Below are 56,790 nucleotides of genomic sequence, written 5' to 3'. Positions count from 1 at the left end.
GAAGGCGAAGTCGGCTCGATCGTGCAGTTGAATGAAGTTCTGGTGCTCGGCGGTGACACGCCGGTGCTGGGTGTCCCGACGGTCGCAGGCGCGTCCGTTGCGGTCGAGGTGCTCGACCACAAGCGCGGCCCCAAGGTCATCGCGTTCAAGAAGCGCCGCCGCAAGAATTCGCGCCGCAAGCGCGGCTATCGCGACGAGATCACGGTCCTCCGCATCTCCGAGATCCTGGCGGACGGCGCCAAGCCCACCAAGGGCCCGCGTCCGAAGAAGGAGAAGGTGGTGAAGGAAGCCGCCGAATAACGGGATTTGATCACGCCAATTCACGAATTGATGCGTGAGAAATCGTGAAATGATTCCGTCAAGGAATTGATCTAGAAATACGCAGGATTTCGGAGACGAGCCATGGCTCACAAAAAAGCAGGCGGTTCATCGCGTAACGGACGCGATTCGAAGGGCAAGCGCCTCGGCATCAAGGCGTTCGGCGGGGAGATCGTCACTCCCGGCAACATCATTGCGCGTCAGCGCGGCACCACCTGGCACCCCGGCCTTAATGTCGGCATGGGCACGGACCACACTTTGTTCGCCAAGGTTGAAGGTCGTGTTGCGTTCCAGGCCAAAGCCAACGGCCGCACCTTCGTATCGGTGCTCCCGATCGCAGAGGCGGCTGAATAGACGGCGGATCAAATTGGAGTCCGCCGGGTCCTACCAAACCGGCGGAGTCCCAGAGATCAAGAGATCGAAGGCTCCAAGGGGAGGCGGGAAACCGGCCTCCCCTTTTGTTTGACTTGCTCACTTTGACTTAGTGACTTTCACGGAGCCGGACATGTTGCAGGATTTCTCGAGCGCGACCTTGCAGGAGGCGAGACCTGATGTCGTCGCCACCGAGCGGCTGACCTTGCGGCGACCGACACTCGCCGATGTCAGGACCATCGCCCGGCTCGCCAACGACCGCCGCGTCGCCGAGAACACGCGCCGCCTGCCGCATCCCTATTCGCAGGACGACGCCGTCGAGTTCATCCGCGCCACCGCCGAGCTCGGCAGCGAGACCGTGTTCCTGATCGAGCACGACAGCGGCCCGGTCGGCATGGTCGGGATCGACTGCTCGAAGCCCGGCAATGCCGAGCTCGGCTACTGGCTCGGCGTCGAGCATTGGGGCCAGGGCTTCGCCACCGAAGCTGCGCGCGGGGCGATCGACTTCTTCTTCGAGGAGTACGAGGACGACCATCTCCATGCCGGCGCCCGCGTCACCAACCCGGCCTCGCGCAAGGTGCTGGAGAAGTGCGGCTTCCAGTGGAGTGGCGTCCAGCTGCACCGCTTCCTGGCGCTGGGCTCCTCCACGCCCGTCGACTACTTCCGTCTCTCCCGCGGCGTCTGGGCGTCGCTGAAGAGCTGGAGCAGTGCGCGGCGGGTGAGGTAGGCGGAGGCCGCGCCTCACTCTCCAATGTCGTCCCGGCGCAGGCCGGGACGACATTCGATTCGTGGTTAGGCCGGCGGATTCACCTGCTCGCTCTGCCGCCCCAGATCCCGCTCCCGCAGATAGATATAGAACCCGGCGCCGATGATGATCGCCGCGCCGACGATCGTCGCGATCGAGGGGACATCCCCGAACACGACGAAGCCGAAGATCACGGCCCAGACGATCATCGAATATTGATACGGCACCACGACGCTGGCCGGCGCCAGCTTGAGCGAGCGGTTGACGCAGAACAGCGCGGTCACCGAGATCAGCCCGGCCAACGCGAAGATCACGAGGCTGCCCGCCGTCGGCGGCACCCAGTGGAATGCCGAGAGCACCGCGCCCAGCGAGAACGTGCCGATGAATTGCGAGGACGCCATCACGATGTCGGGCGTCTTGCGCAGGCTGCGGGTGATCAGCATCAAGGTCGCGAAGGACAGACTGCCGCCGAGCGCGATCAGCGCCGGCAGGCTGACGGTCTGCGCCGACGGCCGCAACGCGATCAGGACGCCGCAGAAGCCGATCAGGATCGCGGTCCAGCGCCGCCAGCCGACCTTCTCGCCCAGAAAGATCGCCGACATCGCGGTGACGAAGATGGGGCCGGCGAGATAATAGGTGATGACGTCGGCGAGCGGCAGATAGACCGTGGCGAGGAAGAAGGCGGCGACCTCGAGCGTCGAGAGCACGACGCGAAACAGCTGCAGGCCCGGCCGCTCCAGATGCAGGAACTGGTGGCGCTGCTTCCAGATCAGCGGCGACAGCAACAGCAGCGCCGCGCAGGCGCGCAGGAACAAGAGCTGCCCCACCGAATAGGTCCCGACCAGGAACTTGCCCATGGCGTCGCCGAACGAGAACATGAAGATCGACAGCACCATCAGCGCGATGCCGGCCAGGCGCGCGGAGCGGTCGTCATAGGCGGAGAGATTCTTGAAGAAGGGCATTGGCGCCGTTTTAGTTGCGTGGACGCGCGGGACAAGCCCGCCACCGCCGAATTGAACGGATTGTCGCACTCTTCGCATCGCGGTAGCGATAGAGGGCGCACCGAGAAAAGAGCCGTGACATGACCGATTTCGATCCGACGCAGCATCGCATGATCCCCACGCAACGCTGGTTTGAGGATTTCGTGGTCGGCGAACGCTTCGTGCTGCCGAGCCGGACCCAGACCTCCGCGGTGTTCGCGGCATTCCAGACCGCGAGCGGCGACACCCATCCCGTGCATTACGACGTGGAATATTGCCGCAGCCGCGGCATGCCGCATCTGCTCGCCCACGGCTTCCAGACCCTGATCCACACCGCGCCCGGCGCCGGCCTGTTTCCGTTCATGGTCGAGGACTCCCTGGTCGGCTTCCTCGAGCAGTCGAGCCGGTTCCTCAAGCCCGTCTACGCCGACGACACCATCTATCCCGCGCTCGAGGTCACCGGGCTGGTGCCGGGACGCACGACGGGCGTGGTCACGCTAGGGAGTACCGTGTTCAACCAGCGCAAGGAGCTGGTGCTGGAAGGCATGCAGAAATTCCTGATCCGGCGGCGGCCGGAATAGCGGGGCCGTCTCGCGCGAGCGGAGCAGGCCGCCCCCTTGTGAACCACGGCGGAGAACGTGCCGACAAACCCCGTGCACGCTCCGCCCGCACACGAAGGCCCGCGATGGCACTGCTTCCGCCCTGCTCCGAGACATTCAAGCGTTCGCTGCAGCGCGCGACGTCCGCCACGCGAGCGAAAGGCTGCACGCATCCAGGCCCGCAGGATTTGCTGATTGCGTTGATCGAGGACGAGGACGCATCGCCGGTGATGCAGGCCTGCGGCATCGACCTGACGCGCTTGCGTCGGGATATCGAGTCCGAAGGCGCGACGGACCCGACGACGGGCCTCGGTCACGTGCTCCAGCTTGCCTTCAACGAGGCACAGCTGTCCGAACGGACGGTCGTGACCGGCGCCGACATGCTGGTCGAGCTGTTCGCCGAGCCGGTCGGGCGCTTCCTTCTCGCACAGGGCGCAACCCGCTACGATGCCCTGGTTTATCTGAGCCATGGTATCGCCAAGGGCGCGATTGCGGATGTCGAAGCCGACAGCGGCGATGCGCCTTATCTGGAACTCGTCCTGCTCAATGACTCCTACACACCGGCGGAGTTCGTAACCTTCGTTCTCGAAAACGTCTTCGGGATGAGCCGCGAGCGCGCCACCGCGATCATGTTTTCCACCCACGCGCGCAAGCGCGGCTCCTGCGGGATCTTCCCCCGCGCCGAGGCTGCCGTCCTTCGTGAAAAAATCCAGAATCTTGCAGCGGCCCGCCAGCATCCGCTTCGCTGCGTCCTGCTGCCAGCCGGCGATGCGCCGGACCAAGACCGACCATTGCCAAATTGAGGCAAGAGCGGGATCGGGAGTTAAGCAAGGGTCGAAATTCGCAGGATTTCGGCCGATTTGCGGGTAAGTCCGGGTTGCCGGGCGTGCCCGGCTGGCCTACCTATGGCCCATGAAATTCCTCGACGAAGCAAAGGTCTATATCCGCTCCGGTGACGGCGGGAACGGCTGCGTGGCGTTCCGCCGCGAGAAGTTCATCGAATTCGGCGGTCCCTCCGGCGGCAATGGCGGCCGCGGCGGCAATGTCATCATCGAGGTCGCCGACGGGCTGAACACGCTGATCGACTACCGCTACCAGCAGCACTTCAAGGCCCAGAAGGGCGAGAATGGCATGGGCTCGGACCGCCACGGCGCCAACGGCAAGAACATCGTGCTGAAGGTCCCCATGGGCACGCAGATCTTCGACGAGGATCGCGAGACGCTGATCCACGACTTCACCAAGGTCGGCGAAAAATTCGTGCTGGCCGAGGGCGGCAATGGCGGCTTCGGCAATGCGCATTTCAAGTCGTCGACCAACCGCGCGCCGCGCAACGCCAATCCCGGCCAGCCCGGCGAGGAGCGCTGGATCTGGCTGCGGCTGAAGCTGATCGCAGATGCCGGCCTCGTCGGCATGCCCAATGCCGGCAAGTCGACCTTCCTGTCCAAGGTCAGCGCGGCGCGGCCCAAGATCGCCGACTATCCCTTCACCACGCTGCATCCGCAGCTCGGCGTCGTGAACGCCGACGGCCGCGAGTTCGTGCTCGCCGACATTCCCGGCCTGATCGAAGGCGCGCATGAAGGCACCGGCCTCGGCGACCGTTTCCTCGGCCATGTCGAGCGCTGCCGCGTGCTGCTGCATCTGATCGACGCAACCTGCGAGCACGCCGGCAAGGCCTACAAGACGGTGCGCAAGGAGCTCGATGCCTATGGCGGACAGCTCACCGACAAGATCGAGATCGTCGCGCTGAACAAGATCGACGCGGTCGAGCCGGACGAGCTCAAGAAGCAGAAGGACCGGTTGAAGCGCGCCGCCAAGAAGACGCCGCTGTTGATCTCGGGTGTCACCGGTCAGGGCGTGAAGGAAGCCTTGCGCGCGCTCGCGGACGTGATCGGCGAGAGTCCGGTCTCCGCCAAGGCGAAGAGCGCGGCGGAAGCGGAGCCGTGGTCGGCTTGATTGTCGTCCCGGCGAAGGCCGGGACCCATAACCACCGAATGTGATTTGGCGAAGACTGGTCATTGCCGGCTCACGTCATAACTTCCGCTGCGGAGTATGGGTCCCGGCCTTCGCCGGGACGACACTGAATGTGTGGCGCGACCTCTCTCAACAGTTGTCTTCACTGGCGCGATATCGCAGCATCAATCACTCAAGAAACGGCAGGGATAACGCATGGCGCGCGCGAAAAACGTTCTCTGGATCATGTGCGACCAGCTTCGCTATGATTATCTCGGCTGCACCGGTCATCCCACGCTGAAGACGCCCAACATCGACGCCATGGCGAGGCGCGGCGTGCTGTTCTCGAAGGCGTATGTGCAGTCGCCGATCTGCGGGCCGTCGCGGATGTCGTTCTACACCGGGCGCTACATGCGCTCGCATGGCTCGCATTGGAACGGCTGGCCGCTGCGCGTCGGCGAGCCCACGCTCGGCGATCATCTCAACAAGATCGGCGTGCGCAACGTGCTGGTCGGCAAGACCCACATGGCGCCCGACCTCGAAGGCATGAAGGCGCTCGGCATCCCGCCGGAATCGATGATCGGCGTACATGTCACCGAATGCGGCTTCGAACCCTATGAGCGCGACGACGGCCTGCATCCGACCGGACGGCCGCGCCCGAAATACGATGAGTATCTGCGCAGCCAAGGTTTTGAAGCCACCAACCCCTGGGAGCACTGGGCCAATTCCGGCGCGGCCGAGGACGGCTCGCTGCAGAACGGCTGGCTGCTGGTGCACGCCGACAAGGCCGCGCGCGTGCCGGACGAGCATTCCGAGACGCCCTACATGACACGGCGCGCGATGGATTTTATCAGCGAGGCCGAAACCGATGGGCGGCCGTGGTGCCTGCACCTGTCCTACATCAAACCGCACTGGCCCTACATCGCGCCCGAACCCTATGCGAGCATGTATTCGACCGATGACATGATCCCGGTGATCCGCTCCGAGCGCGAGCGGCAGAATCCGCATCCGGTGTTCGGCGCCTATATGGACATGCGCTACTCCCGCAACATGGCGCGCGACGATGCCCGCGAAAAGGTGATCCCGACCTATATGGGCCTGATCACCCAGATCGACGACCAGATGGGCGTGCTGATGAAATTCCTGGAGGAACGTGATCTCCTGGAAACCACCATGATCGTGTTCACCTCCGATCACGGCGACTATCTCGGCGATCACTGGATGGGCGAGAAGGACCTGTTCCACGAGCAGTCGGCCAAGATCCCGCTGATCATCATAGATCCCTCCAAGGAAGCCGACGCTACGCGCGGCACACGCAGCGACGCACTGGTCGAAGGCATCGATCTCGCGCCGACCTTCGTCGATTATTTCGGCGGCAAGGTGCCGGGCCACATCCTCGAAGGACGCTCGCTGCTGCCGCTGCTGCGCGGGCCAACGCCGGGCGATTGGCGCAAGGTGGCGTTCTCGGAATACGACTATGCGATGCAGGATGTGCGGCTGAAGCTGAACCAGCCGATCGAGCGTTGCCGCCTGTTCATGGTGTTCGACGGCCGCTGGAAATACATCCACGCCTCCGGCTTCCGCCCGATGCTGTACGATCTCGAAACCGATCCGCAGGAATATGTCGATCGCGGCGACGATCCAGAATGCGCCGGCATCATCGCGCGGTTGCAGGCCGAGCTGTTCGACTGGGCGCTGCATCCCAACGACCACATCACGACGCCGCGCGAGAAGATCGCGGCCTATGCGGATAATCAGCTCCAGGTGAAGGGTGGGGTTCTGATCGGCATCTGGGACGAGAAAGAGCTCGCGGCGATCAAGGACGGCATCGCCCAGCGCGCGAAGATGTAGACCCTCATGGCGAGGAGGCGCGAAGCGCCGTCTCGAACCATGAAGGCCCCGCTGCCACAGCCGGGCCTTTCATCCTTCGAGACGCGCGCAAGAGCACGCTCCTCAGGATGAGGGGATAGAGCCCGCGGCCAGCTAGCGATCAACCACGCGCCCTTCAAATTCAGGCTTACCTGGCACCAGAAAGAGTCGATACCACTCAATATCCCTCCGCTCGGCAATTTCGGCATCCGAGAGTTTCGCGGTTTCGCCAAGGCTCGACTGATCGATCCCGAGATTTTGCGCCGCCGCGTAGACGGCATAATCGCCGCACTCGACTTCTGCGGAGAGTGCCGGATCATGATCGATCACCGACATGACGTGGATCCGCCCGCTTCCGGAATGGAAATGCACGCACGTGATTCGCTGCCATTCTTCCGATGAAGGTGGCAGATCGCTCGACACGAGCTCAACCCAATGGTCATTGAGATCAGCTTCGGTGTTAATCATCCGAAACGCAGGCACGCCGGCAAAACCTTGCTTTGTTTTCTCCGCGTCCCAGTTCTCTTCGCTTCCAAGGGGCCTGAACGGATCGTCACACACGACGATCTGATAGTGGCTTGCAAATACGCGCGCTGCACCGAGTAACCGCTGTGTCATGGCCCCGCAAACCAGATTCAATTCTCGATCTTATATCCCGTCGCCTTCACGATCGGCTGCCAGAACGCCGTGTTGGCAGCCAGCTCCTTGGACAATCCCTCCGCATTGCTGCCGACCGGGATCAACCCGATCGCGGTGAGCTTCTCCTTCACCTCGGGCTTGGCGAGTGCCGCGCTTGCGGCGGCGCCGAGCTTGCTCGCAAATTCCGGCGGACTGCCGGCGGGGAGCCACATGCCGTACCAGGCGTCAGCAACGAGATCGATGCCGCTCTCCTTCAGCGTCGGGACCTCCGGGGCGAAAGGCGATCGGTCCGCGCTCGAGACCGCGATGATCTTCACGCCCTTGGCACGATGCTGCGGCAACGCATCCGCCAATGTCGTGATGCCGAACGAGATATGGCCGCCGACGAGGTCGTTGAGGATCGGTGCGCTGCCGCGATAGGGCACGCGGGTCAGGGGAATGCCGAGGTCCTTCTCGAGCCTGGAGCCCATGAAGTGCGGAATGGTGCCGTTGCTGGGAACGCCGAACGAGGTCTTGTCCGGATGCGCCTTCAACCAGCCGACGAATGCTTTGAAGTCCGTCGCATCGATCCCCGGGCCGATCACGACGGCGAATTCGAATCGCGCCAGCAGCGACACTGGCATGAAATCCTTGTCCGTGTCGAAGCTCGGCGTCGCCTCGACCATGGGCAGCAGATACATGGTCGGCCCTGTCGTCACCAGCACCATGCTGCCGTCGGGGCTCGCGCCCTTCACCGCCTTGATGCCGATCAGGCCGTCGCCGCCGGTACGGTTCTCGACCACCATGGTCCGCTGCAGCACCGGGGCCATCTCCTGCGCAATCAGCCGGCACAGCGTGTCGCCGCCCGCTCCGGCTGCAAACGGGAAGATGATTTTCGTCAGGCCGGCCTGCGCTTGCGCCTCGCCCAGCTGCGCCAGCAGCGGCAGGCCGAGACATCCGGCCATGAACTTGCGACGATCCATACGTTTCCCCTCCAGACCATTTGATTGGCGGCATTAGAACCGCACTGCCGTCCGAAACAAGGCCAAAGACAAGCCCGACCCGCGCCGTTTACCATCCGACCCGCCTTGCGCCGGCCATCGTCCTGCTGCAAAAGCAGGCCTTACCGGCGCCGCCCCTCGCTCCGCCGTTTCCAACGCAGAGCAGTCAGTCACACACGCGCCGACACATAGACACATGGCCAGCCCCGAACTCAGTCAATTCCGCCGCATCGTCGTCAAGGTCGGCTCCGCGCTGCTGGTCGATTCCGACAAGGGCGAGGTGCGGGCGTCCTGGCTCGCTGCGCTCGCCGACGACATGGCCAAGCTGCACAAGGAAGGGCGCGACGTCCTCGTGGTGTCCTCGGGCTCGATCGCGCTCGGCCGCAGCCGGCTCAAATTGCCGCGCGGTCCGCTGAAGCTGGAAGAGAGCCAGGCCGCCGCTGCCGTCGGCCAGATCGCGCTGGCGCGGATCTGGTCGGAGGTGCTGGGGGCCCACGGCATCGATGCCGGCCAGATCCTGGTCACGCTGCAGGACACCGAGGAGCGCCGCCGCTATCTCAACGCGCGCTCCACCATCGGCAAGCTGCTGGAGTGGCGCGCCATTCCCGTGATCAACGAAAACGACACGGTCGCGACCACCGAGATCCGCTATGGTGACAACGACCGCCTCGCCGCGCGCGTCGCCACCATGGCGAGCGCCGATTTGCTCGTGCTGCTGTCCGACATCGACGGGCTCTACGACGCCCCGCCAAAGAACAACCCGAACGCCAAGCTCATTCCCGTCGTCGACAGCATCTCCTCGGAGATCGAGGCGGTGGCAGGCGATGCAGAGTCCGAGCTGTCGCGCGGCGGCATGCGCACCAAGGTCGAGGCCGCCAAGATCGCGACGACCGGCGGCACCCACATGCTGATCGCCTCCGGCAAGATCGAGCATCCCCTGCAGGCGATCGCCGATGGCGGCCGCTGCACCTGGTTCCTGACGCCCGCCAATCCCATCACCTCGCGAAAGCGCTGGATCGCGGGCACGCTGGAGCCGAAGGGCACGCTGACGATCGATGCGGGCGCGGTGACCGCGCTGCGCGCCGGCGCCAGCCTGCTGCCGGCCGGTGTGATCAAGGTCGAGGGCCAGTTCGCCCGCGGCGATGCCGTGATCGTGCGCGGCCCCGACAGCAGCGAGATCGGCCGCGGCCTGATCGCCTATGACGCTGAAGACGCCGAACGGATCAAGGGCCGCTCCTCGCCGGATGTGATGGCCATCCTCGGCATCAGCGGCCGCGCGGAGATGATCCACCGCGACGATCTGGTGGTGGGCGGGTAGGCCGAACGTGCGCCGGCTACTGCATGTCTTCGGCGCTGATATCCTGCCTGCCGTGCATAACGCGGATAATCTCGACGCCGTCCGGTAACGGAGCATAGAAGATCACATAATTGCCGACCGGGAAGCTGCGCAGGCCAGTCTTCAACTCCCGGCGTTCCCGCCCTGCGAGCGGATTCTCCCGGAGCATTTCGAATATCTCGCCGATGCGCGCGATCTGCTTGTCGGCGGCCCGGACACTGTTTGAAGCAATGAAGTCCCAGATCGAATCGAGATCGAGGTCTGCTTGCGGGGCTTTGCGAAATCTATTTGCCACGTTTGCGCGCGGCCAAACGTTGCCGTCCCCGCGCCTTGATGTCGTTCATCCATTCCTGGACATCGACCTCCTCCATCGGCCCGCTGTCAAAACCCTTCTGGATCTCCTCCCGCAGCGCCTCCAGCTTGAGCTTGCGCCGCTCCTCGCGCTCCTCGACGAGGCGCAGGCCTTCGCGCATCACCTCGCTCGCGCTGGCATAGCGGCCGCTCTCGACCAGAGTGTCGATCAGATCCTCGAAATGCTTGCCGATGCTGTAGCTGCTCGCCATGGGACGGCTCCGTTATCAAAATATGATACTTATTGATATTTGGGTATCCCGCAAGGATGCCCCATGCCTTCAGCGCGACCGGGCCATTGGCCGACCCGGCGGCGCGAACCGGGCCCCTGCCATACCCGCCCCGCCCTTCGCAAGAGCGGGATTTCCGTGCTAGGACACCGCCTTAGCAGAAGGTTGAACCCCCATGGCCGCCCCCCTCAAAGCCGTTGACGGCAATGCCGATCTTCAGGCGCTGATGTCCGATCTCGCCACCCGTGCCCGCGCTGCCGCGCGTGTGCTGGCGCTGGCGCCGCCGGAGCAGAAGAACCGGGCGCTGGAAGCCATGGAGCGGGCAGTCCGCGCCAACGCGGCCGCGATCCTTGCCGCCAATGCCGAGGACGTCGCCGAGGCCCGCGCCTCCGGCAACATGACCTCCTCCTTCATCGACCGCCTGACGCTGACGCCGGCGCGGGTCGAGTCGATGGCCGAAGGCGTCGGCATCGTACGCGGCATCGCCGATCCCATCGGGGTCGTCACCGAGAGCTGGCAGCGGCCGAACGGCATGACCATCGAGCGCGTGCGGGTGCCGCTCGGCGTCGTCGGCGTGATCTTCGAGAGCCGTCCCAACGTTGCGGCGGACGCCGGCGTGCTCTGCCTGAAGTCGGGCAATGCCGTGATCCTGCGCGGCGGCTCGGACAGTTTTCGCTCGTGCCGCGCGATCCATGACTGCCTGGTGCAGGGTCTGCGCGAAGCGGGCCTGCCTGAAGCTGCGATCACGCTGGTGCCGACGCGTGACCGCGCGGCGGTCGGCATGATGCTTTCAGGGTTGAACGGCGCCGTCGACGTGATCGTGCCGCGCGGAGGCAAGAGCCTCGTCGCGCGCGTCGAGCAGGAGGCCCGCGTGCCTGTCTTCGCGCATCTCGAAGGCGTCAACCACGTCTATGTCGATGCCAGCGCCGATCTCGCCATGGCGAAGTCGATCGTGCTCAACGCCAAGATGCGCCGCACCGGCGTCTGCGGCGCGGCCGAGACGCTGCTGGTCGATCGCGCGGCCGCCGGCAAGAGCCTGAAGCCGCTGGTCGAGATGCTGCTGGATGCCGGCTGCGAAGTGCGCGGCGACGATGCCGTGCAGAAGGCCGATGCACGCGTCAAGCCTGCAAACGACGAGGATTGGGACACCGAATATCTCGAGGCGATTATCGCGGCGAAGGTGGTGGACGGCGTCGACGGCGCGATCGCGCATATCCAGAACCACGGCTCGCATCACACCGATGCCATCGTGAGCGCCGACGAGCGTGCGGCGAAGAAATTCCTGAGCGAGGTCGATTCCGCGATCGTACTGCACAACGCCTCGACGCAGTTCGCCGATGGCGGCGAGTTCGGTTTCGGCGCCGAGATCGGCATCGCCACCGGTCGCTTCCACGCCCGCGGCCCGGTCGGCGCCGAGCAACTCACGAGCTTCAAGTATCGCGTTCACGGCACCGGGCAGACGCGGCCGTAAGCAACGTTGCAAGGCGCGGGGCATTGAGCAACAAATTCGTCGTGCCGCGTTTTGTGGCGCAAGCGGTCCCGCCCCACACGGAGGGCATGCGCATCGGCCTGCTCGGCGGCTCGTTCAACCCGCCGCATCAGGCGCATCGCGCCATCAGCCAGTTCGCGCTCAAGCGATTGCAGCTCGATCGAGTCTGGTGGCTGGTGACTCCAGGAAATCCGCTCAAGGAGAACGGCAATCTGCGCGAGCTCGGCGAGCGCATGCAGACCGCGCGCGACGTTGCCGACGATCCGCGCATCGAGGTGAGCTGTCTCGAATCCGTCATTCGCACCCGCTATACTATCGACACGATCAACACCTTGCGCCGCCGCTTCTCCGGCCTGCGCTTTGTCTGGATCATGGGCGCCGACAACCTCGCTCAATTCCACCGTTGGCAGGACTGGCGGCGCATCGCCGGCCAGGTGCCGATGGCGGTCATCGATCGCCCGCCGCAGAGTTTTCGCGCCCTCGCCTCGCCCGCCGCCCAGGCGCTATCTCGTTACCGTCTGCCGGAGAACAAGGCAGCGCTGCTCGCGGACCAGTCGGCGCCGGCCTGGGTGTTCCTGACCGGATTGAAGCTGAATCTGTCCTCGACGGGCTTACGGAACCCGGACGGGAGCTGGAAAGGTACGAAGTGAGACGGAGTGTGCCGGCTTCGTGGGGGATGTTGGCCTCTCTGGCATATTGAAACCCTTAACCCCACATGATGTAGTGTCACCCGTGAGTGCCGGATTCGGCCCTCGCGATACAGTGAAAGGAATGGTCCCTGGCCACATCTGTATTGTCCAAGTCTGTTTTACCCAAGGTTGCTAAGCCTACGCGTAAAACATCGACCAAAGCTGCGGCCTTGAAGGCGCAACCCGACGCCGACAAGACGCTGAGCCTGATCCTCTCCCGCCTCGAGGATATGAAGGCGGAAGAGACGGTCACCATCGACCTTCGCGGCAAATCGGCATACTCCGACTACATGATCGTCACCACCGGCCGGGTGAACCGGCACGTCGGTGCGATCGCGGAGAACGTGACGAAGGGCCTCAAGGAAACCGGCATCAAGAACATCCATGTCGAGGGCTTGCCCAATTGCGACTGGGTGCTGATCGATTCCGGCGATGTGATCGTGCACGTGTTCAGACCCGAGGTCCGCGAGTTCTACAACCTTGAGCGGTTGTACACGCAGGGCCCAGGGGCGGCGAAGGCGATCTAGAGGCTGACGAAGCCGATTTCGAATCGGCTGACGCGCATGTTAGCGTCGTGCGCGCGCGGAATGCGCGCGGTCTCGAAAACACGACCCTGAAACATCATGCGCGTTGCTGTCATTGCGGTGGGCCGGCTGAAGCAGGGCCCCGAACGGGAGCTTGCCGACCGCTATTTCGAGCGGTTCGACGAGGTGGGCCGCAAGCTTGGATTCCGCGAGCTCAGCATCCACGAAATTCCCGAAAGCCGCGCGCGCGACACCGCGACTCGGATGACTGAAGAGGCCGCGGCGATCTCGGCGCATATTCCGGAAAAATCCATCCTGGTGGCACTGGACGAGCGTGGCCAGAATCTCGACTCTACCGTATTCGCACGGCATCTCGGGCGCTGGCGAGACGAGGGTGCAGGACATACTATCTTCATGATCGGAGGGGCGGACGGACTTTCGCCCGAATTGCGCCGTAAGGCCAAGCTCGCGATCGCGTTCGGCTCTGCGACCTGGCCGCACCAAATGGTCCGCGTCATGCTTCTGGAACAGCTATATCGGGCCGCCACCATCCTGGCCGGCCACCCCTATCACCGCGCGTGATCCGCGCCACAACGAGCACCTTTGCCTAAAGCGATGCGAGCGCCCGTCCTCAACCTGCTGATTGCAAGCCTCGCAGGCGCAAACCTCGCAGGCACAAGCCTCGCGCAAGCTCAGACGGCAGCGCCGGCGCCCCAGACCGCGGCCGTCTCGCCCGACGCCATCAAGCAGCGCGAGCAGGAGCTGGAAGCTGCGCGCGCGAGGCAGAAGAGCGCGGAGGAAGCGCAAGCCAAGCTCAAGGCCGAGATCACCGCGCTCGGCCAGGACCGCACCCAGCTCAATCAGCAGCTGATCGACACAGCCGCCAATGTGCGCAGCGTCGAGACCAAGATCGACGAAGCCGAAACGCGGCTGAAGACGCTGAACGGCCGCGAGCAGCAGATGCGCTCCTCGCTCGATTCGCGCCGCGCCGACATCGTCGAGGTGCTGGCGGCGTTGCAGCGCGCCGGCCGGCGCACGCCGCCGGCGCTGCTGGTGCGCCCCGAGGATGCGCTGCAATCCTTGCGCACGGCGATGCTGCTCGGCGCCGTCGTGCCGGAATTGCGCGGCCGCGCGGAGAAGATCGCAGGCGAGCTCGGCGAGCTCGTGGCCCTGCGCAAGAACATCGCGAGCGAACGCGACCAGCTCGCCGCCGACCGTGACAAGGTCCGGAGCGACCAGACCCGCCTCACCGCGCTGATCGACGAGCGGCAGCGCCAGCAGGCGGCGCGCGAAAAGGACCTCGACGCCGAAAGCTCGCGCGCGATCGCGCTTTCAAGGCAGGTCGGCGATCTCCAGGGGCTCATCACCAAGATGGAGCAGGACCTGCAGAGCGCCGCCAAGGCCGCAGAGAAGGCCGCCGAGGCGGCAAGGCAGGCCGAGGCCAAGGCGGCGGCAAACGCGGCCGCCAGCGCCAAATCCGGCCCCGCCGCTTTCAAGGACCGGTCCCGGACCACCCCCGCGATCGCCTTCGCCTCGGCCAAGGGCCTCCTGCCGCTTCCGGTTAACGGTAACAAGATCAGGGACTTTGGCGGTTCCGACGGGGTCGGCGGTGTCCAGAAGGGCATTTCGCTGGCGACAAAGCCCGGCTCCCAGGTCACGACGCCGTGCGATGGCTGGGTTGTCTATGCCGGGCCGTTCCGCAGCTATGGACAACTCTTGATCCTCAACGCCGGGGGCGGGTATCATGTCCTGATCGCCGGGATGGAGCGCATTTCGGTCAACATCGGACAGTTTGTGCTCACGGGGGAGCCTGTCGCGACCATGGGATCGACCTCTCAAGTCGCCTCCATTCTCGCCACGAACGCGAGTCAACCTGTGCTGTATGTCGAGTTCCGTAAAGACGGCACTCCAATCGATCCAGGCCCATGGTGGGCCGCAAATGAAGGCGAGAAGGTTCGCGGATGATGCGCAAGACTTCAGTAATCCTCCTCAGCGCGGCCACCGGTGCGGCGCTGACGCTGTTCGTGACCCAGCCGCGCGCGGTGTTCATGGGCTCCAGCGCGCGAGCCGCCACCGCGGACACCTATCGCCAGCTCAATCTGTTCGGCGACGTGTTCGAGCGCGTGCGCTCCGATTATGTCGAGAAGCCCGACGACACCAAGCTGATCGAATCCGCCATCAGCGGCATGCTCACCGGCCTCGATCCGCATTCGAGCTACATGGACGCCAAGAGCTTCCGCGACATGCAGGTGCAGACCCGCGGTGAGTTCGGCGGCCTCGGCATCGAAGTCACGATGGAAGACGGCCTGATCAAGGTGGTCTCGCCGATCGACGACACGCCCGCTTCGCGCGCCGGCATCATGGCCAACGACATCATCACCAATCTCGACGACGAGGCGGTGCAGGGCCTGACCCTGAACCAGGCGGTCGAGAAGATGCGCGGTCCGGTCAACACCAAGATCAAGCTCAAGATCATCCGCAAGGGCCAGGACAATCCGCTCGACGTGACGCTGGTGCGCGACAACATCCGCGTCCGCTCGGTGCGCGCGCGCGTCGAGGCCGACGACATCGCCTATATCCGCATCACCACCTTCAACGAGCAGACCACCGAAGGCCTGAAGCGCGAGGTCGCCAACCTCTCGAATCAGATCGGCGACAAGCTGAAGGGCTACATCATCGATCTCCGCAACAATCCGGGCGGCCTGCTCGAGGAAGCGGTGACCGTGTCCGACTCGTTCCTGGAGAAGGGCGAGATCGTGTCGACCCGCGGCCGCAATGCCGAGGAGACCCAGCGCCGCACCGCGCATGCCGGCGACCTCACCAAGGGCAAGCCGGTCATCGTGCTCGTCAATGGCGGCTCGGCCTCGGCGTCGGAAATCGTCGCCGGCGCGCTGCAGGACCACAAGCGCGCGACCATCGTCGGCACGCGCTCGTTCGGCAAGGGCTCGGTGCAGACCATCATCCCGCTCGGCTCGGGCAACGGCGCGCTGCGCCTGACCACGGCGCGCTACTACACGCCGTCGGGCAAGTCGATCCAGGCCAAGGGCATCGTGCCCGACATCGAAGTGCTGCAGGACGTGCCGGACGAGCTGAAGTCGCGCACCGACACCAAGGGCGAGGCTTCGCTGCGCGGCCATCTCAAGAACGACGGCGACGAGAAGACCGGCTCGCAGTCCTACGTGCCGCCGGATGCCAAGGACGACAAGGCGCTCAAGCTCGCCGACGACCTGCTCCACGGCATCAAGAACAGCGCCTCCGCCGCGCCCACCCCGGGTGCCGACAAGGCCGCGACCGACAAGCCCAAGGCGGCGAACTAAGTGGCTGCGAACTAAGTCGGCGCATCAAGCAATCTTCCGAAAAGGGCGGCTCCTCGAGCCGCCCTTTTTGCTTGGAACTCCTGTCGTCCCCGGCCTATCCCGGCCTGCCGCCGCTTGACCGCGCCGTGGTATCGTCGGGATCAGTGATTCGGGATCGGGCATGACTGAAACGGCCGATGATCTGAGCGCCCCGCTCGGACAGGACAAGCCGCGCCGCAAGCGCCGGCTGCGGCTGCCGTTCACCGCCATGCAGCTGCTGGCCGTGCTGCTCGGGCTGTTCCTGGTTACCTTTGCCGGCTTCGCCATCTTCAACAAGGACCCGCTCGGCGGCGAGCCGATGACGCGGATCGCGATCCGCGAGCCCAAAGTCACGGACGAGAAGCCGGCAGCCTCCGGCCAAGGCTCGGAGAGCAAGCCAGAGGGCAAGCACGAGACGGCGCCGAAGCAGGCCGCCCCCGGTGAGCAGAAGACCGTCACCATGATCGACGGCTCGACCGGTGCGCGGCGCGACGTGGTGATCGGCGCCGGCGATGCCGCCGACAAGGGCGAGGCGGCGTCCGCCTCGCCGCCGGTGATGGCCGGGATCGATCCAAAGCTGCTGGAGAAGTCGCGCTACGGCATGATCCCCGTGGTCGCCGGCGACCTGAAGCCGTTTAACGTCTATGCGGCGGATGCCGACCGCGCCAAGGCCGCCAGGATGCCGGTGGTCGCCATCGTGATCGGCGGCCTCGGCGTCGGCGCCGCCAAGACCACCGACGCGATCATGAAGCTGCCGCCGGCGGTGACGCTGGCCTTCACGCCCTATGGCGCCGATCCCGGCAAGCTCGCCGAGCGGGCGCGGGCCCAGCGCCACGAGATCTTCCTGCAGATCCCGATGGAGCCCTACGATTTCCCGGACAACGATCCGGGGCCGCAGACGCTGCTGACCTCGCTCAGCCCCGACCAGAACATGGACCGCCTGTACTGGCACCTCAGCCGGATGCAGGGCTATGCCGGCCTCGCCAATTTCATGGGCGCCCGCTTCATCGCGACCGAGCCGGCGATGCAGCCGATCATCCGCGAGGCGGCCAAGCGCGGCCTCGGCTTCTTCGACGACGGCTCCTCACCGCGCAGCATCGCGTCGCAGGCCGCGGCGAATGCGTCGATGCCGTTCGGCAAGGGCGACATCGCGATCGACGTGGTGCCGACCCCGACCGAGATCGACCGCGCCCTGAGCAAGCTCGAATCGACCGCCCGCGAGCGCGGCGTCGCCGTCGGGACCGCCTCGGCCCTGCCGGTCTCCATCGAGCGCGTCAGTGCCTGGACCAGGACATTGGGCGACCGAGGTATCCTTTTGGTGCCATTGACAACCGCGATGCTGAAATCAAAATCCAGCTAAATCAACGGATTGGTACGGCACGGGTCGCGCGGGACCGGCATGCCCACCAAGTGCAGGCAAGAGGTCTGGCGGAATGGCGCGTTACGAGGATCTGCCCTACCGGACCTGCGTCGGTGTGATGCTGATCAATGCGAAGGGACTGGTGTTCATCGGCCGCCGCGCCGGTGGCATCGAGCATGTCGACGACGCCCATGTCTGGCAGATGCCGCAGGGTGGCGTCGATCCCGGCGAGGACACCTGGGACGCCGCCAAGCGCGAGCTCTATGAGGAGACCAGCGTGCGCTCGGTCGAGCGGCTCGGCGAGGTCCCGGACTGGCTGATCTACGACATCCCGCGCACGGTCGCAGGCCGCGCCTGGAAGGGCCGCTATCGCGGCCAGCGCCAGAAATGGTTCGCGGTGCGCTTCACCGGCAAGGACAGCGAGATCAACGTCGAGAAGCCCGGCGGCGGCGGCCACAAGGCCGAATTCGTGAGCTGGCGCTGGGAGCCGATGAAGAATCTTCCCCAGCTGATCATTCCCTTCAAGCGCCCGGTCTACGAGCGCGTGGTGAAGGAATTTTCCGCACTGGCGGAGGAATGATTTGCATCGTCATTCCGGGGCGTGCGAAGCACGAACCCGGAATGACGATCAAAGATGTAGCCGCATGTCGAACGATAAACCCTACCGCCCCAACGTCGGCATCGCCCTGTTCAACGCCGACGGCCGCGTGCTGATCGGCCACCGCTTCAAGGGCGACGGGCCCGAGATCATCCTGCCGGGGCTCGACTGGCAGATGCCGCAAGGCGGCGTCGACGAGGGCGAGAATCTGCGCGATGCGGCGATGCGCGAGCTGTGGGAGGAGACCAGCGTCGTCAGCGCCGAATTCCTCGGCGAGACCGACTGGTTCACCTACGAGTTTCCGCCTTACGACGGACCGCAGACGCATCGCCTCGCAAAATTCCGCGGCCAGCGGCAGAAGTGGTTCGCGCTGCGCTTCACCGGCAAGGACGACGAGATCGATCCGCTGACGCCGCGCAACGGCCAGCCCGCCGAGTTCGACGCCTGGCGCTGGGAGCGCCTCGACCGCGTCGCCGACCTCGTGGTGCCGTTCCGCCGCGACGTCTACCGCGCCGTGGCGCGAGAGTTTGCCGCGTTCGGAAAGTGAAACTGCGAAAACAACCCCATGCACAGTAGAGCGGGGTTGAAATCACGAGAGAATTTTCGCGCGAAGTTTCCGAGTGAGGGAGGCAAGACGCCACCACTCGCTCCGCTGCGCTCCCTCCCCCCTTGCGGGGGAGGGTAGGGGAGAGGGGTGGCTCCGGGCGAGATCTGAGTTCGTGGCTACCCCTCTCCCTAGCCCTCCCCCGCAAGGGGGGAGGGAACGCACCTATGTCGGAGCGCTAGTGGGGCACAATCAGAGCCAGCCCTAATTGATCGGTCCCACCGTGAACGGGCCGATCGCGATGACGTGGCAATCGCGGTCGCGCTTGGCGCAGTCGGCGAGCGCGGAGTTGACGGCGGTCTGCTCGTCGGCGGCCTTGAGGCCGAGGCCGGGGCGGCCCGAGGTGCCGACGGCGATGGCGTTCCAGCCCATGGCATCACCGAGCTTGCGCACGACCTCGTCGCGGGCATCGGCCACGATCGAGGGATTGCTCGCGGCGTGGAAGAAGCCGGTGATCCGGAGCAGCGTCGGGATCGGCACGACGAAATTGTCGTCGACCGCGACGATCATGCAGGCAACGCCCGCGATCGCACCGCACGATTCCAGCGAACGCCGCGCCGCGTCCTCGGCGGATGATGCGCCCAGCACCATGAAATATTGTCCGCCCGGTCCGAGCGCGACCGAGCGGGATTTCGCCGCCGGCACGAACATGTTCTCGAGCCGGACCTTTTGCGGATCGCGCACGATCGGAAAATCCTTCGAGGCGAACGCCCGCTCGGTCATGGCGTCATGCCGGAAGTACGGCGCCGGCGGCATCGGCGGCCTGCCGTGCGCGTAGACGACATTGTTGCCGACCGCATAGAGCTCGCAGCGCCGCGGCGATTGCGCGGCATCGGCACGCTTCTGGCACTGCTCGAGCGCGCCGTTGCGCGCGGCCTCCTCGCTCGGCTGGTTCAACACCGAGCCGGTGAAGCCGCCGACATTGAGCGCGAAGGCCTTGTAGTCGCCGGCCGCCGCATAGTCGCCCGCCAGATAGTTGCGGACGCGCTCGTTGATGAAGGGCACGCCGTCGGCCGCGAGCTTGCCTGTCATCGGCGCGGCGGAGGGCGATGGCGCAGGCATCGGCGCCATCGCAGCGCCGGCATTGGACGGAGGCATCGGAGCCATCGGCGCCTTTGCCATTTGGGTCGGCATCGGAGTCGGCGACGCGGCCATCGCAGTCGGGGTTGCGCTCGGCACGGCAACCGGTGCCGCGGCCGGCTGGGCTGCGACGCTCGCGGTCTGCTTGAGCTTGGTGTTGTAGAGGAAGCCGGTGACGATGATGCCGACGATCGAGACGACGGCAACCACCAGCGGCCACATCCACACCGGTGCGGCGGCCACCTTGGAAGCCGCCTTCTTCACCTGCGGCTTGGAATAGCTGCCGTCCTCGCGCCGCATCGCCACCATGTAGGCATGGACCGGCGTCGGGATGTTCTTCACCTCCTGCGCGCCGATATCGGCGAACTGCACCGACAGCTTGTTGGCGACCTGCTCGTGCACGGCGCGGGAGACGCAGATGCCGCCGACCTCGGCGAGGCCTTCCAGCCGCGCGGCGATGTTGACGCCGTCACCCAACAAATCGCCGTTGCGCTCGACCACGTCGCCGATAGTGATGCCGATGCGGAACGACATCTGCCGGCTCGGCGGATAGGCCATGTTGCGGGTTCGCAAGCTCTCCTGGATGTCGATCGCGCAGCGCACCGCATCGACCGCGCTCGGAAACTCCGCGAGCACGGCATCGCCCGCCGTGTTGAAGATTCGGCCGTTCGCCTTTGCGATGAAATCGTCGATGACTTCGCGATAGGAGGCGAGACGCCGCAGCGTCTCCTCTTCGTCTTCCGCGACCAGCCTCGAATACCCGGCAATATCGGCTGCGAAAATCGCCGCGATCTTGCGTTTCATCTGTGACCCGCCCCGGAACAAATTCGCGGGCGCAGAATGCCGCTATCTCTGGCGCGGTGCAACAAAGTTTCAGCGCCCGCCACGGTCGTGACGAGCGCTGAACTTATTCAGGAATTTTGAGCCTGAGCCCCGGAGCGGCTGCGCCGGGGCTTAGTGCATAGCCGTCGTGTTGAGCTCGTGCTGGATGCTCTTGTAATGGTCGAGCCGCGCGATCGCGAGATCGAGCTCGCCGCCTTCCTTCTCGGAAAGCTTTTCCTGCATTTCCGCGATCTGGTCGGCGAACTGCGCCCGATCAAGCTCTTCGATCGACGTGGCGACGTCGGCCAGCACGGTCAGGCGATCGTCGGACACTTCCGCGAGCCCACCGAGCACGATGACCTTCTGCTTCTGGCCGCCGGCGATGATCGTCAGGATACCCGGCCGCACCGCAGCCACGAGGGGAGCATGTCCGGCGAGCACGCCGAAGTCGCCCTCCCAACCGGGGACGTCGACCTGGTCGACCTCGCCCGAGAAGGCGAGCTTTTCCGGAGAGACGAGATCGAAGTGGAAGGTGGCCATAAGAAACCTGCGAATGGTGAGTGGCGAATGGCGAGTGGTTGAAACAGGGAGCAGCTATTCGCCGCTCCCTATTCGCTATTCGCCAGCTTAGGCGGCTTCCGCCGCCAGCTTCTTGCCCTTCTCGACGGCTTCTTCGATGGTGCCGACCATGTAGAAGGCGGCTTCCGGCAGGTGGTCGTACTTGCCTTCCACCAGGCCCTTGAAGCCCTTGATGGTGTCGGCGAGGTCGACGAACTTGCCGGGCGAGCCCGTGAAGATTTCGGCGACGTGGAACGGCTGCGACATGAAGCGCTCGACCTTGCGGGCGCGGGCCACGGTCAGCTTGTCCTCTTCCGAAAGCTCGTCCATGCCGAGAATGGCGATGATGTCCTGGAGCGCCTTGTAGCGCTGCAGCACCTGCTGGACCTGGCGGGCGACCGCGTAGTGCTCCTCGCCGACGACCAGCGGGGAGAGCATGCGCGAGGTCGAGTCGAGCGGGTCCACCGCCGGGTAGATGCCCTTTTCAGCGATCGAGCGCGACAGCGTGGTGGTCGCGTCAAGATGCGCGAACGAGGTCGCGGGCGCCGGGTCGGTCAAGTCGTCGGCCGGAACGTAGATGGCCTGCACCGAGGTGATCGAGCCCTTCTGCGTGGTGGTGATGCGCTCCTGCAGCGCGCCCATGTCGGTCGCGAGCGTCGGCTGATAACCCACCGCCGAAGGAATACGGCCGAGCAGCGCCGACACTTCCGAGCCGGCCTGGGTGAAGCGGAAGATGTTGTCGACGAAGAACAGCACGTCCTGGCCCTTGTCGCGGAAGTCTTCCGCGATGGTCAGACCGGTCAGCGCGACGCGGGCGCGGGCGCCCGGCGGCTCGTTCATCTGGCCGAACACCAGCGCGCACTTCGACTTCACGCTCGGATCCGGATTGTGCGGATCGGCATTGACCTTGGACTCGATGAACTCGTGATAGAGGTCGTTGCCCTCGCGGGTACGCTCGCCGACGCCGGCGAACACGGAGTAACCACCGTGCGCCTTCGCGACGTTGTTGATCAGCTCCTGAATCAGCACGGTCTTGCCGACGCCGGCGCCGCCGAACAGGCCGATCTTACCGCCCTTCGCGTAGGGAGCCAGCAGGTCGACGACCTTGATGCCGGTGACGAGAATTTCAGCTTCCGTGGACTGGTCGGTGTAGGTCGGCGCTTCCTGGTGGATGGCGCGCAGGCCTTCCGACTTGACGGGACCGGCTTCGTCGATCGGCTCGCCGATGACGTTGATGATGCGGCCGAGCGTGCCCTCGCCGACGGGAACGCGGATCGGCGAACCGGTATCGGTCACTTCCTGGCCGCGGACCAGACCCTCGGTGGTGTCCATCGCGATGGTGCGGACGGTGGACTCGCCGAGATGCTGGGCGACTTCGAGCACCAGGCGGTTGCCGCCGTTCTTGGTCTCGAGCGAGTTGAGAATGGCCGGGAGGTGGCCTTCGAACTGCACGTCGACGACGGCGCCGATGACCTGGGTGACGCGACCAACCTGGGCTGCCATTGAATGTCTCCTTCGATCCGAACTTCTAGACCACAGTCAATTTGACCGGGATGTTGCGTGTGATGAGTGCCAATCCGTCTTGGTCAGACGGCCTCGGCACCCGAGATGATTTCGATCAGTTCCTTGGTGATCTGCGCCTGACGCGTGCGGTTGTAGACCAGCGTCTGCTTGCGGATCATCTCACCGGCGTTGCGCGTCGCGTTGTCCATCGCGCTCATCTGCGCGCCGTAGAACGAGGCGTTGTTCTCGAGCAGTGCGCGGAAGATCTGGACCGCGAGGTTGCGCGGCAGCAGGCGGGTGAGGATCTCGTCCTCCTCCGGCTCGTATTCGTAAGAGGTCGTGCTGGCGGCAGTGCCCTCCTCGACCACCAGCGGGATGATCTGCTGGGCGGTCGGGATCTGCGCGATCACCGAACGGAAGCGCGAGTAGAACAGCGTGCAGACGTCGAACTCGCCGGCCTCGAAACGGGCCAGAATCTTCTTGGCGATGTCCTCGGCGTTGACGAAGCCGAGCTGGCGGACGCTGCGCAAATCGAGGTGCTCGACGATCTGCTTGTCGAACTGGCGGCGGAGCTGCTCGTAGCCCTTGCGACCGACGCAGAAGAATTTCACTTCCTTGCCCTGGTTCATCAGAGCAAGCGCGCGCTCGCGGGCGAGACGCACGATCGAGGAGTTGAAGGCGCCGGACAGGCCGCGCTCGCCGGTGCAGACCAGCAGCAGGTGAACCTGATCGCGGCCGGTGCCGGCCAGCAGCGCCGGCGCGCCGGGCGAGCCCGCCGCAGCGCCGGCGATGTTGGAGATCACCGCGCTCATCTTGTCGGCATAGGGACGCGCAGCTTCCGCCGCGGTCTGCGCGCGGCGCAGCTTCGAGGCCGCGACCATCTGCATGGCCTTGGTGATCTTTTGCGTCGCCTTGGTGGAGGCGATGCGGACGCGCATGTCTTTAAGTGACGCCATTCTTCGTTCACCCCGGCGGTTCGACTGAAGCGTCGGACCGCTAGCCTGTCCCTACTGCAATGCCCGGCCGGGCGCCGGGCATGCGTCTTATTGGTTTGCCTCTCGCGAAGCGGTCATGGCCGGACGAATCCGGCCATGCTTGCCGTTACGCGAAGCTCTTCGCAAAGCCTTCGACCACCGACTTCAGCTTGCCAGCGGTGTCGTCGGAGAGATCGCGGCTGTCGCGGATCGAGTTGAGGATGTCGACGTGCTTGCCGCGCAGCAGCGAGAGCAGGCCGTCCTCGAACGAGCGCACCTTGTTGATCGGCAGCGGATCGAGATAGCCGTTGGTGCCGGCCCAGATCACGCAGACCTGCTCTTCCATCTTCAGCGGCGAGAACTGCGGCTGCTTCAGGAGTTCGGTCAGGCGCGAGCCGCGGTTGAGCAGGCGCTGGGTCGAGGCGTCGAGGTCGGAGCCGAACTGCGCGAACGCCGCCATTTCGCGGTACTGCGCGAGCTCGCCCTTGATCTTGCCGGCGACCTTCTTGGTGGCCTTGGTCTGCGCCGAGGAGCCGACGCGCGACACCGACAGACCGACGTTCACCGCGGGACGGATGCCCTGGAAGAACAGGTCGGTTTCCAGGAAGATCTGACCGTCGGTGATCGAGATGACGTTGGTCGGGATGTAGGCCGACACGTCGTTGGCCTGGGTTTCGATGACCGGCAGCGCGGTCAGCGAACCCGAGCCATGGTCCTTGCTGAGCTTCGCGGCGCGCTCGAGCAGGCGGGAGTGCAGATAGAAGACGTCGCCCGGGTAAGCTTCGCGGCCCGGCGGGCGGCGCAGCAGCAGCGACATCTGGCGGTAGGCGACGGCCTGCTTGGACAGATCGTCATAGATGATGACGGCGTGCATGCCGTTATCGCGGAAGAATTCGCCCATGGTGCAGGCAGTAAAGGGGGCGATGTACTGCATCGGCGCCGGATCGGAGGCGGTGGCGGCGACGACGATCGAATATTCGAGCGCGCCCTGCTCTTCCAGAACCTTCACGAACTGCGCGACGGTCGAACGCTTCTGGCCGACCGCGACGTAGACGCAGTACAGCTTGATGTTCTCGTCGGGCTGCGCGTTGAGCGGCTTCTGGTTCAGGATGGTGTCGAGCGCGATCGCGGTCTTGCCGGTCTGACGGTCGCCGATGATCAGCTCGCGCTGGCCGCGGCCGATCGGGATCAGGGCATCGATCGCCTTGAGGCCGGTCGCCATCGGCTCGCTCACCGACTTGCGCGGAATGATGCCGGGCGCCTTGACGTCGACGCGCATGCGCTTGTCGGCCTGGATCGGGCCCTTGCCGTCGATCGGGTTGCCGAGCGCGTCGACGACGCGGCCGAGCAGGCCCTTGCCGACCGGCGCGTCCACGATGGCGCGGGTGCGCTTGACGGTCTGGCCTTCCTTAATCTCACGGTCGGCACCGAAAATAACGACACCGACGTTGTCGGTTTCGAGGTTCAGCGCCATGCCGCGGGTGCCGTTCTCGAACTCGACCATTTCACCGGCCTGGACGTTGTCCAGACCGTAGACGCGGGCGATACCGTCGCCGACGGACAGCACCTGTCCGACTTCGGAGACTTCAGCTTCCTGGCCGAAATTCTTGATCTGGTCCTTGAGGATCGCGGAAATTTCCGCGGCGCGGATGTCCATCAGCCTGCCTCTTTCATCGCGTGCTTGATCGAATTGAGTTTGGTGCGAAGCGAACCATCGACCATGCGGCTGCCCAGCTTGACGACGAGGCCACCGATGATCGAGGGATCGACTTTCACGTTCAGCGCGACGTCCTTGCCGGTCACCGACTTCAGGGCAACCTTGAGGGCGTCGAGATTCTTGTCAGAGAGCGCTTCCGCCACCGTGACGTCGGCCGTCGTCTCGCCCTTGAACTTGGCGACGAGGACGCGATAGGCGCGGATGACGTCGGCCACCGCGAACAGGCGGCGGTTGGCGGTCAGCACTTTGAGGAAATTGGCGGAGATCCCGGCAATGCCGGCCTTGTCCAGCACGGCCGAGAGGGCCTTGGACTGGGCATCGGCCGCGAACACCGGGCTGCGGACGAGGCGCTTGAGATCGGCGCTCTCGGTCAGCAAGGCATCGAATTTGTCGAGATCGGCTTTGACCTCGTCGACCAATTTCTGGTCGCGGGCCAGTTCAAACAAGGCCGTTGCATAACGGCCGGACACACCTGAAACGGACGTATCTTCTGCAGCCACAGACGCGCTCTTTTTGCTGTCAAACTCGCAAGGGAAAAACCGTCGCCGCGAAGCAGCGCCTAGCGATCCAAGCCCTTGGAATTCAAGCGGGACTTTGATTTCCGGCCGACACGGGAAGTGCCGGGTCCGTTAAAATCGCGGCTTTGCTAACATAGCAGGCGCGCACGTGCAACATGACGCCAAATTAAAGGCACGGGGTTCTGTCGCCAGTTCGTCGCACGTCGCGAGGACTCTCCGGCCGTGAAGGCGACGGACCTGCCGCGCCACGGAATTGCCCCGAGCCTGACGGCGGCAATCTGCGCTTTGGTTCCTGCCGCCAGCGCATACCCGCCATGAACACGGATCGCTGAGGCGTGATTCCCGCCTCCTCCGTTCCACTCGCCGAATACTTACCCAATTCTAAATGCCGGGGGCGATGACTTCGCTTTACAGTATTCGCAAGTAATACTGAGCTTAATAAATCGTTAAAGCCGAAGACTACGAAACATCGGTCGAATATCGTGCGGCGGTAACAAGATATTTCATGACGACCCCGAGCGGATTTACTGCCCAATTCACGCCTCATTGCGAATCGAAACGCCAAATCGCTCACAAACTGATGGGGGCTCCACTAGCCACATATGTGGCAATACTAGCTTAGGGACCAAGAAATGCTGTCTTTGAAGACGCTGGGCACCGTGACCCGGCCGCGAACGGCGATCGCTTTCGTCGCCGCCACTCTGATCGTCGGGGGAACCGCCACCGAGGCGTCCGCCAAATCCAGGCATCACCGGCATCATCACCGCCACCACGCCCAGGCCGATACCAACGCGACCCCCGATTGGCGCAACGCCAACGCGGCGATGACGTCGTCCTCGGGCACCGGCCGCAGCTTCTCCGGCATGGCGTCCTATTACGGCAACGAGTCCGGCAGCCGGACCGCGTCGGGCCAGCGCTTCAACCAGAACGCCATGACCGCAGCACACCGTTCGCTGCCGTTCGGCACCAAGCTGCGCGTCACCCATGGCGGCCAGAGCGTCATCGTCACCATCAATGACCGCGGCCCGTTCATTCGCGGCCGTGTCCTCGATCTCTCCACCGGCGCTGCCCGCGCCATCGGCCTCACCGGCGCCGGCGTCGGCCGCGTCACCGCAGAAGTCGTCTCCTAAGGCGTTCGAGGCGCCTCACATTGCTCGCGCACTTTCCATCAGTTTGATGCGCGCATGAAAACAAGTCCGCGGTCTTGGGGGACCGCGGGCTTTTTGTTTGTTTTTCGTAGCCGGGATGAAGCTGCCGTAGGGTGGGCAAAGCATCCTCCGGCGCTCGCAGAGCGGCGACGGAAGCGTGCCCACCAATTTCAATGGTGGGCACGCTTACGCCTTCGTTCTTCGAACGAAGACGCGCGCTTTGCCCACCCTACGAGAGCTTGAGAATTACAAAAAGCTCTGCGGATCGACGTCCACTTCCAGCTTCTGATTGCCGGTCGGCTTCGGACACACCGCGAGCCAGTTGCGCAAATAGTCCGAGAGATCGAAACCGCGCGCCGATTTCACCAGGATGCGGAAGCGGTAGCGGCCCTTGATGACCGCGAGCGGCGCCTCGGCCGGCCCCAGCACCACCACGCGCTCGTCGCGCGGCGCGAGCGCGACGAGACGGCGGCCGAGACCTTCCGCGCTCGGGCGGTCGCCGGCGGAAATGATCAGGCTCGCGAGCCGGCCGAACGGCGGATAGAGCGTCCTCTCGCGCAGGTCGATCTCGCTGTCGTAGAAGGCCTCGCGGTCGCAGGCGATCAACGCCTTCATCACGGGATGATCGGGCTGATGGGTTTGCAGATAGCCGACGCCGCGGCCCTGCTCGCGGCCGGCGCGGCCGATCACCTGGTTGAGCAATTGCCAGGTCCGCTCCGCCGCGCGCGGATCGCCGTTGGAGAGACCAAGATCGGCATCGACCACGCCGACCAGATTGAGCCGCGGAAAATTGTGCCCCTTGGCCACCAGCTGCGTGCCGATGATGATGTCGACGCGGCCTTCCGCGATCTCGGCGAGCTCGCTGCGCATCGTCTCGATCGATGTGATGAGGTCGCTCGACAGCACCATGGTGCGCGCTTCCGGGAACAGCGCGGCCGCCTCCTCCTGCAGGCGCTCGACGCCGGGACCGACCGCGACCAGCGATTCCTCGGCCGAACAGTGCGGGCAGAGATGCGGGCGCGGCATCGAGAAGCCGCAATGGTGACAGACCAGGCGCTGGCGGAAGCGGTGATCGACCAGCCAGGCATCGCAGATGGTGCAGGCGAAGCGATGGCCGCAGCCGCGGCACAGCGTCAGCGGCGCATAGCCGCGGCGATTGAGGAACAGCAGCGCCTGCTCGCGCTTTTCGATCGCGGTTCTGATCTCGGAGGCCAAGCGCGGCGAGATATAGCGGCCGCGCGCGGGCGGCTCGCGGCGCAGGTCGATCGCCTCGATATGCGGCATGTGCTGGCCACCGAAGCGCGAGGGCAGCGCGATGCGCTGATAGCGGTTCTTGCGCGCATTGACCTCGGATTCGACCGACGGCGTCGCGGAGGCCAGCACGACCGGAATCTTGGCGATATGCGCGCGCACCACCGCCATGTCGCGGGCGTGATAGTGCACGCCCTCGTCCTGCTTGTAGGCCTGGTCGTGCTCTTCATCGACGACGATGAGCCCGAGATTGGCGTAAGGCAAAAACAGCGCCGAGCGCGCGCCGACGACGACCGGCGCGCTGCCTTCGGAGATCGCTGCCCAGTTGCGCGCGCGGGTGCGCGGCGTCAGTTCGGAGTGCCATTCGATCGGCCGCACGCCGAAGCGCTGCGCGAAGCGGTCGAGGAACTGGCCGGTGAGCGCGATTTCCGGCATCAGGATCAGCGACTGTTTTCCGCGGCGGATCGCCTCGGCCACGGCTTCGAAATAGACCTCGGTCTTGCCGGAGCCGGTGACGCCGTCGAGCAGCGCGACATGGAACGTGCCGTTAGCGGCGAGCGCACGTAGCGTATCGGCCGCCGTGCGCTGCAGCGGCGAGAAATCTGGCCGGCCGTAATCCGGATCGGGCGGCGGCGGCGGCGCAGGCGGCGGCATCGGCTCGACCGTGAGCGTGCCTTCGTCGACGAGGCCGTCGATCACGCCGGCCGAGACGCCGGCCTCCCTGGCCGCCTCCGACTTGCCGTGCAGCAGCCGGTCCGACAGCACCTCGATCACCCGTTGCCGCGCCGGCGTCAGCCGCCGCGGCGGATCGCCGGTCAGGCGCACGCCGGGACGCACCCGCTCGGGGCCGAGATTGTCGCCCATCCGCAGGCACATGCGCAGCACCATGCCGCGCGGGCTCAGCGTGTAATTGGCGACCCAGTCGACGACCTGGCGCAATTCGGGCTTCAGCGGTGCGACGTCGAGCTTCTCGCTGACCTCCTTGAGACGGTTATGCAGGCGCGGATCGGGATTGGCGTTCTCGCCCCAGACCACGCCCAGCACCTCGCGCGCGCCGAGCGGCACGCTGAGGAGATCGCCCGCCTTCAGCTCCATGCCGCGCGGCACCTTGTAGGAATAGGTCTGGTCGAGCGCGACCGGCACCAGCACGTCGACCATGCGGGTCGCGGTGGCGGGGGCGGTGTTGCTACGCGAGCTGTGATCCATGGAAGGGAGAATCGGAACCTTGGGGTCTTGAAGCTAACGCCGCAGGGCGGCCTTAGCGAACAGTAAACGGGTGTGATGCGATATACTGTGCGGAATCACCACGTCCAGAGCGCATGAGCAAAGCGGCCGCCCCCTTGATCGAGCTTGCCAGCGCCGATCCCTCGATCGCGCAGGAAATGACGCGCTGGCTGGCGCATCTCGGCGCCGAGCGGCGGCTGTCGCCGAAGACGCTGGAGGCCTATGGCCGGGACTTGCGGCAGTGCCTGGACTTCCTTTGCAGCCATTGGGGCGAGCGCGTGACGCTCAAACGGTTCGCCGCGCTGGAAGCGACCGACGTCCGCGCCTTCATGGCGATGCGCCGCGCCGACGACATCGCCGGCCGCAGCCTGATGCGCGCGCTGGCGGGCCTGCGCTCGTTCGGCCGCTTCCTCGAGCGCGAAGGCAAGGGCAAGGTCGGCGCGCTCTCCGCGATCCGTGCGCCGAAAGTCGCCAAGAGCCTGCCAAAACCGTTGCCGATGGCATCGGCAAAGCGTCTTGCCGATGCCGACGAGCGCGCCGGCGAGGAACGCGAGACCTGGATCCTTGTGCGCGATGCCGCGGTGATGGCGCTCTTGTATGGCTCGGGACTGCGCATCTCCGAAGCGCTCGGCCTGAAACGCCGCGAGGTGCCGCGGCCCGGCGAAGGCGACGTGCTGATCGTGACAGGCAAGGGCAACAAGACGCGCATGGTGCCGGTGCTGCAGAACGTGCTGGAGCTGGTGCAGGAATACGTTGCGATGTGCCCGTATCCGCTGCCGGCGGAAGGCCCGATCTTCGTCGGCGCGCGCGGCGGTCCCTTGAGCCCGCGTATCATCCAGCTCGCGATGGAACGCCTGCGCGGCGCGCTCGGCCTGCCCGACAGCGCCACGCCGCACGCGCTCCGCCATTCCTTCGCCACGCACCTGCTCTCGCGCGGCGGCGACCTGCGCGCGATCCAGGAGCTGCTCGGCCATTCCTCGCTCTCGACCACGCAGGTCTACACCGGCATCGATTCCGAGCGCCTGCTCGAGGTCTATGCCAGCGCGCATCCGCGGCGCTGAAAATTATTTCAGAGCATTTCCCGCCTGCCTTATTTGCGGAATGCGGCGGTGCCGCGGTGGCGGAAATCGGGCGATCCCCGCCTTGATGGACAAGATTTAAGGTTACGCGCCGGAGTGGAGTGCTACGCTCTGTCACAGATAGTGCGCCCGGCCCGGCATGGCCGGTCGTCCCTGTCGTGACGGGGCTTCCATGAAGAACAAGAAATCTCCCGTGGTCTTCGTGACCATGCTGGCGTGTCTCGCCGCGCTGATGCCGACCAGTGCCTACGCCTATCTCGATCCGGGGACGGGCGCATTCGCGGTGCAGAGCCTGATCGCGGCCATTGCCGGCGGCCTGATTGCCATCCGTGCCTATGGGCGGCGGATCCTGGGATGGTTCTGGCGATCGAAGGCACATCCGCGGAGCTGGCCCAAGGACCCCTCAAGCAATGGCCAGCCGTGATCCCGGCTCTTTCCGCGATCCGTCCGCCACCGTCTTCGCATCGGGCGGCGCGATCCTTCGCTCCGTCAACGGCGAGGCCGAGCGGAATTTCCTGCTGCTGAAATCCTCCGGCGCCTATGACGATCTGCTCGGCCGGGGCTGGATCATCGGCGCGGAAGAGGCCGATGCGGCGGTGCTAACCGACATGCCGGAGCCCGCGCGCGGCACACGTGTGCTCGTGCATCCGAGACTGCCGTTCATCTCCTACCCTTACGAATGGCCGTTCGCCCTGCTCAAGCGCGCCGCGCTGCTGCACCTCGACGTGCAGCTGCGCGCACTCGATTTCGATTTCGCGCTGTCGGATGCGAGCGCCTACAACGTCCAGTTCGCAGGCCACCGTCCCGTCTTCATCGACATCTCCTCCTTCGTGCCTTACCGCGACGGCGACTACTGGACCGGCCAGCGCCAGTTCATCGAGCAATTCGTCAACCCGCTGCTGCTGCGGGCGCTGTTCGGGATCGCGCACAATTCCTGGTATCGCGGCGCGCTCGAGGGCATCGCGAGCCGCGACATCGTCGCGCTGCTGGGCCGCTTCAGGCGCTGGCTCGCGCCCGACATCCTGACCAACATCACCCTGCCCGACCTTATGCAGCGACGCGCGCGGCATGCGCCGGATGCCACCACCCGTCCGGCGCGCCCGCTGCCAAAAGCCGCGCTGCAACTGCTGCTGCGACGGCTGCATCGCTGGATCTCGAAGCTGGCGCCGAAAGCGATCGCGCCGACGGAATGGCAGCGCTACGAGACCGATAACGTCTCCTACGCCGGCGACGAAGAGCGCCGGAAGCGGGATTTCGTCGCGGATTTCGCCCGCCGCCATGCGCCCGCCAGCGCCTGGGACATCGGCTGCAACACCGGCCGTTACGCCGAGGCGCTGCTGCAGAACGGTGCGAAATCCGTGATCGGCTTCGATGCCGACCTCGATGCGCTGGAGGGCGCGGCAGCGCGCGCGGCGGCCGGCCACCTCGACTTCCTGCCGCTGTTCTCCGATGCGGCAAACCCGAGCCCCGCGCAGGGCTGGGCCGAGGCCGAGCGAACCGGCCTCTCCTCGCGCCGCAACGCCGACGCCGTCATCGCGCTGGCGCTGGTGCATCACCTCGCGATCGGCCGCAACGTGCCCCTGCCCTTCGTGGCGGAGTGGCTCGTCGGCCTCGCACCGCGCGGCGTGATCGAATTCGTGCCGAAGGCGGATCCGATGGTCCAGCGCATGCTGCGGCTGCGGCGCGACATCTTTGCCGACTACGACAGCGGTCGATTCGAGCAGGCGCTCGGCCGCCACGCGCGCATCGTGCGGCGGCTCGAGCTCGCGGCCGGCGGCCGCGCGCTGTACGAATTCGAACGCGTGGCCGGCTAGCCGCGATGCGCAGGCGAGACGATCACTGGCTGCTGCTGCGATCGCTGGCGACGGCCGCGGCGCTGTCGACGGTGGCGCTGCTCGATTTCTACGCCGAGAATATCGCCGCGCTCGCCGGTCCCGGCCGGGTCCTGCACTACGCCGCCGGCACTGTGGCGATCACGGCGATCGTCGCGGCCGGCTTGAAGATCCTGCTGCGGAGGCTTCCGCTCTGGCGCATCCTGCTCGCGACGGGATTGATGGTGTTCGTCTTCTTCTCCTACGATGTCGGCCTGATCCAGCGCGAGCTGAAGGCGCATCTCGGCCAGCTCGCGCCGCTGGCCTGGGTTGCGGCGACCTCGGTCATCGGCATCGTGGCGCTCGCCGCCATCCGCAATCGTGCCGCCGTATCGGTCGCCCTGGTTCTGTCGGCCGCATTCGCAGCGCCTTCGATCGCGCGCATTGCGGCCTTTGCGCTGCGCGACGGCCCCGCGCACACCGCCGCATCCGACAGCGCCGGGACGCGCGAGCGTTTTGCGCGCTCGCCCAACATCTACTGGATCGTGCTCGACGGGTATCCGCGGCAGGACGTGCTCGCCGAGGATTTCAAGTTCGACAACAGCGACTTCATCCGGTCGCTGCGCGGGCTCGACTTCGCCGTGCTGGCCAGGAGCCGCTCCAATTTTCCCGCCACCGTCAACTCGATCTCCAGCACGGCGAGTTTCGACTACACCGTCGAGAGCGAGGGCGAGACGCTGCGGCCGCTGCCGTTGCAGGACATGCAGGCACGTGTCAGGGGCAAGAACCGCACCGTGGCCCGCCTGACGTCGGCGGGCTACACCTATGTGCATTTCGAGAACGGCTACGATTACCTCACCGAATGCGCACCCGACCAGCCGCGATGCGTGCGCGGCAATCTCGGTCTGGACGAGCTCGATATAGCGATCCTCTCCAACACGCCGCTCGTCGACCTGGTGGTGCAGCGCCGGCAATCGACGCCGTTCGCATGGGGCGGCGTCGACGATCTCGACGCGAAGCTGAACGCCATCCGTGCGATGCCTTCGCCATTCTTCCTCTATGCGCATGTCCTCGCACCGCATCCGCCGATCCGCTTCCGGTCGGATTGCAGTTTTCGCCCTGCCGATCCGGATCTCCAGCGCTGGATTCCGGAGGCGCGGCCGACGTTCATCGAGCAGCTGACTTGCGTCAATTCACAGACGCTGGCGCTGCTCCATGACATCACGCAGGCCGATCCCGGCGCCCTGATCATTCTTCAGTCGGATCACGGCACGGCCTTCCGTGGCCAATTCAAGAAGCCGCCGACGGCCTGGACAGACGAGGATCTGCACGAACGGTTCGGCGCCCTCAACGCGATGCGGCTGCCCCACCCTTGTCGTGCGATGGCTGCCGACGACCTGACGCTGATCGACACGTTTCCCCTGGTGCTTGCCTGCCTCTCCGGCGCGGAGTTCAAGCCGCATCATCCACGTTTTTTCGTAACACCGTATGACGACAGCGCGGATTTCGGCCGCGCCATCGAATATTCCTCCGAACGCGTGAGATGAGCCCTCGCGCGGCATCGCCGCCGATGCCGGTGAACGCGCTTGGCGCTTGCGTCCGACGGCGCATTCGGTCAATCGTAGCGAGCGACATCCAGGAGGTCATATGAGCGCACATGAAAGCATGGAGCATGCCGAGCACGCCGAGCACGCGTCCGGATCGAACAAGAAGATCGCGCTCCTGATTGCCGTGCTGGCGCTGTTCTTGGCGATCTCGGAGACGCTCGGCAAGGGTGCCCAGACCGAATCGATCAGCAAGAACGTCGAGGCCGCCAATCTCTGGGCGTTCTTCCAGGCCAAGAGCATCCGCCGCACCGTGGTGCTGACCGCGTCCGAGCAGGGCAAGCTCACGCTCGGCGCCACCGCCGACGACGCCCAGAGGGCGGCGGTGCAGAAGCAGGTCGACGACTGGACCAAGACCGCGGCGCGCTACCGCTCCGAGCCCGAGACCGGCGAAGGCACCGAGCAGCTCGCCGAGAAGGCCAAACATGCCGAGCACCAGCGCGACGAGGCGACCGCGAAGTACCACCACTTCGAGCTGGCGTCCGCCGCCTTCCAGATCGGCATCGTGCTGGCGTCCGCCACCATCATCACCGGCATGATCGCGCTGGCCTATGTCGGCGGCGTGCTGACCCTCGCCGGCCTGATCATGACCGCCCTCGGCCTGTGGTGGCCGCACCTGGTGCATTTGCATTGAGAGGCTGAGCGCAACAAACTCCGCCTTCGCCGGGACGACACCCGGAAAGCTCACCGCGCCTGGTGCACGCTCTTCCTAAAACGCTGGATCATACGCAGCGTGCGGGCGGACCAGCCTTCGCCGTTGCCGGCGATCAGCTCGCGGATGCGGCGCTTGATCGGGTCGACCAGCAGGTGCGCCTTGGCGCGCACCTTCATCACGAGATCATAGATCCGCTCGAACCAGGGCATCTCCAACAGCTTGTCGCGCGTGACGTCGAACACGAAGGCGGTGACGCCGACGCCGGCGAGCTTTGCGAAAATGATCGTGAAGACCGCGCTGGTCCAGTACTCATGCGTGAGCAGCCACAGGCCGACCAGCTTGAGCGGAAACAGCGGAATGATGGGGACCGCGAACACGATCAGCGTCATGGCCGGCGACAGCGCGTCGACACGCTCCGTCAGCCACTGCTTGAAACGTGCGAGCGGGATGGCTGCGACAACCCGCGCGACGATCGGTTCGAGATGGTCCCACAGCCAGGCTTCGATCAGGAAGACGATCGCAAGCAGGACCCAGACCGGTTGAAGAAGGCGGCGCAGCATGTGTTTCCCGCCCGATTCCTCGCTAGGCGCGAACCTACATATGGATGGCCCGCTTGCCGACTGCAAGCGCGGCTTCCTTGACGGCCTCCGAGCGGGTCGGATGGGCGTGGCAGGTGCGCGCGAGATCTTCCGCACTGCCACCAAATTCCATGAGAACGCAGGCTTCATGGATCATTTCGCCGGCCTCTATGCCGATAATGTGCACGCCGAGCACGCGATCGGTCTTCGCATCTGCGAGAATCTTCACAAAGCCGTCGGTGGTCTGGTTGACCTTGGAGCGGCCGTTGGCGGTAAAGGGAAACTTCCCGACGGTATAAGCGACGCCTGCCTGCTTCAGCTCCTCCTCGGTCTTGCCGACGGAGGACACTTCCGGCGTGGTATACACGACACCCGGGATCACATCGTAGTTCACGTGGCCGGCCTGGCCGGCAATGATCTCCGCGACCGCAACGCCTTCGTCCTCGGCCTTGTGTGCGAGCATCGGGCCGGCGACGACGTCGCCGATGGCATAGACGCCCTTCAGGCTGGTGGCGAAATGCGGATCGATCTGGACGCGGCCGCGCGGGTCGAGTGCAACGCCGGCTTCCTTCAGGCCCAACCCGTCCGTGTAGGGCGTGCGGCCGATGCAGACGAGAACGACATCGGCCTCGATGGTCTCGGCGGCACCGCCGGCAGCCGGTTCGATTTTCGCGAGCAATGTCTTGCTGTTCGCTTCGACGCCGGTGACCTTCGAACCCAGCTTGAATGCAAATCCCTGCTTTTCAAGGATGCGCTGGAATTGCTTGGCGATCTCGCCGTCCATGCCGGGCAGGATGCGATCGAGGAATTCGACCACCATGACTTCGGATCCAAGCCGGCGCCACACAGAGCCAAGTTCGAGCCCGATCACGCCGGCGCCAATGACCAGCAATCTGCCTGGCACCTTCTCCAGCGACAGCGCGCCGGTCGAGGACACGATGCGCTTCTCGTCGATCTCGATGCCCTTGAGGCGCGCGATGTCGGAGCCGGTGGCGATCACGATGTTCTTGGTCTCGACCACCTGCGACTTGCCGTCGGTGGAGACTTCGACCTTGCCGGTGCCGAGGATCTTGCCAGAGCCCTTGAGCACGTCGATCTTGTTCTTCTTCATCAGGAACTCGACGCCCTTGACGTTGCCGTCGATGCCCTGCTGCTTGAAGTTCATCATCGCGGGAAGATCGAGCTTCGGCGACGACACCGACACGCCCATCTTGGCGAAGGAGTGCCCGGCTTCCTCGAACATCTCGGACGCGTGCAGCAGCGCCTTGGACGGCATGCAGCCGACATTGAGGCAGGTACCGCCGAGGGTGGCGTTCTTTTCGACCACGGCGACTTTCATGCCGAGCTGGGCTGCACGCACTGCGCAGACATAACCGCCCGGTCCGGTGCCGATGACGACGAGATCGTAGGTAGCCATGAGAGAAAGTCCCGTAGGTTTAGCGTGATGAGGATGTGTCAGCGTCCGCGCGGCGCGTCAGCGTCCGCCGGACACATCGAGTATGGCTGAGGTGACATAGGAGGCCTCGTCCGACATCAGCCAGACGATGGCGTTGGCGATTTCGTCGGCGGTGCCAACGCGCTTCATCGGCACCATGTGGGCCAGACGATGGGCGCGGTCGGGCTCGCCGCCGGCGGCGTGGATCTCGGTGTCGATCAGGCCGGGACGGATCGCAGCGACGCGGATGCCTTCGCTCGCGACCTCATAGCCGAGGCCAACGGTGAAGGAATCGACTGCGCCCTTGGACGCGGCGTAGTCGACATAGGTATTGGGTGCGCCGAGACGGGCTGCGACCGAGGAAAGGTTGACGATGACGCCGCCCTTGCCGCCATGCTTGGTCGACATCCGCTTGACCGCTTCGCGCGCGCAGAGGATGGAGCCGGTGACGTTGACGGCCATCACGCGCTGGATGCGTTCGGCCGACATCTCGTCGACCCGCACGCCGCTCTTGCCGACGATGCCGCCGTTGTTGACGAGGGCGCCCAGCGTGCCGAACTTGTCGGCTTCCTTGAACAGGCTGAGGATGTCGCTTTCCTCGGCAACATCGCATTTCACCGCGATGGCCTTGCCGTTGCTGGCCTCGATCTGCGTGACCACCTCGTCGGCGGCCTTCTTGTTGCTGGCATAGCCGACCACGACACGAAAGCCGCGCGCGGCCGCTGCAATCGCAGTCGCCCGCCCGATGCCGCGGCTGCCGCCGGTGATGACAACGACTTTATCCGTCACGCGCGCCTCCATGGTTCGACACGCGCCGCCGCACGAAAGGGCGACGGCGCTCGCAGAGCATCAGGGATCAGAGATCGAGCACCAGGCGCGCCGGATCTTCCAGGCTCTCCTTGACGCGGACCAGGAAGGTGACGGCTTCCTTGCCGTCGATCACGCGGTGATCGTAGGACAGCGCCAGATACATCATCGGGCGGACCTCGATCTTGCCGCCGACGACCATCGGCCGCTCCTGGATCTTGTGCATGCCCAAAATGCCGGACTGCGGCGCGTTCAGGATCGGGGTCGACATCAGCGAGCCGTAGATGCCGCCATTGGTGATGGTGAAGGTGCCGCCCTGCATCTCGTCGATCTTGAGCTGGCCGTCACGGGCGCGGCGGCCGAAATCGGCGATGCCCTTCTCGATGTCGGAGATCGACTTGTGGTCGCAGTCGCGCACCACGGGCACGACAAGGCCCTTGTCGGTGCCGACGGCGACGCCGATGTGATAGTAGTTCTTGTAGATCAGGTCGCTGCCGTCGATCTCGGCGTTGACCGCCGGGATGTCCTTCAGCGCCTGCACGACGGCCTTGGTGAAGAAGCCCATGAAGCCGAGCTTGGCGCCATGCTTCTTCTCGAACGCATCCTTGTAATGGGCACGCAGCGCCATGACGTTGGTCATGTCGACCTCGTTGAAGGTCGTGAGCATGGCCGCGGTGTTCTGCACGTCCTTGAGGCGGCGCGCGATGGTCTGGCGCAGGCGGGTCATCTTGACGCGCTCTTCGCGGGCGGCGTCATCGGCCGGCGACGGCGCGCGGACCTGCACGGCGGCGGCGGGCTGGTTGACCGGGGTCGGCGCGGACGCGGCGCGCTCGATCGCAGCGAGCATGTCGCCCTTGGTGACGCGGCCATCCTTGCCGGAGCCGGGAACGGTCGAAGCATCGATGCCGGTCTCGGCCGACAGCTTGCGCACGGACGGGGCAAGCGGCGCATCGGCCGGCGGCGCCTTCGGCGCAGCAGCGGCAGCAGCCGGAGCCGCAGCGGCGGGCGCCGGAGCAGCGGCAGGCTTGGCGGGCGCAGCGGCGGGCTTGGCAGCGCCGGCACCATCGGTGATCTGACCGAGCAGCGCGCCGACCGCAACCGTCGCTCCATCGGCGGCGATGATCTCGCTCAGCGTGCCGGCGGAGGGCGCGGGGACCTCGATGGTGACCTTGTCGGTCTCGAGCTCCACCAAGGGCTCGTCGACGGCGACGGGATCGCCGGCCTTCTTGAACCAGCGGCCGATGGTGGCCTCGGTGACGGATTCGCCGAGCGTCGGCACACGAATTTCAGTCATGGTCTCTTCCTTAAGGGATCGCCGGTAGCGGTCATGAATTCAGGTGTCATCGGCCTGCGAAAAGCAGGCCATCCAGCAAGCCGGGACGTTCGCATTCACGTCACGGCTACTGGATGCCCCGCCCCGGTGCGCGGTCGCGCACAAGGCGGGGCATGACGCAGTTCAAAAAGTTCAGCTCAGCGCTTCGTCCAGGAACGCCTTCAGCTGAGCCTGATGCTTGGACATCAGACCCGTGGCGGTCGCGGCGGAAGCGGCGCGGCCGACATAACGCGGACGCCGGCTCACGCCGTTCACCTGGTTCAGCACCCATTCCAGATAGGGCTCGATGAAGTGCCAGGCACCCATGTTGCGGGGCTCTTCCTGGCACCACACCATCTCGGCCTTCTTGAAGCGCGACAGCTCGGCCACCAGCGCCTTCAGCGGCACCGGATAGAGCTGCTCGACGCGCATCAGATAGATATCGTCGATGCCGCGCTTCTCGCGCTCCTCGTAGAGGTCGTAATAGACCTTGCCGGAGCACAGCACGATGCGGCGGATCTTCTCGTCCGGAACGAGCTTGATGGCCTCGTTCGGCAGCATCTGGGCGTCATCGTAGAGGATGCGGTGGAAGGTCGTGCCCTTGGCGAGCTCCTCGAGACGCGACACCGCCCGCTTGTGACGCAGCAGCGATTTCGGCGTCATCATGATCAGCGGCTTGCGGATCTCGCGATGCAGCTGCCGGCGCAGCACGTGGAAGTAGTTGGCCGGCGTGGTCGGGTAGACCACCTGCATGTTGTCTTCCGCGCACATCTGCAGGTAACGCTCGAGGCGCGCCGAGGAGTGCTCGGGACCCTGGCCCTCATAGCCGTGCGGCAAGAGGCAGACGAGGCCGGACATGCGCAGCCATTTGCGCTCGCCCGAGGAGATGAACTGGTCGAACACGACCTGCGCACCATTGGCGAAGTCGCCGAACTGGGCTTCCCACAGCGTCAGCGTGTTCGGCTCGGCGAGCGAATAGCCGTATTCGAAGCCGAGCACGGCTTCTTCCGACAGCAGCGAGTTGATGACCTCGTAATGGCCCTGCTCGTGGCCGAGATGGTTGAACGGCGTGTAGCGGCTCTCGTCCTCCTGGTCGATCAGGACCGAATGGCGCTGCGAGAAGGTGCCGCGCTCCGAATCCTGTCCGGACAGACGGACGTGATGGTTTTCGTTGAGCAGCGAGCAGAACGCCAGCGCCTCGCCGGTCGCCCAGTCGATGCCGGCGCCGGTGTCGATCGCCTTCGAGCGGTTATCGAGGAAACGCTGGATGGTGCGGTGAACGCGGAAGCCGTCCGGCACCTTGGTGATCTTGCGGCCGATATCCTTCAGCGTGGCGATGTCGACGCCGGTGACGCCGCGCCGCGCATCCTCTTCCTGATCGGCGATCTTGAAGCCGGACCACTTGCCGTCGAGCCAGTCGGCCTTGTTCGGCTTGTAGGAGGTGCCGGCCTCGAACTCGGCATCGAGCCGCGAGCGCCAGTCGGCCTTCAGCTTGTCGACCTCGCCCTCGGTGACCACGCCTTCGGCGATCAGGCGCTTCGAGTAGAGAGTGAGGGTCGAGGGATGGGCCGCGATCCGCTTGTACATCACGGGCTGAGTGAACGCGGGCTCATCGCCCTCGTTGTGGCCGTAACGACGATAGCACCACATGTCGATCACGACCGGCTTGTGGAACTTCTGCCGGAATTCGGTCGCGACCTTGGCGGCGAACACCACGGCTTCCGGATCGTCGCCATTCACGTGGAAGATCGGCGCGTCGATCATCTTCGCCACGTCCGACGGATAGGGCGAGGAGCGCGAGTAGCGCGGATAAGTGGTGAAGCCGATCTGGTTGTTGACGATGAAGTGCACGGAGCCGCCGGTGCGGTAGCCCTTCAGGTCCGACAGGCCGAAGCACTCCGCGACCACGCCCTGGCCGGCGAACGCAGCGTCGCCGTGCATCAGGAGCGGCATCACCGAGATGCGCATGTCCGGGGGATCGCCGTGCTGGTCCTGCTTGGCGCGCACCTTGCCGAGCACCACGGGATCGACGATCTCGAGATGCGAGGGGTTGGCGGTCAGCGAGAGATGGATGCGATTGCCGTCGAACTCGCGGTCCGAGGAGGCGCCGAGGTGGTACTTGACGTCGCCGGAGCCTTCGACGGCGTCGGGGTTGGCCGAGCCGCCCTTGAACTCGTGGAACAGTGCGCGATGGGCCTTGCCCAACACCTGGGTCAGCACGTTGAGGCGGCCGCGATGCGGCATGCCGAGCACGATTTCCTTCACGCCGAGATTGCCGCCGCGCTTGATGATCTGCTCGAGCGCGGGGATCAGCGCTTCACCGCCATCGAGGCCGAAGCGCTTGGTGCCGGTGAACTTGGTGTCGCAGAATTTTTCGAAACCCTCGGCTTCGATCAGCTTCGTCAGGATGGCTCTGCGCCCTTCAGGCGTGAACGAGATCTCCTTATCGGGTCCCTCGATGCGCTCCTGGATCCAGGCCTTCTGCGCGGCATTGCTGATATGCATGAACTCGACGCCGAGCGTCTGGCAGTAGGTGCGCTCGCAGATCGCGGTGATCTCGCGCAGCGTGCCGTATTCGAGGCCGAGCACGTGATCGAGGAAGATCTTGCGGTCGAAATCGGCTTCGCTGAAGCCGTAGGTGCGGGGATCGAGCTCTTCGCGGTTGCGCTGGGCTTCGATGCCGAGCGGATCGAGCTTGGCGTGGAAGTGGCCGCGCATGCGGTAGGAGCGGATCAGCATCAGGGCGCGGACCGAGTCGCGCGTCGCCTGAAGCACGTCGGCGGAAGAGATGTCGGCGCCCTTGGCCTGCGCCTTGGCGGCGATCTTGGCGCCGACCGCCTTCTCGACTTCGGCCCAGTTGCCGTCGAGGGCGGAGGTCAGATCATCCTTGGGCGTCAGCGGCCAGTTGTCCCGCTCCCAGGACGGGCCTTCCGCGTTCTTCCGGACGTCGGCGGGCTGGTCGTTGAGGCTCTTGAAGAACTCCTGCCACTCGGCGTCGACCGAGGACGGGTCCTTCTCGTAGCGGGCGTAGATTTCGTCGATGTAGGTGGCGTTGGTGCCCTGCAAAAAGGATGACAGGGCAAAGGCTGCGTTCGCGTCCTGGCGAGACATACTTGAGTTCCTGGCGATTTCGGTTCGCGCATAACAAACGGCGCTGGCGCCGAGCTCCCCGGCAGAGGCTCGGCGCGACAGGCACCCTTTACCCTATTTGCTGCGAAACTTCGCCCGGAAAAGCACGAAGAAGTGAATTAGCCCTTCAACTTTTCGGCAAGCGTATGCCCGAGGCGGGCGGGCGACGGGGACACTGTAATCCCTGCCGATTTCATCGCCTCGGTCTTGGAACCGGCGTCGCCCTTGCCGCCCGAAATGATCGCGCCGGCATGGCCCATGCGGCGGCCGGGAGGGGCAGTGACGCCGGCGATGAAGCCGACCATCGGCTTCTTGCGGCCGCGCTTGGCCTCGTCCTTGAGGAACTGGGCGGCGTCCTCCTCGGCGGAACCGCCGATCTCACCGATCATGATGATCGATTCGGTCTTGGGGTCGGCGAGCAGCATCTCCAGCACGTCGATGAACTCGGTGCCCTTGACGGGGTCGCCGCCGATGCCGACCGCGGTGGTCTGGCCGAGGCCTTCCTGGGAGGTCTGGAACACGGCTTCATAGGTCAGCGTGCCCGAGCGGGAGACGATGCCGACCGAGCCGGTCTTGAAGATGTTGGCGGGCATGATGCCGATCTTGCACTCGCCGGCGGTCATGACGCCCGGGCAGTTCGGCCCGATCAGGCGCGACTTGGAGCCGGCCAGCGAACGCTTGACGCGGACCATGTCGACGACCGGGATACCCTCGGTGATGCAGACGATCAGCGGGATCTCGGCGTCGATGGCTTCGCAGATCGCATCCGCCGCGCCCGGCGGCGGCACGTAGATCACCGACGCGTCGGCGCCGGTCTTCTCACGCGCATCGCGCACGGTGTCGAACACCGGCAGGCCCAGATGCGTCGAGCCGCCTTTGCCGGGCGAGGTGCCGCCAACCATCTTGGTGCCGTAGGCCATCGCGGCCTCGGAATGGAAGGTGCCGTTCTTGCCGGTGAAGCCCTGGCAGATGACCTTGGTGTTCTTGTCGATCAGGATGGACATGAGGTCTGCTTTCGCGAAACTAACTGAGTGAGAGGGTCAGTGGATGCGGCGGTAGACGCCGGTGAGCACGTCAGCCCAACCTTCCGCGTCCGGCGAGAACTGGATCTTCAACGAGTAGGAGTCCTCATTGATGATCTCGTAGACGTGGCGCGCATTTCCGCGGAGCGAGCCGCGCACCAGCGTCAGGGTCTGGCCGACCCAGCCGCCGGAGGCAGGCGAGGGCGGCGTGTAACCGAGCGAGTCGTACCAGAACAATTTGTAGGTCCGGTCGTCGCGGTCGTAGGTGAAGAGGCCGTGGGTAGCGAAGACCTGCTTGCCGTCGCGCATCTGCACCGCGTCCTGGATCAGATAAAATCCATTCAGGTCCATGCGCGCGACGACGTGAGAGGTTGCCGGCCCGCCCGCATTCCAGCGCGACGGGAAGACCACCTCTTCGCCATCCCATTCGCCGGCGAACGCGGCGAGGCGCGTGTGCTCGGGGAGCGGAGATGATGCGGCGAGATGGTCCTGGGCCATGGCCTTAGCCTCCCTTGACGGCCTTCACGATCTTCTGCGCGGCGTCGTCGAGATTGTCGGCGGGCACCACGTTCAGTCCGGATTCACGGATGATCTTCTTGCCGAGCTCGACATTGGTGCCTTCGAGGCGGACCACCAGCGGCACGCTGAGGCCGACTTCGCGAACCGCAGCCGTGACGCCCTCGGCGATCACGTCGCACTTCATGATGCCGCCGAAGATGTTGACCAGGATGCCCTTCACGTTGGGATCGGCGGTGATGATCTTGAACGCGGCCGCGACCTTCTCCTTGCTGGCGCTGCCGCCGACGTCGAGGAAGTTCGCCGGCGCCATGCCGTAGAGCTTGATGATGTCCATCGTCGCCATGGCGAGACCGGCGCCGTTGACCATGCAACCGATGTTGCCGTCGAGCGTGACGTAGTTGAGGTCGTACTTCGACGCCTCGATCTCCTTGGCGTCTTCTTCGGTCTCGTCGCGCAGCGCGAGCACCTCGGGGTGGCGGAACAGCGCGTTGTCGTCGAACGACACCTTGGCGTCGAGCACGCGGAGCTGGCCCTGCTTGGTCATGACCAGCGGGTTGATCTCCAGCATCGACATGTCCTTGGCGACGAAGGCCGCGTAGAGCTGAGCGGTGAGCTTTTCGGCCTGCTTGGCGAGGTCACCGGAGAGCTTCAGCGCGTTCGCAACCGTGCGGCCGTGATGGCCCATGATTCCGGTGGCGGGATCGACGGAGAAGGTGACGATCTTCTCGGGGGTGTTGTGCGCGACGTCCTCGATGTTGACGCCGCCTTCGGTCGAGACGACGAAGGAGACGCGCGAGGTCTCGCGGTCGACCAGGATCGAGAGATAGAACTCCTTATCGATGTCCGAGCCGTCCTCGATGTAGAGGCGGTTGACCTGCTTGCCGGCGGGGCCGGTCTGCACGGTCACCAGCGTTGCGCCCAGCATCTGCTTGGCGAACTCGGAGACCTCTGCGGCCGACTTGGCGATACGGACGCCGCCCTTGTCGCCGGCCGAGGCTTCCTTGAACTTGCCCTTGCCGCGGCCGCCGGCATGGATCTGGCTCTTCACCACATAGACCGGACCGGGCAGCGCCTTGGCGGCGGCTTCCGCATCAATGGCCTTGAGGACCGGGACGCCCTTGGAGATCGGCACGCCGAACTCACCCAGCAGCGCTTTGGCCTGATATTCATGGATATTCATATGGTCGCTCCCTGAACCCGCGGGCGGTGACCTCTTGGGCCCACCTCAGTCTTGTGGCTGGCATACCATATACCACAGGAACTGCAACCCGGATTCTTTGACTTCGAGATCTCTGGACTGTCGAACCGGAACCCGCCCCGGCAGCGGGGTCCCGGAAGTGAAACCGCCGAAGACCGGTTTTTCGATCTTCGGCGGGGTATTGTCTGAGCCTTAGCGGCCGAGAAGATCGGGGGCGATCTTCTTGCAGGCATCGACCAGGCCCTGCACGGCGCCGACCGACTTGTCGAAGGCCTCGCGGTCCTTGCCGGCGAGCTCGATCTCGACGACGCGCTCGACACCCTTGGAGCCGATCACGACGGGCACGCCGACATACATGTCCTTCACGCCGTATTCGCCGTTCAGGTACGCAGCCGAGGGCAGCACGCGCTTCTTGTCACGCAGATAGCTCTCGGCCATCGCGATCGCGGAAGCGGCCGGGGCGTAGAAGGCCGAGCCGGTCTTGAGCAGATTGACGATCTCGGCGCCGCCGTTGCGGGTGCGGTCGACGATCTCGTCGAGGCGCGCCTGCGAGGTCCAGCCCATCTTGACGAGGTCGGGCAGCGGGATGCCGGCGACGGTGGAGTACTTCACCAGCGGCACCATGGTGTCGCCGTGACCGCCGAGCACGAAGGCGGTGACGTCCTCGACCGAGACGTTGAATTCGTCGGCCAGGAAGTAGCGGAAGCGCGCGGAGTCGAGCACGCCGGCCATGCCGACGACCTTCTTGTGCGGTAGGCCCGAAGCCTTCTGCAGCGCCCAGACCATCGCATCGAGCGGGTTGGTGATGCAGATGACGAAGGCGTCGGGGGCGTACTTCTTGATGCCGGCACCGACCTGCTCCATGACCTTGAGGTTGATGGAGAGGAGGTCGTCGCGGCTCATGCCGGGCTTGCGCGGCACGCCGGCGGTGACGATGCAGACCTTGGCATTGTCGAGCGCTTCGTAGGAGTTCGCGCCGGTGTAGTGGGCGTCGAAGCCGTCGACCGGCGAGGACTGCGCGATGTCGAGCGCCTTGCCCTGCGGCACGCCCTCGGCGATGTCGAACATCACGACGTCGCCCAGTTCTTTCAGGCCGATGAGGTGAGCCAGCGTTCCGCCGATTTGACCGGAGCCAATCAAAGCAATCTTGTCGCGCGCCATGTGAACCTGTCCTTTAGACATCCGAAGGAGGGAAAACTGATGGGTGGTTATCCCTTTCGCTTCCCGCGTTCAAGTCGGCGGATGCCCATTTGTCGGGCTTGCCGATGCCTCGGGCACGCAGCCCTGTCATTCCGGGGCGCGCCGACAGGCGCGGGCCCGGAATCCATCGGGCGACAGCGTTAGTGGCGCAATGGATTCCGGGTTCGCGACTTTCGTCGCGCCCCGGAATGACAGCGCTGGCAAATAGGACTTAAGTCTCCACCAGGCCCTTGGTGGAGCCGCTGGCGGTGGAATCCTTGCGGCCGTGAGGCAGCGCCAGATAGGATTCCGAGCTCATTTCGATCAGGCGCGAGGCCGTCCGCTTGAACTCCATGGCTTCGGTGCCCTCGGTGGCGAGGTAGAGCGAGATCGGGTTGGCGTCCGCCGAGGCCATCAGCTTCACGGCATTGTCATAGAGCGTGTCGATCAGCGTGATGAAGCGCTTGGCGGCGTTGCGCTGGGAGAAATCCATCACTGGAATATGGTCGACCAGGATGGTGTGATAGTCGTGCGCCAGCCTGAGATAGTCGGATGCGCCGAGCGGCTTCTCGCAGAGATCGGCGAAGGAGAATCGCGCCACGCCATGGGCCGAGCAGGGCACGTGCAGGATGCGGCCCTTGATCGAAATGTCGCGCGACCTGCATTTGGCGCCGCCCGACATCTTCGACCAGGCGCGGTCGAGCGCGGCATCCGCATCGCCGTCGGCCGGCGTCAGCCACATCGGCACGCCCTGCAGCTTCTCCAGCCGGAAGTCGGTGCGCGCATCGAGTCGCGCGACGTCCATGTGATCGGTGATCTGCTTGATGAAAGGCAGGAACAGCGAGCGATTGAGGCCGCCCTTGTAGAGATCGTCGGGCGCGACGTTGGAGGTCGCGACTACGACGGTGCCGAGTTCGAACAGCTTTGCGAACAGGCGTCCCAGGATCATCGCATCCGCGATGTCGGTGACGTGGAATTCGTCGAAGCAGAGCAACCAGCTCTCCTCGAAGATCGCAGTCGCCGTCAGCACGATGACGTCGCCGTCGGCGATCTCACCGCGTGCGATGCTCTGGCGATAATCGTAGATGCGCTCATGCACATCCGCCATGAATTCGTGGAAATGTGCGCGGCGCTTGTGCTCGACCGAGGAGTGCTGGAAGAACAGATCCATCAGCATTGTCTTGCCGCGGCCGACCTCGCCATGGATGTAGAGCCCGTGCGGCGCATCGTCCTTGTCGCTGCTGAACAGGCGGCTAAGCAGGCCCTGCTTGCGCGCGGGCTTGTAACTTGCGAGCCGCTGGTCGAGCGCCGCATAGGCTTCGGCGACCTCGGCCTGCGCAGCATCCGGCTCGATCGCGCCCGATGCGATCTCGGCCTGGTATGCCTCGTGGAATGAGGAGTTTTGGGTGGAGAGCATGGCCCCTTACCGCCAGAGATGGGCGGAAATTGCAAGCCGTGAATTGGTGGGCGGGGTATGCGGTTTCGCGTCCCGGACGCGGTGCGGCGTGCAACGCTGCTACGCAGAGCCGGGACGCACTGTTTCGTACATCGATCGTGGAGCGATGGGCCCCGGCTCAGCAGTGCACCACTACTGCGTCCGGGGCACGAAAGCGGATCATTCACACAGCTCGTAGGCGTCCTCGACGATGTACGGGCCGCCGCCCGTCGATGCCCGCGACGAGAACAAGACAAAACGTTCCGCCATGAACGCCTTGCTCGGGAAGTAGCCGCGGATCGAGAGATAGTCGGCGACGTCGCGGTCGGAAGCGTCGTGCAAGCGTGCCAGCGTGACGTGCGGGGTGAACTTGCGTCCCTCCGGATCAAGACCGATCCGCTGCATCATGCGTTCGAGCTCGGCCTGCAATTCCATCAGCGGCTTGCTCGGCGCGATCGTGGCGACCACCGCGCGCGGCTTGCGGCCGCCGAAGCTGGTCAGCCCCTGCACCTTGACCTCGAACGGCTTGCGGTCGACGCGAAACAGCATCGAGGCGATCTCGTTGGCGGAGACGCCGTCGATGTCGCCGATGAAGCGCAGGGTGACGTGATAATTTTCGGGATCGATCCATCGGGCGCCGGGAAGGCCGCCCCGCAAGTTGGAAAGCGACTGGCCGATGTCGGCCGGGATTTCCAGACCAGTGAACAGACGCGGCATCGTTTCGCACTCCCGATGCTTGGGTACGGCCCTCGACCGAGAACCATATCCAAATTAGAGCCGGCGACGAATCACCGGTACCCTGATTCCTATCGCAGTTGTGTGACTCTGCGAAGCATCGCGCGGTCCACCCCGTGAAAACCCTGGGAATTAGGGTTAGCGTTGCCTGCTTTTCAACGCCGTTGCTCGGTTATCGTGCCAAGGAATGCCTCCACCATGGGCATGATGTTGCCGACGATGATGTCGACGCCCGCCGCGGTCGGATGGATGCCGTCGGCCTGGTTGAGCTTGGCGTCGGCGGCAACGCCCTCGAGGAAGAACGGATAGAGCGGCACGTCGAATTGTTTCGCCAGATCCGGATAAATCGAATTGAAGCGCGCCGCGTATTCGGCGCCGTAGTTCGGCGGCGCCAGCATACCGCACAGCATGACTGGAATCTTCCGCGCCTTGAGCCGCTGCACGATGTCGGTCAGCGCCGTGCGCGTCAGGGCGGGATTGATCCCGCGCAGCGCGTCGTTGGCACCGAGCTCGACGATGACGCCATCGGTTCCATCGGGCACGGACCAGTCGAGCCGGTCGCGGCCGCCGGAGGTGGTGTCGCCGGACACCCCGGCATTGGTCATGTCGACCGCTATGCCTTTGGCTTGCAAGGCTTTTTGGAGCTTTTGGGGGAACGCCTCCTGAGCCGGAAGGCCGAGACCGGCGCTCAAGGAATCGCCGAGAACCACAAGCTTGATCGGTTTTGTCGCCTCGGCCCAGGCCGGGTTCGCGACCGTCATCAAGGCGAACATCAACACGGCTATGTGCATGAACAATCCGTAACGCCTCTCGACCGCGCTATCGGAGTTGCCATATGACCGGACCATGGACACCTATTCCTCTTCGCTCGCCACGACCGCGATGGACACCATCGCCATCTCCAACGTCAATCTCTCATTGGGCACGGGCGCGGCACGCGTTCACATCCTCAAGGATATCAGCCTGCGCGTCGCCTCGGGCGAGACGATCGGCCTGATCGGCCCGTCAGGCTCGGGCAAATCCACGCTGCTGATGGTGATGGCGGGGCTGGAGCGTCCTGATAGCGGAGAGGTGGTGGTGAGCGGCACGCCTTTCAATGCCCTCGACGAGGATGCGCTGGCCCGCTTCCGCGGCCGCCAGGTCGGCATCGTCTTCCAGTCCTTTCATCTGATCCCGACCATGACGGCGCTCGAGAACGTCGCCGTGCCGCTCGAGCTCGCCGGCAATCCCGACGCTGCAAAGCGCGCGGCGCAGGAGCTGCAATCGGTCGGGCTAGGCGATCGCCTGCATCATTATCCGACGCAGCTCTCCGGCGGCGAGCAGCAGCGTGTTGCGCTTGCGCGCGCGCTGGCACCCGATCCCGCCATCCTCGTTGCCGACGAGCCGACCGGCAATCTGGATGAGGCCACCGGAAAGCAGATCGTCGACCTGCTCTTCACCAAGCATGCCGAACGCGGCATGACGCTGGTGCTGGTCACGCACGATTCCTCGCTGGCGCATCGCTGCGATCGCGTCATCCGTCTGCGCTCCGGGCGCATCGACACGCAGTCTACGCCCGCATGAGCGCGGCTGCCGAACCGTTCGCGAAGCCGAACGCCGTCGCGCTGTCGCTGCGCTATGCGCTGCGCGAATTGCGCGGCGGCCTGCGCGGCTTCTACGTATTCATCGCCTGCATCGCGCTCGGCGTGATGGCGATCGCCGGCGTCGGCTCGGTCTCGGCGAGCCTCTCCGACGGCCTCGCCCGCGAGGGGCGCACGCTGCTCGGCGGCGACGTCTCCTTCGTGCTGTTCCAGCGCGAGGCCAAGCCCGAAGAGGTCGCCTTCCTGCGTTCGCGCGGGACCGTCTCGACCGCCGCAACGCTGCGCGGCATGGCGCGCTCGGCCGAGGGCAAGCTCGCGCTGGTCGAGATGAAGGCGGTCGACGGCACCTATCCGATGCTGGGACAGCTGACGCTGGCACCGCAGTTGGCGATGTCCGATCTCGTCGCCGAGCGCGACGGTGCGTTCGGCGCCGCCGCCGATCCGACCCTGCTGGCGCGGCTCTCGCTGAAGACCGGCGACCGCGTCACCATCGGCTCCGCAACCTTCCAGATCCGCTCGACCGTCGAGGCCGAGCCGGACAAGCTCGCCGGCGGCATCGGCTTCGGCCCGCGCTTTTTGATCAGCGAGGCGGGCCTGCGCGCCACCGGGCTGATCCAGCCCGGCAGCCTGGTGCGCTGGGTCTACCGGGTGAAGCTGCCTGATGCCGCCAACAACGAGCGCGCCACCGAGGCCTTCATCGCGGATGCGCGGAGCGCCGCGCCGCAGGCCGGCTGGGAAGTCCGCAGCCGCTCCAATGCCTCGCCGCAGCTGGAGCGCAACATCAGCCGCTTCACGCAGTTTTTGACGCTGGTCGGCCTCGCCGCGCTGCTGGTCGGCGGCGTCGGCGTCGCCAACGCCGTCAAGAGCCATATCGACCGCAAGCTCGAGGTGATCGCGGCCTTCAAGGCCGTCGGCGCCACCGGGCGGGACGTGTTCGGCATCTACCTGGCGCAAGTCATCCTGCTGGCGGCGATCGGGTCCGTGATCGGCCTTGCGCTCGGCGCCGCCATGCCCTTCGCCATCGTCGGGCTGTTCGGCAAGCTGCTGCCGCTGCCGGTGGTGCCGGCCGTGCATGCCGACGAGCTCGCGCTGTCCTTCGTCTATGGCCTCCTCACTGCGCTCGCCTTCGGCCTGTGGCCGCTCGGGCGGGTGCATGACGTGCCGGTGGCGGCGCTGTTCCGTGACACCATCAGCTCCGAATGGCACCGGCCGCGGGCGAGCTATCTCGTGTTCATGGGCGTCGTGATCGTCCTGCTCATCGCGGTCGTGATCGGCCTGTCGTTCGACAAGCGCATTGCCGCGGTGTTCGTGGCCTCCTCCGTCGTCGTGTTCGCCCTGCTGCGCGGCATCGCCGCCCTACTGATGACAATCGCGCGGCGGCTGCCGCGGACGCGGCAGCCGATGCTGCGGCTTGCGATCGCCAACATCCACCGGCCGGGCGCGTTGACGCCCTCGGTGGTGCTGTCGCTCGGTCTCGGGCTCGCCGTGCTCGTCACCATCACCCAGATCGACGGCAATCTGCGCCGGCAGTTCCTCGCGGCCCTGCCCGACCGCGCACCGTCGTTCTTCTTCATCGACATCCCGAGCACGCAGGCCGAGCAGTTCGACTTCTATCTGCGCCAGATCGCGCCGGGCGCGAAGGTCGAGGACGTGCCGATGCTGCGCGGGCGTATCGTCGCCGCGCGCGGCGTGCGCGCCGAGGAGCTCAAGCCGACCACGGATTCCGAATGGGTGCTGCAGAGCGACCGCGGCCTGACCTACACAGCCGAGCTGCCGAAGGGCTCCAAGGTGGTCGAGGGCGAGTGGTGGAGCGCGGACTATTCCGGCCCGCCGCTGGTCTCGATGGAGAAGAAGATCGCCGACGGGCTCGGCCTCAAGCTCGGCGACGAGGTCGTGGTCAACGTGCTCGGCCGCGACATCCCGGCGAAGATCAGCAACCTACGCAACATCGACTGGCAGGGCATGGGCATCAATTTCGTCCTGGTGTTCTCGCCCAACGCCTTCAAGGGCGCGCCCCACACCCATATCGCGACGCTGACGGAGACCGGCGGCGATGCCGCGGGCGACGGCAAGATCATCAAGCAGGTGGCCGACGCCTATCCCATGGTGACGAGCGTGCGCGTGCGCGAGGTGATGGAGACGGTCGGCTCGGTCGTGACCAATCTGGCGCTGGCGATCCGCGGCGCCAGCGCCGTAACCCTGATCTCGGCGATCCTGGTGCTGGGCGGGGCGCTTGCCGCCGGCCACCGTCACCGTGTCTACGATGCGGTAATCCTGAAGACCCTGGGCGCGACGCGCCTGCGGCTGCTCGGCGCCTATGCGCTCGAATACCTCCTGATCGGGCTCGCCACCGCCGTGTTCGGCGTGATCGCCGGCAGCATCGCGGCCTGGATGATCGTGACGCGGCTGATGACGCTCAGCTTCGTCTGGCAGGCCGGCAGCGCGGCCGGCGTGGTGGCGGCCGCCCTGATCGTCACGGTTGGGCTCGGGCTCGCCGGCACGCTGCTGGCGTTGAACAAAAAGCCCGCCACGGTGTTGCGGAATTTGTGACAAATGGTAGCGGGCAGCCGTGCGGTAGCGAAATCGCACGATTCCTGCGATTAACCACGCTCCGCCCGTCTGGATTGTAGCCAAGGGCGACATTCAGCCGCGCGTGGACGGTTGCAGCGAATGTGTTAGTTTCCCACATATCGAATGGGTTCGGAGCCCCGATTGTTAGCCAAAATTTAGTCGGCAGGCAGCGGTATCCGAGATAGAGTTTGACGAACCGGCGGCATGGCGACCCTCGTGCCGGACCGGCCAACCAGCGGGAATTCGACCATGTCGGACCTAGACCGTAACTACGCTTCTCCTTTCGGCAGGGCCGCCGGGCGTGTTGACGCCGCGACGGTCGATGCCGGCCTGCGCGCTTACATGCTGCGCATCTACAATTACATGAGCATTGGCCTCGCCATCACGGGCCTTGCCGCGCTCGGCGTCTACATGGCCGCCGTGACCGATGTTCCGACCGCGGACGCCGTCCGTGTCGGCAAGCTGTTCCTGACGCCGTTCGGCTACGCGATGTTCGTCAGCCCTCTGAAGTGGCTGTTCATGCTCGCGCCGCTTGCGATGGTGTTCGTGATCTCGGCGGGCATCAACCGTCTCGCCCCCTCGACCGCCCAGATCCTGTTCTGGGTGTTCTCGGCGCTGATGGGCATCTCGCTGTCGTCGATCTTCCTGGTGTTCACGCACACCTCGATCGTGCGGGTGTTCTTCATCACCGCGGCGACCTTCGGTGCGCTCAGCCTCTACGGCTACACCACCAAGCGTGACCTGACCGGCATGGGCTCGTTCCTGTTCATGGGCCTGATCGGCATCATCATCGCGAGCCTGGTGAACCTGTTCCTGGCGAGCTCGATGCTGCAGTTCATCGTGTCGGTGGTCGGCGTGCTGGTGTTCGCGGGCCTCACCGCCTGGGATACCCAGCGGCTGAAGAACGACTACATCTACGGCTACGCTTCGGCTGGCGGTGACATCGCAGAGCGTGCGGCCATCACCGGCGCGCTGTCGCTGTACCTGAACTTCATCAACCTGTTCACGCTGCTCCTGCAGCTCCTCGGCCAGCGCGACTAAGCGACAGGCCCGAGAGAACGGACACGAACCCCGGCCGAGAGGCCGGGGTTTTTGTTTGGGGCCGCGGTGGCAGCCACATACGCGGTGTCATCGCCCGCGCAGGCGGGCGATCCAGTATTCCAGAGGCAGTCGTGATTAACCGAGAGGCCGCGGCGTACTGGATTCCCCGCCTTCGCGGGGAATGACGGCGGAGAAAGTGGTGGCTAAGCTCGCAATGACGGAGGATGTGGGATGCGCCCAGGCCCCTTCCAGCGCCCGCGGGAAGGCTCTAATCTTGCCCTCATGTCCGCACCTGAAATCAGGCCCACGACCGAGGCCGACCTTCCCGCCATCACCGCCATCTACCAGCAGGCCGTCCGCGAGGGCACGGCGACGTTCGAGCTGGATCCGCCCGACCTCACTGAGATGACGCGCCGCTACCGCGCGCTGGTCGACGGCGGCTATCCCTATTTCGTCGCGATCCTCGACGGGCGCGTGGCTGGCTATGCCTATGCCGGCGCCTACCGGCCGCGGCCGGCCTACCGCTTCACGGTGGAGAACTCGATCTATCTCGACCCGTCCTTCCACCGCCGCGGCCTCGGCTCATTGCTGCTGGAGCGGCTGATCACCGAATGCGAGGCGCGCGGTTTTCGCCAGATGATCGCGGTGATCGGCGATTCCGCCAATGCCGGCTCGATCGGCGTGCACACCAAGGGCGGCTTCAAGATGATCGGCACGCATCCCAATGTCGGGCTGAAATTCGGCCGCTGGCTGGATACGGTGATGATGCAGCGCGACCTCGGCGAGGGCGCGCGCACGGTGCCGACAAAGTAGGGCAGTCCCGTAGCCCGGGTGAGCGTAGCGATACCCGGGAACATCATCAGCAAAGATCCGGATGTCGCTTCGCTCATCCGGGCTACGAAGACTTCGCCACGGCACCGGTGTCGTAGGGTGGGCAAAGCGGAGCGTGCCCACCATCTGCGGCGATGGAGAAAGGACGTGGGCACGGCGCTTTGCGCCTTTGCCCACCCTACAGCACCGTTCGCTTGGCTACACCACCGCCAGCTTGCGATCGATCACCAGCAGCACGCGCTCGAGTTCGTGGCCGCGGCGCAGAATCAAACCCGTCGCCGAGATCACGCTGTACATGCCCTGCTTGCGTGCAAGGCGCGGATCCTTCTCGATGCGATAGATCGGCACTTCCGAGGCGCGGCGAAACACCGAGAATACCGCGCGGTCCTTCAGGAAGTCGATGGCGTAGTCGCGCCACTCGCCGTCGGCCACCATGCGGCCGTAGAGATTGAGAATACGATGCAGCTCGAGCCGGTTGAAGGTCACCCGGTTCGCCTGCGCGTTCGCAGCGGCGGGATACGCCGCCGCGCGCTGCCCGCTTGGATCGGCATCCTCCGGCATCAGACTCATGGGAAGCGCCTCCTCATCGCACGGCATGACCGCGTCCGCGAAAACCGTCCCCGGAACCGCGGATCATGACAGTTGCATGATTGCGCCAACCGCTGTCCTCCGCAAGGGCTCTCGATGGAACCCGGGAAAAGTGCCCTAAAGAGTCTCTAAAGGGTCTGGGGGCTCAACCGATGGAATCGGGTGCGGACCAGACCACACGCAGGGGTGGAACTCCGTCGCGACGAACCGTCACGGGATCGTGCTCAAGAATCTTAGTCTCGCCGCTTTTCCGCCCAGCGCCTGCCGCCCTGCATTGCGAAAAGAACGATGTGCGTTGACCCGGTCCTTTCGGTTCCGGATTCCTCAGCCCCCAGCCCCCCGGGGTCGAACAGGATCGGGTCTGTACGCGCGACAAGGAGGGCCAACGCGAGTTGGTCCTTTTTTGTTTGTGTCGGGATGTTGCTGGGCTCGACGAACTCCCCCTCACCCGCGCGAGTACTTTCCCTCCTCATCCTGAGGAGCCGCGAAGCGGCGTCCCGAAGGATCGAGGCCGAGCCGCATCAGCGGGGCCCTGCATGGTTCGAGACGCGCGCGAGGGCGCGCTCCTCACCATGAGGAGCGAAAGCGAATGCGACGCTAGGGAGAATCAGTGCAGCGACGTGTACGCCGCGCCGAGCATCGGGCCCGGTCTCTCGCGGCTGCCGTCCTGGACGTAGACCACCGCGCCGTCGACGCCGTCGCGCGTGAGGTTCTCGATCGGCACGGTCCAGCTCTCCGGGCGACCGGTCCAGTCGCCGACCTTGAGCAGGTTGCGCACCACGTTGTGATAGGTGATCTGCTGCCCGCGATTTTCGCCCTTGGCGATCGAGATCGGCACCGACTTGGAGATCGAGCAGATCCAGACCTCGCCGTGCGAGACCGCCGGCTCCTTGCTCGCGGCCACCGACACGTTGATCTGCTTGCCCGAGAGCGACATCGTCACCGGCACGCTCATCACGCCGATGCCCTTGTCGGTCTTGCCGATCGCGCTTTCGATGCCGGCGCGATCGCTGCCGATGACATGCGTCGAGCCATTTACCACGACCTGCGGCGTGTAGACCTCGCGGTCACCGCGCATGCGCGAATAGGCACGCTGCCGTGCAGAGAAACGCGAATCCGCCAGCGTGTCCTTCCAGCCGAGATAGTCCCAATAATCGATCGGCATGCTCAGCGCGATGATCGAGGGATCGCTGGAAAGATCGCCGATGATCTTGTCGGCGGGCGGACAGGACGAGCAGCCCTGCGAGGTAAATAATTCGACAACGGCGCGGGGATCGGCGTGGGCGGGACGGATGACGGCGACGATTGCACAGATGCCGAGTGCTCCCGACCAGAGGGCACCGGACCAACGTGAAATCAGGGGAGAAGCCGTCATTGTTGTCATGTCGAACGCCGCACACCAAAGCTCGTGGGAGGGGAAATCTTATCGATTGATGGTCACCGTAGTCTTACGGGGCGCGGCCTGCTCAACCATCCAGGAAACCGTGCAAAGCCGATTTTCCGCCGGATGGGCCCATCCAAAGCATGCCGCAAACGCGCGAAGGCGGCCTTGTGATAGGCCGCCTTCGTTTAACCTTCTACTCACGTCGCAGTGAGCCACCGTTCACAAATTCGCGCTTAGGCCGCGAGCTTGCGCAGCACGTAGTGCAGAATGCCGCCGTTACGGTAGTAGTCGAGCTCGTCCAGCGTATCGATGCGGCAGAGCAGCGAAACGCGCTGCAACGAGCCGTCGCCGGAGACGATCTCCGCGGTCAGCTTCTGGCGCGGCTTGAGGTCGCCGACCAGACCACGCAGCGTGACCTTCTCGTCACCCTTGAGGCCGAGCGACGACCACGAGGTGCCTTCCTCGAAGGTGAGCGGCAGCACGCCCATGCCGACCAGGTTGGAGCGATGGATGCGCTCGAAGCTCTGGCAGATC

General features: G+C 65.2%; 54 protein-coding genes (2 of these 54 running past the window's edge). 27 read left to right on the top strand and 27 right to left on the bottom strand.

Annotated features, from left to right (window positions below; genetic code table 11):
* The 3 genes from rplU to JQ603_RS33635 form a co-directional block, all read left to right on the top strand.
* Positions 1-300: the 3' portion of a 50S ribosomal protein L21 gene (gene rplU / locus JQ603_RS33645; protein WP_063684958.1), read on the top strand. It extends 75 nt beyond the left edge of the window; the window shows 300 of its 375 coding nt (coding positions 76-375); its start codon lies off the left edge, out of view; it ends in the stop codon at positions 298-300.
* Between the two features lie 102 nt (positions 301-402).
* On the top strand, positions 403-672 hold the full coding sequence (rpmA, locus tag JQ603_RS33640) for a 50S ribosomal protein L27 (RefSeq protein WP_018643862.1): 270 nt from the start codon (positions 403-405) through the stop codon (positions 670-672).
* A 151-nt stretch (positions 673-823) separates the two neighbouring features.
* On the top strand, positions 824-1,417 hold the full coding sequence (locus tag JQ603_RS33635; protein WP_212346540.1) for a GNAT family N-acetyltransferase: 594 nt from the start codon (positions 824-826) through the stop codon (positions 1,415-1,417).
* A 65-nt stretch (positions 1,418-1,482) separates the two neighbouring features.
* Here JQ603_RS33635 and JQ603_RS33630 read toward each other — a convergent pair whose 3' ends face one another.
* The gene (locus tag JQ603_RS33630) at positions 1,483-2,397 is read right to left on the bottom strand and encodes a DMT family transporter (protein ID WP_212346537.1); all 915 of its coding nucleotides are present in this window, start codon (positions 2,395-2,397) and stop codon (positions 1,483-1,485) included.
* 119 nt (positions 2,398-2,516) lie between these two features.
* Here JQ603_RS33630 and JQ603_RS33625 point away from each other — a divergent pair, with 119 nt between their 5' ends.
* The 4 genes from JQ603_RS33625 to JQ603_RS33610 all read left to right on the top strand — a co-directional run bounded on the left by JQ603_RS33625 (position 2,517) and on the right by JQ603_RS33610 (position 6,815).
* Positions 2,517-2,996, top strand: coding sequence for a MaoC family dehydratase (locus JQ603_RS33625; RefSeq protein ID WP_212346534.1), 480 nt, complete (start codon positions 2,517-2,519; stop codon positions 2,994-2,996).
* Between the two features lie 218 nt (positions 2,997-3,214).
* A complete protein-coding gene (locus JQ603_RS33620) occupies positions 3,215-3,817 on the top strand; it encodes an ATP-dependent Clp protease adaptor ClpS (protein ID WP_212346531.1) in 603 nt (200 codons plus the stop codon).
* 109 nt (positions 3,818-3,926) lie between these two features.
* Complete coding sequence (gene obgE, locus JQ603_RS33615) at positions 3,927-4,967, top strand: GTPase ObgE (protein ID WP_212346529.1); 1,041 nt, start codon at positions 3,927-3,929, stop codon at positions 4,965-4,967.
* A gap of 213 nt (positions 4,968-5,180) precedes the next feature.
* The gene (locus JQ603_RS33610) at positions 5,181-6,815 is read left to right on the top strand and encodes an alkaline phosphatase family protein (RefSeq protein ID WP_212346527.1); all 1,635 of its coding nucleotides are present in this window, start codon (positions 5,181-5,183) and stop codon (positions 6,813-6,815) included.
* A 132-nt stretch (positions 6,816-6,947) separates the two neighbouring features.
* On the opposite strand, the gene JQ603_RS33605 is transcribed toward JQ603_RS33610, so the two are convergent.
* The gene (locus JQ603_RS33605) at positions 6,948-7,451 is read right to left on the bottom strand and encodes a hypothetical protein (protein WP_212346525.1); all 504 of its coding nucleotides are present in this window, start codon (positions 7,449-7,451) and stop codon (positions 6,948-6,950) included.
* Between the two features lie 17 nt (positions 7,452-7,468).
* Positions 7,469-8,434 carry a Bug family tripartite tricarboxylate transporter substrate binding protein gene (locus tag JQ603_RS33600; RefSeq protein WP_212346522.1) on the bottom strand — a complete coding sequence of 322 codons (966 nt, stop codon included), beginning with the start codon at positions 8,432-8,434 and terminating at the stop codon, positions 7,469-7,471.
* A 214-nt stretch (positions 8,435-8,648) separates the two neighbouring features.
* Here JQ603_RS33600 and proB point away from each other — a divergent pair, with 214 nt between their 5' ends.
* Positions 8,649-9,770, top strand: a complete 1,122-nt coding sequence (gene proB, locus JQ603_RS33595; protein ID WP_212346520.1) for a glutamate 5-kinase — start codon at positions 8,649-8,651, stop codon at positions 9,768-9,770.
* A 16-nt stretch (positions 9,771-9,786) separates the two neighbouring features.
* Here the strand turns inward: proB and JQ603_RS33590 are convergent, their stop codons facing one another.
* Complete coding sequence (locus JQ603_RS33590) at positions 9,787-10,083, bottom strand: type II toxin-antitoxin system RelE/ParE family toxin (RefSeq protein ID WP_212346518.1); 297 nt, start codon at positions 10,081-10,083, stop codon at positions 9,787-9,789.
* Positions 10,073-10,351, bottom strand: a complete 279-nt coding sequence (locus tag JQ603_RS33585) for a type II toxin-antitoxin system ParD family antitoxin (protein WP_157286469.1) — start codon at positions 10,349-10,351, stop codon at positions 10,073-10,075. Before JQ603_RS33585 ends, JQ603_RS33590 begins: the two co-directional genes overlap by 11 nt.
* 193 nt (positions 10,352-10,544) lie before the next feature.
* On the opposite strand from JQ603_RS33585, the gene JQ603_RS33580 reads away from it, so the two are divergent.
* The 9 genes from JQ603_RS33580 (at position 10,545) to JQ603_RS33540 (ending at position 18,911) form a co-directional block, all read left to right on the top strand.
* The gene (locus JQ603_RS33580) at positions 10,545-11,840 is read left to right on the top strand and encodes a glutamate-5-semialdehyde dehydrogenase (protein WP_212346516.1); all 1,296 of its coding nucleotides are present in this window, start codon (positions 10,545-10,547) and stop codon (positions 11,838-11,840) included.
* A gap of 23 nt (positions 11,841-11,863) precedes the next feature.
* Positions 11,864-12,508: a nicotinate-nucleotide adenylyltransferase gene (locus JQ603_RS33575; protein WP_212346512.1), complete on the top strand. Its 645-nt coding sequence runs from the start codon at positions 11,864-11,866 to the stop codon at positions 12,506-12,508.
* Positions 12,509-12,717: 209 nt separating this feature from the next.
* On the top strand, positions 12,718-13,074 hold the full coding sequence (gene rsfS / locus JQ603_RS33570; protein ID WP_018643875.1) for a ribosome silencing factor: 357 nt from the start codon (positions 12,718-12,720) through the stop codon (positions 13,072-13,074).
* Between the two features lie 96 nt (positions 13,075-13,170).
* A complete protein-coding gene (gene rlmH / locus JQ603_RS33565; RefSeq protein ID WP_212346510.1) occupies positions 13,171-13,653 on the top strand; it encodes a 23S rRNA (pseudouridine(1915)-N(3))-methyltransferase RlmH in 483 nt (160 codons plus the stop codon).
* Positions 13,654-13,686: 33 nt separating this feature from the next.
* The gene (locus JQ603_RS33560; RefSeq protein WP_212346508.1) at positions 13,687-15,036 is read left to right on the top strand and encodes a murein hydrolase activator EnvC family protein; all 1,350 of its coding nucleotides are present in this window, start codon (positions 13,687-13,689) and stop codon (positions 15,034-15,036) included.
* On the top strand, positions 15,033-16,388 hold the full coding sequence (locus JQ603_RS33555; protein ID WP_080137445.1) for a S41 family peptidase: 1,356 nt from the start codon (positions 15,033-15,035) through the stop codon (positions 16,386-16,388). Before JQ603_RS33560 ends, JQ603_RS33555 begins: the two co-directional genes overlap by 4 nt.
* Before the next feature lie 160 nt (positions 16,389-16,548).
* Positions 16,549-17,766 carry a divergent polysaccharide deacetylase family protein gene (locus tag JQ603_RS33550; protein ID WP_212346506.1) on the top strand — a complete coding sequence of 406 codons (1,218 nt, stop codon included), beginning with the start codon at positions 16,549-16,551 and terminating at the stop codon, positions 17,764-17,766.
* Positions 17,767-17,839: 73 nt separating this feature from the next.
* A complete protein-coding gene (locus JQ603_RS33545) occupies positions 17,840-18,346 on the top strand; it encodes an RNA pyrophosphohydrolase (RefSeq protein ID WP_212346504.1) in 507 nt (168 codons plus the stop codon).
* Between the two features lie 64 nt (positions 18,347-18,410).
* Positions 18,411-18,911, top strand: coding sequence for an RNA pyrophosphohydrolase (locus tag JQ603_RS33540; protein WP_212346502.1), 501 nt, complete (start codon positions 18,411-18,413; stop codon positions 18,909-18,911).
* A gap of 261 nt (positions 18,912-19,172) precedes the next feature.
* Here JQ603_RS33540 and JQ603_RS33535 read toward each other — a convergent pair whose 3' ends face one another.
* From JQ603_RS33535 to JQ603_RS33510, 6 genes are all read right to left on the bottom strand, one after another.
* A complete protein-coding gene (locus JQ603_RS33535; RefSeq protein WP_212346498.1) occupies positions 19,173-20,852 on the bottom strand; it encodes an adenylate/guanylate cyclase domain-containing protein in 1,680 nt (559 codons plus the stop codon).
* 150 nt (positions 20,853-21,002) lie between these two features.
* A complete protein-coding gene (locus JQ603_RS33530) occupies positions 21,003-21,410 on the bottom strand; it encodes a F0F1 ATP synthase subunit epsilon (RefSeq protein ID WP_212346495.1) in 408 nt (135 codons plus the stop codon).
* 87 nt (positions 21,411-21,497) lie between these two features.
* Positions 21,498-22,931: a F0F1 ATP synthase subunit beta gene (gene atpD, locus JQ603_RS33525; RefSeq protein WP_018643884.1), complete on the bottom strand. Its 1,434-nt coding sequence runs from the start codon at positions 22,929-22,931 to the stop codon at positions 21,498-21,500.
* A gap of 83 nt (positions 22,932-23,014) precedes the next feature.
* Positions 23,015-23,887, bottom strand: coding sequence for a F0F1 ATP synthase subunit gamma (locus tag JQ603_RS33520; RefSeq protein WP_212346492.1), 873 nt, complete (start codon positions 23,885-23,887; stop codon positions 23,015-23,017).
* A gap of 145 nt (positions 23,888-24,032) precedes the next feature.
* Positions 24,033-25,562 carry a F0F1 ATP synthase subunit alpha gene (gene atpA, locus JQ603_RS33515; protein WP_212346490.1) on the bottom strand — a complete coding sequence of 510 codons (1,530 nt, stop codon included), beginning with the start codon at positions 25,560-25,562 and terminating at the stop codon, positions 24,033-24,035.
* Positions 25,562-26,122 carry a F0F1 ATP synthase subunit delta gene (locus JQ603_RS33510; protein ID WP_212346488.1) on the bottom strand — a complete coding sequence of 187 codons (561 nt, stop codon included), beginning with the start codon at positions 26,120-26,122 and terminating at the stop codon, positions 25,562-25,564. The genes atpA and JQ603_RS33510 overlap by 1 nt, the downstream gene beginning before the upstream one ends.
* Positions 26,123-26,772: 650 nt before the next feature.
* Here JQ603_RS33510 and JQ603_RS33505 point away from each other — a divergent pair.
* Positions 26,773-27,270: a septal ring lytic transglycosylase RlpA family protein gene (locus tag JQ603_RS33505; RefSeq protein WP_212346486.1), complete on the top strand. Its 498-nt coding sequence runs from the start codon at positions 26,773-26,775 to the stop codon at positions 27,268-27,270.
* A 264-nt stretch (positions 27,271-27,534) separates the two neighbouring features.
* On the opposite strand, the gene JQ603_RS33500 is transcribed toward JQ603_RS33505, so the two are convergent.
* On the bottom strand, positions 27,535-29,745 hold the full coding sequence (locus JQ603_RS33500) for a primosomal protein N' (protein WP_212346484.1): 2,211 nt from the start codon (positions 29,743-29,745) through the stop codon (positions 27,535-27,537).
* Between the two features lie 113 nt (positions 29,746-29,858).
* Here JQ603_RS33500 and JQ603_RS33495 point away from each other — a divergent pair, with 113 nt between their 5' ends.
* The 5 genes from JQ603_RS33495 (at position 29,859) to JQ603_RS33475 (ending at position 34,891) form a co-directional block, all read left to right on the top strand.
* Positions 29,859-30,824, top strand: a complete 966-nt coding sequence (locus JQ603_RS33495) for a tyrosine recombinase XerC (protein ID WP_212346483.1) — start codon at positions 29,859-29,861, stop codon at positions 30,822-30,824.
* A 190-nt stretch (positions 30,825-31,014) separates the two neighbouring features.
* Positions 31,015-31,266, top strand: a complete 252-nt coding sequence (locus JQ603_RS33490) for a hypothetical protein (RefSeq protein ID WP_212346481.1) — start codon at positions 31,015-31,017, stop codon at positions 31,264-31,266.
* Entirely contained in the window at positions 31,253-32,656 is a 1,404-nt protein-coding gene (locus JQ603_RS33485) for a methyltransferase domain-containing protein (protein WP_212346477.1), read from the top strand. Before JQ603_RS33490 ends, JQ603_RS33485 begins: the two co-directional genes overlap by 14 nt.
* 5 nt (positions 32,657-32,661) lie before the next feature.
* On the top strand, positions 32,662-34,200 hold the full coding sequence (locus JQ603_RS33480; RefSeq protein ID WP_212346474.1) for a sulfatase-like hydrolase/transferase: 1,539 nt from the start codon (positions 32,662-32,664) through the stop codon (positions 34,198-34,200).
* 100 nt (positions 34,201-34,300) lie between these two features.
* Entirely contained in the window at positions 34,301-34,891 is a 591-nt protein-coding gene (locus JQ603_RS33475; protein ID WP_212346472.1) for a DUF4337 domain-containing protein, read from the top strand.
* 50 nt (positions 34,892-34,941) lie between these two features.
* On the opposite strand, the gene JQ603_RS33470 is transcribed toward JQ603_RS33475, so the two are convergent.
* From JQ603_RS33470 to JQ603_RS33415, 12 genes are all read right to left on the bottom strand, one after another.
* Entirely contained in the window at positions 34,942-35,472 is a 531-nt protein-coding gene (locus JQ603_RS33470) for a hypothetical protein (RefSeq protein ID WP_212346469.1), read from the bottom strand.
* 34 nt (positions 35,473-35,506) lie between these two features.
* The gene (lpdA, locus tag JQ603_RS33465) at positions 35,507-36,907 is read right to left on the bottom strand and encodes a dihydrolipoyl dehydrogenase (RefSeq protein ID WP_212346466.1); all 1,401 of its coding nucleotides are present in this window, start codon (positions 36,905-36,907) and stop codon (positions 35,507-35,509) included.
* A 57-nt stretch (positions 36,908-36,964) separates the two neighbouring features.
* Positions 36,965-37,726, bottom strand: a complete 762-nt coding sequence (locus tag JQ603_RS33460; protein WP_212346463.1) for an SDR family oxidoreductase — start codon at positions 37,724-37,726, stop codon at positions 36,965-36,967.
* Positions 37,727-37,781: 55 nt separating this feature from the next.
* Positions 37,782-39,026, bottom strand: coding sequence for a 2-oxoglutarate dehydrogenase complex dihydrolipoyllysine-residue succinyltransferase (odhB, locus tag JQ603_RS33455; RefSeq protein ID WP_212346460.1), 1,245 nt, complete (start codon positions 39,024-39,026; stop codon positions 37,782-37,784).
* Positions 39,027-39,197: 171 nt separating this feature from the next.
* On the bottom strand, positions 39,198-42,155 hold the full coding sequence (locus JQ603_RS33450; protein ID WP_212346457.1) for a 2-oxoglutarate dehydrogenase E1 component: 2,958 nt from the start codon (positions 42,153-42,155) through the stop codon (positions 39,198-39,200).
* A gap of 137 nt (positions 42,156-42,292) precedes the next feature.
* A complete protein-coding gene (gene sucD / locus JQ603_RS33445) occupies positions 42,293-43,177 on the bottom strand; it encodes a succinate--CoA ligase subunit alpha (protein WP_018643898.1) in 885 nt (294 codons plus the stop codon).
* 36 nt (positions 43,178-43,213) lie between these two features.
* Positions 43,214-43,693 (bottom strand): DUF1579 family protein, encoded by a 480-nt coding sequence (locus JQ603_RS33440; protein ID WP_212346454.1) that lies wholly within the window; start codon positions 43,691-43,693, stop codon positions 43,214-43,216.
* A 4-nt stretch (positions 43,694-43,697) separates the two neighbouring features.
* Entirely contained in the window at positions 43,698-44,894 is a 1,197-nt protein-coding gene (gene sucC / locus JQ603_RS33435; protein ID WP_212346451.1) for an ADP-forming succinate--CoA ligase subunit beta, read from the bottom strand.
* Positions 44,895-45,104: 210 nt separating this feature from the next.
* Complete coding sequence (gene mdh / locus JQ603_RS33430) at positions 45,105-46,073, bottom strand: malate dehydrogenase (RefSeq protein ID WP_008145224.1); 969 nt, start codon at positions 46,071-46,073, stop codon at positions 45,105-45,107.
* A 250-nt stretch (positions 46,074-46,323) separates the two neighbouring features.
* Positions 46,324-47,508, bottom strand: coding sequence for a cell division protein ZapE (zapE, locus tag JQ603_RS33425; RefSeq protein ID WP_212346448.1), 1,185 nt, complete (start codon positions 47,506-47,508; stop codon positions 46,324-46,326).
* 198 nt (positions 47,509-47,706) lie between these two features.
* Positions 47,707-48,243: an RNA 2',3'-cyclic phosphodiesterase gene (gene thpR / locus JQ603_RS33420; RefSeq protein WP_212346444.1), complete on the bottom strand. Its 537-nt coding sequence runs from the start codon at positions 48,241-48,243 to the stop codon at positions 47,707-47,709.
* A gap of 173 nt (positions 48,244-48,416) precedes the next feature.
* Entirely contained in the window at positions 48,417-49,052 is a 636-nt protein-coding gene (locus JQ603_RS33415; RefSeq protein ID WP_212346441.1) for an arylesterase, read from the bottom strand.
* A gap of 55 nt (positions 49,053-49,107) precedes the next feature.
* On the opposite strand from JQ603_RS33415, the gene JQ603_RS33410 reads away from it, so the two are divergent.
* The 4 genes from JQ603_RS33410 (at position 49,108) to JQ603_RS33395 (ending at position 54,266) form a co-directional block, all read left to right on the top strand.
* On the top strand, positions 49,108-49,824 hold the full coding sequence (locus JQ603_RS33410; RefSeq protein ID WP_212346438.1) for an ABC transporter ATP-binding protein: 717 nt from the start codon (positions 49,108-49,110) through the stop codon (positions 49,822-49,824).
* Entirely contained in the window at positions 49,821-52,391 is a 2,571-nt protein-coding gene (locus JQ603_RS33405; protein ID WP_212346435.1) for an ABC transporter permease, read from the top strand. Before JQ603_RS33410 ends, JQ603_RS33405 begins: the two co-directional genes overlap by 4 nt.
* A gap of 270 nt (positions 52,392-52,661) precedes the next feature.
* Entirely contained in the window at positions 52,662-53,453 is a 792-nt protein-coding gene (locus JQ603_RS33400; protein ID WP_026312126.1) for a Bax inhibitor-1/YccA family protein, read from the top strand.
* Between the two features lie 282 nt (positions 53,454-53,735).
* A complete protein-coding gene (locus JQ603_RS33395) occupies positions 53,736-54,266 on the top strand; it encodes a GNAT family N-acetyltransferase (RefSeq protein WP_212346433.1) in 531 nt (176 codons plus the stop codon).
* A gap of 216 nt (positions 54,267-54,482) precedes the next feature.
* Here the strand turns inward: JQ603_RS33395 and JQ603_RS33390 are convergent, their stop codons facing one another.
* The 3 genes from JQ603_RS33390 to acnA form a co-directional block, all read right to left on the bottom strand.
* A complete protein-coding gene (locus tag JQ603_RS33390) occupies positions 54,483-54,854 on the bottom strand; it encodes a DUF2794 domain-containing protein (RefSeq protein WP_212346430.1) in 372 nt (123 codons plus the stop codon).
* Positions 54,855-55,479: 625 nt separating this feature from the next.
* Positions 55,480-56,256 (bottom strand): DUF1223 domain-containing protein, encoded by a 777-nt coding sequence (locus JQ603_RS33385; RefSeq protein ID WP_212346428.1) that lies wholly within the window; start codon positions 56,254-56,256, stop codon positions 55,480-55,482.
* Between the two features lie 233 nt (positions 56,257-56,489).
* Positions 56,490-56,790, bottom strand: partial view of an aconitate hydratase AcnA gene (gene acnA, locus JQ603_RS33380; RefSeq protein WP_212346426.1) — the end only. 2,420 nt of this gene lie beyond the right edge of the window; the window shows 301 of its 2,721 coding nt (coding positions 2,421-2,721); its start codon lies beyond the right edge, outside the window; the stop codon is at positions 56,490-56,492.

This window comes from Bradyrhizobium liaoningense (assembly GCF_018130825.1).
GTDB lineage: Bacteria > Pseudomonadota > Alphaproteobacteria > Rhizobiales > Xanthobacteraceae > Bradyrhizobium > Bradyrhizobium liaoningense_B.
Note: the sequence above shows the minus strand (reverse complement) of the source record. Positions and strands in the feature narration are given on the sequence as shown.

Coding starts and splice junctions, on each gene's coding strand:
- JQ603_RS33545 (WP_212346504.1), top strand. CDS start 17,840: ATGGCGCGTTACGAGGATCTGCCCTACCGGACCTGCGTCGGTGTGATG.
- JQ603_RS33385 (WP_212346428.1), bottom strand. CDS start 56,256: ATGACAACAATGACGGCTTCTCCCCTGATTTCACGTTGGTCCGGTGCC.
- mdh (WP_008145224.1), bottom strand. CDS start 46,073: ATGGCGCGCGACAAGATTGCTTTGATTGGCTCCGGTCAAATCGGCGGA.
- JQ603_RS33550 (WP_212346506.1), top strand. CDS start 16,549: ATGACTGAAACGGCCGATGATCTGAGCGCCCCGCTCGGACAGGACAAG.
- JQ603_RS33500 (WP_212346484.1), bottom strand. CDS start 29,745: ATGGATCACAGCTCGCGTAGCAACACCGCCCCCGCCACCGCGACCCGC.
- JQ603_RS33470 (WP_212346469.1), bottom strand. CDS start 35,472: ATGCTGCGCCGCCTTCTTCAACCGGTCTGGGTCCTGCTTGCGATCGTC.
- JQ603_RS33410 (WP_212346438.1), top strand. CDS start 49,108: ATGGACACCTATTCCTCTTCGCTCGCCACGACCGCGATGGACACCATC.
- JQ603_RS33480 (WP_212346474.1), top strand. CDS start 32,662: ATGCGCAGGCGAGACGATCACTGGCTGCTGCTGCGATCGCTGGCGACG.
- JQ603_RS33635 (WP_212346540.1), top strand. CDS start 824: ATGTTGCAGGATTTCTCGAGCGCGACCTTGCAGGAGGCGAGACCTGAT.
- JQ603_RS33395 (WP_212346433.1), top strand. CDS start 53,736: ATGTCCGCACCTGAAATCAGGCCCACGACCGAGGCCGACCTTCCCGCC.
- odhB (WP_212346460.1), bottom strand. CDS start 39,026: ATGACTGAAATTCGTGTGCCGACGCTCGGCGAATCCGTCACCGAGGCC.
- JQ603_RS33605 (WP_212346525.1), bottom strand. CDS start 7,451: ATGACACAGCGGTTACTCGGTGCAGCGCGCGTATTTGCAAGCCACTAT.
- JQ603_RS33450 (WP_212346457.1), bottom strand. CDS start 42,155: ATGTCTCGCCAGGACGCGAACGCAGCCTTTGCCCTGTCATCCTTTTTG.
- atpD (WP_018643884.1), bottom strand. CDS start 22,931: ATGGCAGCCCAGGTTGGTCGCGTCACCCAGGTCATCGGCGCCGTCGTC.
- rlmH (WP_212346510.1), top strand. CDS start 13,171: ATGCGCGTTGCTGTCATTGCGGTGGGCCGGCTGAAGCAGGGCCCCGAA.
- rpmA (WP_018643862.1), top strand. CDS start 403: ATGGCTCACAAAAAAGCAGGCGGTTCATCGCGTAACGGACGCGATTCG.
- JQ603_RS33600 (WP_212346522.1), bottom strand. CDS start 8,434: ATGGATCGTCGCAAGTTCATGGCCGGATGTCTCGGCCTGCCGCTGCTG.
- JQ603_RS33440 (WP_212346454.1), bottom strand. CDS start 43,693: ATGGCCCAGGACCATCTCGCCGCATCATCTCCGCTCCCCGAGCACACG.
- sucD (WP_018643898.1), bottom strand. CDS start 43,177: ATGTCCATCCTGATCGACAAGAACACCAAGGTCATCTGCCAGGGCTTC.
- JQ603_RS33610 (WP_212346527.1), top strand. CDS start 5,181: ATGGCGCGCGCGAAAAACGTTCTCTGGATCATGTGCGACCAGCTTCGC.
- JQ603_RS33560 (WP_212346508.1), top strand. CDS start 13,687: ATGCGAGCGCCCGTCCTCAACCTGCTGATTGCAAGCCTCGCAGGCGCA.
- obgE (WP_212346529.1), top strand. CDS start 3,927: ATGAAATTCCTCGACGAAGCAAAGGTCTATATCCGCTCCGGTGACGGC.
- JQ603_RS33475 (WP_212346472.1), top strand. CDS start 34,301: ATGAGCGCACATGAAAGCATGGAGCATGCCGAGCACGCCGAGCACGCG.
- JQ603_RS33580 (WP_212346516.1), top strand. CDS start 10,545: ATGGCCGCCCCCCTCAAAGCCGTTGACGGCAATGCCGATCTTCAGGCG.
- JQ603_RS33405 (WP_212346435.1), top strand. CDS start 49,821: ATGAGCGCGGCTGCCGAACCGTTCGCGAAGCCGAACGCCGTCGCGCTG.
- JQ603_RS33520 (WP_212346492.1), bottom strand. CDS start 23,887: ATGGCGTCACTTAAAGACATGCGCGTCCGCATCGCCTCCACCAAGGCG.
- JQ603_RS33460 (WP_212346463.1), bottom strand. CDS start 37,726: ATGGAGGCGCGCGTGACGGATAAAGTCGTTGTCATCACCGGCGGCAGC.
- atpA (WP_212346490.1), bottom strand. CDS start 25,562: ATGGACATCCGCGCCGCGGAAATTTCCGCGATCCTCAAGGACCAGATC.
- JQ603_RS33585 (WP_157286469.1), bottom strand. CDS start 10,351: ATGGCGAGCAGCTACAGCATCGGCAAGCATTTCGAGGATCTGATCGAC.
- zapE (WP_212346448.1), bottom strand. CDS start 47,508: ATGCTCTCCACCCAAAACTCCTCATTCCACGAGGCATACCAGGCCGAG.
- JQ603_RS33485 (WP_212346477.1), top strand. CDS start 31,253: ATGGCCAGCCGTGATCCCGGCTCTTTCCGCGATCCGTCCGCCACCGTC.
- JQ603_RS33555 (WP_080137445.1), top strand. CDS start 15,033: ATGATGCGCAAGACTTCAGTAATCCTCCTCAGCGCGGCCACCGGTGCG.
- JQ603_RS33530 (WP_212346495.1), bottom strand. CDS start 21,410: ATGGCCACCTTCCACTTCGATCTCGTCTCTCCGGAAAAGCTCGCCTTC.
- JQ603_RS33495 (WP_212346483.1), top strand. CDS start 29,859: ATGAGCAAAGCGGCCGCCCCCTTGATCGAGCTTGCCAGCGCCGATCCC.
- JQ603_RS33625 (WP_212346534.1), top strand. CDS start 2,517: ATGACCGATTTCGATCCGACGCAGCATCGCATGATCCCCACGCAACGC.
- JQ603_RS33505 (WP_212346486.1), top strand. CDS start 26,773: ATGCTGTCTTTGAAGACGCTGGGCACCGTGACCCGGCCGCGAACGGCG.
- JQ603_RS33415 (WP_212346441.1), bottom strand. CDS start 49,052: ATGCACATAGCCGTGTTGATGTTCGCCTTGATGACGGTCGCGAACCCG.
- JQ603_RS33490 (WP_212346481.1), top strand. CDS start 31,015: ATGAAGAACAAGAAATCTCCCGTGGTCTTCGTGACCATGCTGGCGTGT.
- JQ603_RS33535 (WP_212346498.1), bottom strand. CDS start 20,852: ATGAAACGCAAGATCGCGGCGATTTTCGCAGCCGATATTGCCGGGTAT.
- JQ603_RS33400 (WP_026312126.1), top strand. CDS start 52,662: ATGTCGGACCTAGACCGTAACTACGCTTCTCCTTTCGGCAGGGCCGCC.
- thpR (WP_212346444.1), bottom strand. CDS start 48,243: ATGCCGCGTCTGTTCACTGGTCTGGAAATCCCGGCCGACATCGGCCAG.
- JQ603_RS33540 (WP_212346502.1), top strand. CDS start 18,411: ATGTCGAACGATAAACCCTACCGCCCCAACGTCGGCATCGCCCTGTTC.
- proB (WP_212346520.1), top strand. CDS start 8,649: ATGGCCAGCCCCGAACTCAGTCAATTCCGCCGCATCGTCGTCAAGGTC.
- JQ603_RS33390 (WP_212346430.1), bottom strand. CDS start 54,854: ATGAGTCTGATGCCGGAGGATGCCGATCCAAGCGGGCAGCGCGCGGCG.
- JQ603_RS33630 (WP_212346537.1), bottom strand. CDS start 2,397: ATGCCCTTCTTCAAGAATCTCTCCGCCTATGACGACCGCTCCGCGCGC.
- lpdA (WP_212346466.1), bottom strand. CDS start 36,907: ATGGCTACCTACGATCTCGTCGTCATCGGCACCGGACCGGGCGGTTAT.
- sucC (WP_212346451.1), bottom strand. CDS start 44,894: ATGAATATCCATGAATATCAGGCCAAAGCGCTGCTGGGTGAGTTCGGC.